Genomic DNA, 56,993 nt, shown 5'->3' with positions numbered 1-56,993 from the left:
CGGGGGCTCCCCTGCTGTCGACGGCAGGTACCGCTGGTCATGACCGGCCGGTCATGGGGTGGGCGGGCGACTGATCAGTAGACGCTCACGCGGTACGCGTTCAGCGCCTCGACCACCGGCTGGAAGAAGGTCGTACCGCCGGAGCTGCAGTTGCCGCTGCCGCCGGAGGTGAGCCCGAGCGCGGTGGTACCGGAGTACAGCGGGCCGCCGCTGTCGCCGGGCTCGGCGCAGACGGTGGTCTGGATCATGCCGTAGACGACGTCGCCGCCGCCGTAGTTCACGGTGGCGTTCAGCGCGGTGACCCGGCCGCTGTGGGTGCCGGTGGTGCTGCCGCGCCGGGTCACCGTCTGACCGACGGTCGGGTTGGCGGCGCGGGTGATGTCCTGGCTGCCGACGGTGCCGGAGGGCGTGACCGAGCCGCTGTAGCGAACCAGCCCGTAGTCGTTGGTCGGGAAGCTGGAGCCGGCGGTCGGGCCGATGACCGTGGTCCGTCCGGAGTTGGCATACCAGGTGCTCGCGCCGTCGGTGCAGTGCCCGGCGGTCACGAAGTAGTTGGCCCCGCTGCTGTTGCGGACGTTGAAGCCGAGCGAGCAGCGGCCGGTGCCCGAGTAGATGGCGTCACCGCCGGAGATCAGCTTGGTGAACGTGCCGGGGGTGCGCTTGATCTCGATGGCACCGGCGTTGTCACCGGCGGCCTTCTTGATCCGGGCTATCTCCGCCCGGGAGACGGTGCTGTCAGCGGTGACGACAAGGGTGTTCGTCTCCTTGTCGACATACCAGGCGGTCCCGGCCACGTCGGCGTCGAGCACCGCTTCACCGGCGACCTTGGCCTCCGCGGCGGTGTAGGTGCGGGCCGAGCTGTCCGAGGCGCTGGCGGCGGCCGGGACGGCGACCGCGGCGGTGGCCACGATCACCGAGGTGGCGGCGATCAGCTTGGCGCGTCCGGCGACGCCCGCGCGGGGGGTGGTGCGCTTGATCCTCAACTCTTCCTCCGAAGGAATCGGGGGTCCGCCGTGGGTGGGGAGCGGGCCCGTGAGGCGCAGTCGGGCACACGGCGGACTCCGCTTCTGCCGTGTTCCTGACAAGCGCTGCGGGAAGTATTCGCGCAGCGGTCCGACCAACGCAAGACCGCGAAACGGACATGGCTCACCGCACAGCGGCATGGCCCCGGCGGCTCGTCGGCCGCCGGGGCTGCGCGCACCCCTGCTTCCCCTCGGGTCGTCCGGTCCGACGGATCAGCCGCCCGTCAGGTTCCGCTCGCCCGCGGGGACGTCGAAGGGCAGGGTGTTGCCGGGCGGCGGGAACGGGCAGATGAAGTGGTCGGCGAAGGCGCACGGCGGCAGCAGCGCGCGGTTGAAGTCCAGGGTGAGTGCCCCGTCCGGCCCGGGCACCCCCGGCCGCAGGAAGCGGAACCGGTAGCTGCTCCCGCCGCTGGTGCCGTCGGCGAGGACGATCCACAGCGCGCCGTCGTCCTCGGCCACCGCGGCGAGCCGGTGCTCGGCGCCGCCGACCGTGAAGACGACCTCGCCCGCCAGGTGGAGGCCGCGCCGCCGCCCGTCGGCGTTCGCCACCCGGACCGCCCGGCTGTCCGGGTACGGCCGGTACACCGCGGGCACCGCCCACCGCGCGTCGTACCCGAAGGCGTCGATGCCGCGGAACGCGTGCCGGGCCGGCGCGTCGGGGTCGAAGACGCGCACCGCCCACCGGCCCTCCCGGCGCAGCACCACCAGCCGCCGCGCACCGCTGGTCACCCGGGCGGATTCCGGCCCGGCGTCGGTGCCCAGCCGCGCCGTCCCGTCGAGCGGCCGCCCGTCCACGCGCAGCCCGTCGGCCGCCGCGGCGCTCAGCACCAACTCCTCGCCGTCCACCGCCCACCGGCCGGGCACCCCGGGCAGTTCGCCGCCGGGCGCGGCGTCGTCCAGCCAGTGGGTACCGGTGAGCGCGAGCGGCCCGCCGGGAGCGGAGACCGCCTCCTCCCGGGCCCGGCGCCAGGACCGCCACTGGCGTCGCGCGTCGTCGTCCGTCCGGTCCGCGGATGTCGGGGTGCCCATGCCCGCACCCTGCCACATCCCGCCCGGACCCGACGGCGCTGCTCCGCGCCGGAAGTCCGGCCGCCGGCCGGTACCCGGCGCGAGGCATCCCCCGCACACATGCGCCAACGGTTCGGCGCGCACGCCTTCCTCGGGCCGGACCGAGTACGTCGGATAATCCCGGGCAGGGTCTCTCCATCACCCGTATGCCGCCGACGTCACCCGTCCGGCTCGGTGGAGTCCGCCCGTCGCCCCGTCAGTCCCGTTGTGCAGGAGGAACTCTGATCAGCAGACAATCGTTCTGCACCAGTACCGTTACGAAACCCCTGTGCGGCGGCTAACCACTTGGCGCATCATCCACATCATGGAGGACCATGGAGGGGCGGACAGTACAGACCGTTGGTGAGAGGAGGCGTCCATGGGATCGGTGCGCAAGGCGAGTGCTTGGCTTGGCCTCGTCGACGACAGCGATGACGAGCGCTACTACGACGACGACTACGCCGAGGGGCCCGAGCCCAGCGACGCCTGGGTGACCGACCCCCGGGTCCGGGTCACCGACCGGACCGCGCAGGACCAGGGCACCCGCATCGCGACGGTGACCCCGGACGGCTTCCGGGACGCCCGCACCATCGGGGAGCTGTTCCGGGACGGCGTCCCGGTGATCGTGAACCTCACGGCCATGGAGCCCACGGACGCCAAGCGGGTGGTGGACTTCGCCGCGGGGCTCACCTTCGGCCTCCGCGGCTCCATCGAGCGGGTGGCCACCCGGGTCTTCCTGCTCACCCCCGCGGACTACCGGATCGTGAGCGGTGAGAGCGGCCGCGGCACCGGCGGGTTCTTCAACCAGAGCTGAGGGCCGTGCCGCCCCGGGCCGGGCCGGCACGGCCCCGTCCGGCGGCCGGTACGCCCCCGCGGGGCCGGCGGAACACCGGGCCCGGAGGGCGTCCGGCTCCCCCGAGCCTCCCCCGCCGGGGCCCCGCGCCGCGGCTGAGCCGGCGCCCGCGCCGGCAGCGCTCAGCGGAACGCGTCGAGGCCGGTGAGGGCCTTGCCCAGCACCAGTTGGTGCATCTCGACGGTGCCCTCGTAGGTGAGCACCGACTCCAGGTTGGTCGCGTGCCGCATCACCGGGTACTCCAGCGAGATCCCGTTGGCGCCCAGGATCGTACGGGCGGTGCGGCAGATCTCGATCGCCTCCCGGACGTTGTTGAGCTTGCCGAAGCTGACCTGCTCGGGGCGGAGCCGCCCGGCGTCCATCCGCCGCCCGAGGTGGTGGGCGAGCAGCACCCCCTTGTGGAGTTCCACCGCCATGTCGGCGAGCTTGGCCTGGGTGAGCTGGAAGCCGCCGATCGGCCTGCCGAACTGCTCCCGGGTCCGGGAGTACTCCAGGGCGCTGTCGAAGCTGGCCCGCGCCGCGCCCATGGCACCCCAGACGATTCCGTAGCGGGCGTGGCCGAGACAGTTGAGCGGACCGCGCAGCCCGGTCACCCCGGGCAGCACCGCGTCGGCCGGCAACCGCACGTCGTCCAGCACCAGCTCGCTGGTGACCGAGGCCCGCAGCGACCACTTGTGGGTGATCTCGGGGGCGGAGAACCCGGGTGCGTCGGTGGGAACGGCGAAGCCCCGGATGCCCTCGTCGGTGCGGGCCCACACCACCGCGACCCCGGCCACCGAGCCGTTGGTGATCCACATCTTGCGGCCGTTGAGCACCCAGTCCGAGCCGTCCCGCTTGGCGTAGGTGCGCATGCCGGCCGGGTCGGAGCCGTGGTCCGGCTCGGTCAGGCCGAAGCAGCCGATGATCTCGCCCGCCGCCATGCCCGGCAGCCAGCGCTCCTTGAGCTCCTCGGAGCCGAAGCGGTGGATGGCGTACATCGCCAGGGACCCCTGTACCGAGACCAGGGACCGGATGCCCGAGTCGGCGGCTTCCAGCTCCAGGCAGGCCAGGCCGTACTGCACCGCGCTGGCGCCCGCGCAGCCGTACCCCTGGAGCGTCATGCCGAGGGCGCCGATCGAACCGAGTTCGCGGGCGAGCTCCCGGATCCCGGGCAGTTCGCCCCGCTCGTACCAGTCGGCGATGTGCGGCAGCACCCGGTCGGCGGCCCACTGCCGGACGGTGTCCCGGACCGCGAGCTCCTCGGGATCCAGCAGGTCGTCGATGCCCAGCGGGTCGGTCGGGTCGAACGGCGGCAAGCTACTCGCGGACATGGGTGCGCCTCCGGCTGGGGATCTTCACGGCTCCCGCCGACGCTACGGCCGGGTAAGCCCCCGCGTCCAGACCCGCCCGGTCCGCCGGCCGTCCGGCGCCGTCCCGGCCGCGCGGGAACCGGCCGCGGGCCGGCCGGCCCGGCGGCCCGGAGGCCCGGTGGGCGGGGTCAGCGGGGGCGCTCCGCGCTGGCCCCGGCGCGCTCCCGGGCGGGTTCCCGCCCGTCGTCCCGCCCGTTGCCGTCCCCGCCGTCGTCCCGCCCGGGGGGAGTCCGCTCCGGGGCGCCGGCGGCGTCCCCGGTGGCCGCCGGGGTCTCGCCGTGCGCCGGGTCCGTGCCGTCCGGCACGGACCCGCACTCCATCGCGCGCGGCAGCCGCAGCGCGGCCAGCGCGCCGATCACCAGCAGCGCGGCGCTGACCGCCATGGTGACGTGCAGACCGTGGACGAAGGACTCGCGGGCGGCGGCGCGCAACGCGCCGCCGACCTGGCCGCCGAGCCGGTCCGCCACGTCGTACGCCTCGCCGATCGACTCCCGGGCGGTGGTGAGGTCGTGGCCCGGGACGCCCGGCACCGAGGGCACCCCGGGCGCGTACGCGGCGTTCATCACACTGCCCAGGAGGGCGATGCCCGCACCCGCGCCGAGCTGGTACGAGGTCTCGCCGATGGCCGCGGCACCGCCCGCGGACTCGGGGGGCGCCTCGCTGAGCATGGACTCGTAGCTGCCGAAGAGGGTCATCTGCAGGCCGAAGCCGAGGACGACGAACCCGCCGAGGAGCAGCAGCGGCCGGTCGGACTGTCCCATGAAGGTGAGCGAGGCCACGGCCAGCGCGGTGAGCAGGAATCCGGTGGCGACCATGGTGCGCGGTCCCAGCCGGTGGAGCATGCGCGACCCGACGATGCCCGCCGCCATGGCGGCGCAGGTGAGCGGCAGCAGCCGCAGGCCGGTCTCCAGCGGGGTCAGGCCCAGGACCAGCTGGAGGTACTGGGCGGCGACCAGTTCCAGGCCGACCAGCGCCAGCAGCGCCAGCACGATGCAGCCGACGGATATCCCGAAGGCGGGGCGGGTGAAGAGCGTGAGGTCCACCAGGGGGTGGGTGCGGCGCCGCTGCCTCCGGACGAAGGCGGCGAGCAGGGTGGCCCCCAGGGCCATCGGGCCGAGAGTGGCCGGTTCCAGCAGGGCCTCGCCGCTGCCCAGCCGCTTGACGCCCAGCACCAGCGAGGCCAGACCGACCGCGGCCATCACGGCGCCGAGGACGTCCCAGGGGCCGTTCCGGTCCCCGGCCGACTCCGGCAGCAGCCAGCGTCCCACCGGCAGCGCGACGACCATCAGCGGGATGTTGATCAGGAAGACCGAGCCCCACCAGAAGTGCTCCAGCAGGAAGCCGCCGAGCAGCGGACCGCCGGCCGCGCCTATACCGGCGACGGCGCTCCAGATGCCGATGGCCAGGGCGCGTTCCCGCCGGTCGGGGAAAACCTGTCGCAGGATCGACAGCGTGGCTGGCATGATCATGGCGCCACCGACGCCGAGCAGTGCCCTGGCCACGATGAGGATCTGCGGCGAGCCCGCGAAGGCCGCGAGTGCCGAGGCGGCGCCGAACAGCGCGTAGCCGAAGAGCAGGATGCGGCGGCGCCCCACCCGGTCGCCCAGGGTGCCGAAGAGGATCAGCAGCGAGGCACAGACCAGCGGATAGGCGTCGACGATCCACAGCAGCTCGATGGCGCCGGGCCGCAGGTCCTCGCTGACGGCGGGGACCGCGACATGCAGCACCGTGCCGTCGACGGCGACGAGCAGCAGGCTGACGCAGAGCACGACGAGCACGAACCAGCGGTTGGCGTTGCCACTCGCGTCCGTACCGCGCCGTTGCCGGGGAACGCCCGCCGTCCGCCGATTGCCGGCCGTGGTCGTCCCGGACATGTACGCACCTCCCTGTCTTGCGCTCGCGACCGAGACCGGGCGAGGCGGGGAACACGGACGACGTGGTCCCGGCGGCCCGGTGGCATAGGCGAGTGAGACGTCAGAGTACGCGAGTCCACGTGTGCGCCGTATGCCCCAGGTCATCTTGAGACCCACCTCGCAGCGCGGCGGCGGGCGCCGCCACCGCCGCCGACCCCCGTCGCCGGCCCTCGCCACCGCCTCCCACGGGCCCCGCTCCCCCGCCCCGGCGGGCCGCTCCCTCCCGGGCGGCCGTCGCCCACCGGCGGGCCGGCGGGGAGTCGCGATGCCCGATAATCAAGATCATGACCGATCTGGCTCCGCCCCCCGCCATCACACGGAGCCCCGGCGACGGCGCGGTGCGGACCGCCCTGCGCCGGGCCGCGCCGGCACTGCTGGTGTATGCGGGGACGCGACTGCTCGGCCTGGTGGTTCTGGGGATCTGGGCCGCGGTCGCGGACCGCGACGCCCATCAGCTGCTCGCCCGGCGCTGGGACTCCCTGTGGTACTCCCGGATCGCGGAAGGCGGCTACGGCCACTCGGTGCCGATGCCGGACGGCTCGGTCCACTCCGACCTGGCGTTCTTCCCGATGCTGCCCTGGCTGGAGCGGCTGGGCGCGGCCGTGTCCCCGCTGTCCGCGGCGGACACCGGCCTGCTGGTGAGCGCGGTCGCCTCGGTCTTCGCCGCGTGGGCGCTGTTCGCGGTCGGGGAGCGGGTCGCCGGCAGCCGCGCCGGTGTGATGCTCGTCGCGCTGTGGGCGGCGCTGCCGGTCGGCGTCGTCCAGTCGATGGCCTACTCGGAGTCGCTGTTCACCGCGCTGGCGGCGTGGGGGGTGTACGCGCTGCTCGCCCGCCGCTGGGTGGCCGCCGGCGTCCTGGCGGCGCTGGCCGGGCTGACCCGTCCGGTGGGCGCCGCGGTGGTGGCGGCGGTGTGGATCACGGCGGCGGCCGAGCTGTGGCGGGACGCCGGCCGGCGCCGGGCCTGGCGGCGGGAGTGGCCGCTGCTGGCCGGGGTGGCGCTGGCCCCGCTGGGCTGGGTCGGCTACTTCGTCTGGGTCGGGGTGCGGACCGGCAGCGTCACCGGATATCTCGATGTGCAGGCCGGCTGGGGGAACGGTTTCGACGGCGGTCTCGCGTTCGCCGGGTTCATCCTGGAGCGGCTCTTCTCCCCGGGCTTCCTCGCCGGGGCCGCGCTGCTGATCGGGGTGGGGCTGCTGCTGTGGCTCTTCGCGCTCGGGGTGCGGAGCCGCCTTCCGCTGCCGCTGCTGGTCTACGCCGGGGTGGTGCTGACCCTGGCACTCGCGGCGAAGGGGTACTTCGGCTCGAAACCGCGCCTGCTGATACCCGCCTTCCCCCTGCTGCTGCCGCCGGCGGCGGCCCTGGGCCGGTGGCGCCCGGCACGGGCGTGGCCGGTGGTGGCCGTGGTGGCGGTGGGTTCCGCGGTCTACGGGGCCTTCTGGCTGCACGGCTCGGGTCCCCCGTGAGGCCGGTGCGGGCACGAGGTCCGGCGCCGGGAACCGGCCCGAGCGGCAGGCGACACCCAGGGAAACTCCATGGAACGTGAAGGCCAATCAGCGATAAACCTTCTGACGCGAAAAGCATAAAAGGTGGCGCGGGACTCACCCGGATGGCCCTCTCCGGGAATCCCTTAACGTTTTCCTTATTTCGCGGAATCAACTGTTCCAAAGTCTCGAACGAGACACACTCCACATCACATCGTCATCACAAACCGACCTGATCGACAGAAGCGACCTGTGACGCAATGTAACGTCGATTGAGTGCGTACCGATGACAAGCTCCCTCGACCGGAGGGACGCCCCGCCGATCTCGCGTCGCCGCGGATGACCCGGGTCCGCCGCTGGCTGCTCGGGTCGACTCTCGCGGTCTACGCGGCGACCGTGATCGGCGTGCTCACCACCTCGTGGCTGGTGAAGCTCGACTGGCAGGTCATGCTCTTCCGCCCGTACAAGCAGTGGCCGGAGTTCCACACCTTCCTGGACTACTTCGTGGTCCTGGGCCAGCGCGGTCCCACGGCGGTGGCCGTCGCCGCCTGGCTGGGCTGGTGCTCCTGGCGCCGGCACACCCTCCGGCCGCTGCTGGTACTGGGCACCTCGCTGCTGCTGCTGAACATCACCGTCGGCGCCGCGAAGCTCGGCATGGGGCGGCTCGGGCCGCACTACGCGACCACCGTCGGCTCGAACGAGATGTGGGCCGACGGCGATATATTTCCTTCGGGTCACACCGCGAACGCCGTGGTCACCTGGGGTGTCCTCGCCTATCTGGCGACCACCCCGCAGGCCCGCCGGGTGGCTTCGGTCATCGCGGCGATCTTCGCCCTGGGCGTGGGGATGACCACCGTCTACCTCGGCACGCACTGGGTCAGCGACGTACTGCTGGGCTGGGCGGCCGGGCTGCTGGTGCTGCTCGCGCTGCCCTGGCTGGAGCCGGCGATGGCCTGGGCCGAGCGCCCGCTGCTGGCCGTGTGGCGCCGGCTGCGCGGTGCCGCCCCACCGGCTCCGGTACCCGCCGTGCCGGCCCCGGTACCCGCCGCGAAGCAGCTGCCCGTCCCCGCGCTGAGCACCCCGCGGCCCGCGCACGACGAGGAGTTGCCGGCCCGGGAGACGGTGACGGTCGGCGGCCGGGCGGCCACCGCCCGCGCCACCGAGGGGCGGCCGCACCACGCCACCCGCCCGTACTCGGTCCGCTCCGAGCGCGTCCCGGTGACCCCGACCGGCAGCCGGCGGCCGCCGCACGCCGACCGCGCCCCGCGCGCCGCGGCCCCGGTGGGCCCCGGCCGCGCCGTGGGCGGCTGAGGCCGGGCGGGCCCGGTACGCACCCGCCCGGCCCGCGACCACGACGGCCCCGGGCCACCTCCTGCGGGAGGGGGCCCGGGGCCGCGGCGTGTCCGGACCGGGCGGTGCGGGCTCAGCCCTTCCAGGAGCGGCGTACCCGGCCGTCCTCGACCTCGAAGTTGAGCCGGCCGGCCAGGTACTCCATGGTGATGATCGCGCCCGGCGGCAGTTGCCGGACGGTGCTCCAGCCGCACGCCCGGGCCCGCTCCTCGGCGGTGCCGGCGTCCAGCCCGACATAGCCCTCGGGGGCGTCGTCGGGTTCCTGCGCGTGATTCGGTACGGGTGCCATGACAGCCACCGTAGGCGGCCGCGGAGGGCGGCGGAAGCCGGGCCGAAGCACGGCCCCATGCCTTCCACGTCCCCCACGGGTCACACTTCTGTCACAGAAAAGAGCGCCGGTTCACCCTTACCCGGGTCACTCGAACGTGCCCTTCCGAAGGCGCCGGGAAGTCCGGACTTCCGTTCTCCCCATAACTCTCACCGGACAATGAATTCCCCTTCCCGGCATGCGCCGCCGGGGCCCCGCGGGAAATTCCACCACTGCCCGGATATCGGTGCGCGGAGCACACGGAACGCACGCTTCCGACACATCTCGCCAACCGGCCCAGGGCCTGTTCCACAGGGCACTGCGCCACTCGGACCGTTGTTGGCGCGGAAGAGTGAGGCGACTTCGCACAAAGGGGATGCGACACGCATCATGGCCAAAGCTCGCAGCCCGCCAGCTGACGCCGAGGGAGCCACGATGGTCACGGACACCGCGCAGGCACCCCCCGGTCCGGCACGGCGCCCGGGGCGCGGCCGGGTGGTGGTGGACTGGCTGACGACCACCGACCACAAGAAGATCGGGCACCTCTACCTGATCACCGCGTTCGGCTTCTTCCTCGCGGGCGGCGTGCTGGCGCTGCTGATCCGCGCCGAGCTGGCCCGCCCGGGCATGCAGATCATCTCCGTCGAGCAGTTCGACCAGGCGTTCACCCTGCACGGCACGATCATGCTGCTGCTCTTCGCCACCCCGGCCTTCGCCGGCTTCGCCAACGAGATCATGCCGCTGCAGATCGGCGCCCCGGACGTCGCCTTCCCCCGGCTGAACATGCTGTCGTACTGGCTGTTCCTCCTCGGCGGACTGATGGTGGTGGGCAGCCTGCTGGTGCCCACCGGCGGCGCCGACTTCGGCTGGACCGCCTACGCCCCGCTGAACAGCGCGGTGCGGAGTCCCGGGGTCGGTGCCGACCTGTGGATCATGGGCCTGGCGCTGGCCGGCTTCGGCACCATCCTGGGCGCGGTGAACTTCCTGACCACCATCATCGGGATGCGCGCCCCGGGGATGACAATGTTCCGGATGCCGGTGTTCACCTGGAACGTCCTGTTCACCTCGATCCTGGTGCTGATGGCGTTCCCGGTGCTGGCCGCGGCGCTGCTCTGCCTGGAGGCGGACCGGCGGTTCGGGGCCCTGGTCTTCGAGCCCCAGTTCGGCGGCGCGCTGCTCTGGCAGCACCTGTTCTGGTTCTTCGGCCACCCCGAGGTGTACATCATCGCGCTGCCGTTCTTCGGCATCATCACCGAGATCATCCCGGTCTTCTCCCGCAAGCCGATCTTCGGCTACGCGATGCTGGTCGGCGCGACCATGGCCATCACCGGGCTGTCGGTGGTGGTCTGGGCCCACCACATGTTCGTGACCGGCGCGGTGCTGCTGCCCTTCTTCTCGCTGCTGTCGTTCCTCATCGCGGTGCCGACCGGCGTCAAGTTCTTCAACTGGATCGGCACGATGATCGGCGGCTCGCTCTCCTTCGAGACCCCGATGCTGTGGTCCACCGGCTTCCTGGTCAGCTTCCTGTTCGGCGGGCTCACCGGCGTCATCCTCGCCTCGCCGCCGCTGGACTTCCAGGTGACCGACAGCTACTTCGTGGTGGGCCACTTCCACTACGTGGTGTTCGGCACGGTGGTGTTCGCGATGTTCGCCGGCTTCTACTTCTGGTGGCCGAAGTTCACCGGGAAGCTCCTCGACGAGCGGCTGGGGAAGATCCACTTCTGGACCCTGTTCACCGGCTTCCACGGCACCTTCCTGGTGCAGCACTGGCTGGGTGTGTCGGGCATGCCGCGCCGCTACGCCGACTACCTGGCGGCCGACGGCTTCACCACGCTCAACACCGTCTCCTCCATCGGCTCGTTCCTGCTCGGGCTGTCCACCCTGCCGTTCCTGTACAACGTCTGGAAGACGGCGGTGTACGGGGTCCGGGTCGAGGCGGACGACCCCTGGGGCTTCGGCCGCTCGCTGGAGTGGGCGACCTCCTGCCCGCCGCCCCGGCACAACTTCCACACCCTGCCCAGGATCCGCAGCGAGTCGCCCGCCTTCGACCTGCACCACCCGGAGGTGGCGGCACGGGACCGGGAGGAACCGCAGCTCAGCCCGCAGGGCACGGTCAGCCCAGGGCCCGGTCCAGCCGGTCCCTGATCCGCCGCAGGTGCTCGGTCAGCTCGACGGGCTCGCGCACCTCGAAGTCGAAGCCCATCAGGACGATGTGCAGCACCATCACATCGAGGCGATGGGCACCGGTGTGCAGCAGGCAGTGGTGCTCGTCGACCGGCTCCAGCACCCCGGCGGAGGGCGAGATCCGTTCCCCCGCCACCTCGGCGGACACCTTCAGCAGCACGGTGGCCCGCTCGGCGTACGCCCCGGTGGACACCCCCCGGGAGACATAGCCGGCCAGATCCTCGGCGGGCGGCTCGCGCGGGGTGAACCGCGGCCCGTGCGGCGGCCTGGGGGTGATGCGGTCGGCCCGGAAGGTGCGCCAGTCCGCCCGGTCCACGTCCCAGGCGACCAGGTACCAGCGGCGCTGGGCGCAGACCAGCCGGTGCGGTTCGACGGTCCGCCGGGTGCTGTCCCCGGCGTGGTCGCGGTAGTCGAAGCGCAGCCGTTCGAAGTCCCGGCAGGCGTTCGCCAGTTCGGTGAGCACTTCGGGGTCGACGGCGGGACCGGTGCGGCCGAACATCGGGACGGTGAAGTCGGCCAGGGCGCCCACCCGTCGGCGCAACCGGTCCGGCAGCACCTGCTCCAGCTTGGCGAGCGCGCGTACCGAGGTCTCCTCGATCCCCTCGACGCCGCCGCCCGCGGACTGCCGCAGCCCGACCGCGACCGCGACCGCCTCGTCGTCGTCGAGCAGCAGCGGGGGCAGCCGGGCGCCCGCCCCCAGGCGGTAGCCGCCGGCCGTGCCGGGGGCCGAGTGCACCGGATAGCCCAGCTCGCGCAGCCGGTCGACGTCCCGGCGGACGGTGCGCGGGGTGACCCCGAGCCGGTCGGCGAGATCCGCTCCGGACCACTCGCGGTGGGCCTGGAGCAGTGAGAGCAGGCGGAGCAGACGGGCCGAGGTCTCCAACATGGTCCCCGAGTCTGCCAGTCGCGGCGGGCGGCGGATCCCCGGCCCCGCCGGCGGCACCGGACGGGGCGGCACGGCACCGGAGGGAGCAGACCTGGCCCCCCACCGGCCGGCACCGGGAGGTGTCACCCGGCGCCGGGAGGCGGCGCGGCAGCCGGGCCGGCCGCCCGCCGCATCCGGCCCGGAACGGTTTCAGCCGGCCGGCTGGACCCGCACCGACAGGTCGTTGTCGACCGTGTAGTACGGAGCGGTGTGCGCGGGACCGTGCCCGGCGGCCACCAGCCGCGCCGGGTAGGTGAAGACCGGCTTCCGGTCCGCGATGTCGTCCAGCAGCCGGGCCACCCGCGCCGGGTCGCCCGAGCGGGGCCGCAGCCACAGGTCCCAGACCTCCTCGCCGCCCTGCCACGTCCCCGCCAGCTCCTGGTGGTCCAGGGTGAACGTGAAGGCGGCGCCGTCGGCGGTGACCGGGGCGGAGACCACCGACGGGCGGCTGCGGCGCCGGGCCTCGGCCACCGCTCCGTCCAGCCACCCGGCCGGGTCCGCCACGCCGTGCAGCGCGCCGCGCACGGTGAGGGTCCCGTCCTCCGGCCGGAGGTCCCCGGCCTCGGCGTGCGGCGCCCGCACCCAGCTGCGCAGCGAGAGGTTGCCGTGCTTGGTGGGGTACGGGATGCGGACGGCCAGCGGGCCGCCGCCGGGGGCCGGCACCCGGTCGACCAGCGTGCGCAGGTCGTTGACGCCCGGCAGCAGCCGTTCGGGCCGGGCCGCGCCCGGGTCGGTGTCGTCGGCGGTGCCCACGTGCGCGTCCCAGCGCCCCTCGGGCAGTTCGGCGCCGATGGGCAGTTCGGCGCGGAGCCGCCCGTCGCCGGCCGGCCGCAGCGGCAGCCGCACCCCGCCGTCGGCGGGGTCGGCGCCGCGGCGCAGCAGTATCAGCTCGGCGCGGGCACCGGGCCGCGCGGGCTGCCAGCCGGAGACGTCGAAGACCAGCCCTCCGCTGGTGTCGGCCGTGCAGTCGGCGCGGGGCGGGACGGACACGGTGGCGGGCTCCTCGGATGCGGCGGTGGTGGGGGCGGGGGGCGTGGTGGCGGTCATGCGGCCCGGACCTTCCGCAGCGTGTTGCGCCCCAGGTCCTTGGTGGCGAAGGCGCCGCTGAGCAGGCTGCCCCGGGTCCGGTGCACCGCGCCGCGGAATCCGCTGCGCGCGGTGAGGTCGGCGAAGAGCGACTCGTAGCGGCCGGCGACGTTGGACGGGTCGAAGCGGGCGGAGCGCTCCAGCGCGTTCCGCCCCATCCGCCGCCGCAGTTCGTCGTCGTTGATGAGGTCCAGCAGGCCGTCGGCGATGGCCTTGACGTCCCCGGACTTCACCAGCCGGCCGTCGACCCCGTCGTCGATGATCTCCGCCGGGCCGTGCGGGCAGTCGGTCGCGACGACCGGCAGTCCGCAGCGCATGGCCTCGACGATGGTCATGCCGAAGGACTCCAGGCTGGAGGTGACGGCGGCGATGGAGCCCTTGGCCCACTCCGGGTCCAGCGGGTTGGCCGGGCCCATCAGGTAGACGTGGTTGTACAGGCCCAGCTTGTCGATCAGGGCGCGGAGCTTGGCGTGCTGCGCGCCGCCGCCGTAGATCCGCAGCCGCCAGTCGGGGCGCTCCGCGGTGACCTTCTGGAAGGCCCGTATCAGCAGGTCGTACCGCTTGACGGGGGCCAGCCGGCCGGCCGCGACGACCCATTTGGCGGTGGAGTCCGCCGGTGCCACGCCGGACTCCGGCACGCTGTTGGGCACCGCCTCGACCCGTACCCCGGGCAGCTTCATCTGCCGGCGGTAGGTCTCCGCGTCGGCCTCGGTGACGGTGGTGACCGCGTCCAGCCTGGGGTAGGCGGCGCGCAGCGAGCGCTTGAGCGCCTGGGAGTGGGTGCTCAGCGTGAGGTGTTCCTGGCCGACGCGGACCGGGCCCCGGCGCGCCTCCTTGGCGATGTGCACGTTGAGGCCGGGGCGGGTGCCGACGACCACGTCGGCGTCGAGCGTCCGCAGGTGCTCGCCGATCCGGCGGTCCGTCAGCACGCTGTACTGCTGGTAACGGCCCTCGGTGTCGGGGAAGACGCGGGCGGGCCGGGTGTAGTCGGGGTCGCCCCCCTCGTAGGTGGGGCTGTCCTTGCGGATGTCGACCAGGTGCCGCAGCGTCACCTTGGCGCCGGGGTCGAAGATCGGGCGGTCCCGGTGGCGGAAGACCGAGACGATCTCCACGTCGTGGTGTTCGGCCAGCGTGCGGGCGGTGTTGTACGTGGTGCGGATCGTCCCGCCGATCCCGTACGCGTTGTGAATAAGGAATGAGATGTGCATCCGTCCCCGTACCCCACTGGTTCCCACCGTTTCCCCGCGGACGACAGCCTCGTCCGCCTAGCACTGGGTTAGACCACCCACACCGCGGTGGGGTTGGGTCTCATCACACTCTTGTTCCACAACAGATGTCCAATCGGTAACCGGGAACGGGAACCTTTGTACGCCGGAGTTCATCAGTCCGCGCTACGGAGCTGACGGAGTGCCTGGCGGTCCCACCACCCCCCGCCTGCCCCGGCGCGGACTTCGTATGACGAACGCCCGGTCGCCGGGGCTTCGGCACCGGCGGCCGCGACCGCGCCGGGGACGGCGCCGCGGCGCGTGACCCGCACCGCGCATCCTCCGTTGAGCAGTGCACGCCGGGAACCCGCCCGGGCTGAAGCACAAGACCGAGGAGCCACCCGTGCCGCGCATGCTCGACGTCAGCGACGAGGTACGCGCCGAGATCGGCGACGAAGAAGCCAACCGGCTGCTCGCCGGGGACAACGCACCCGGGAGCTACGACTGCACCTCCTGCCGGACGCCCGGCGACGCCGAGCAGGAGCGGACCAGCACCGTGCTCTTCGTCGGCCAGGAGACCGCCGTGCTCGCCTTCGCGCACGCCAGCTGCGTGCCGTCGCAGGTCGTGCCGGTCTCCGAGGAGCAGTTGCAGGGCGCGGTGGCCTCCATCACCGGGGAGCAGCAGGCCGCCGGCGGCGAGCACCCGGACGACGGCGCCCAGGGCCGGCCCCGGCAGGCCGTGCTCAACGTCACCTGCGGGCTGATCCTGCTGGACGGCGAGCCGCGTCCGGCACTGGTCGTCGAACCGACCGCGCCGATCGCCCGGCCCGGCGGCACCGGCTCCACCGACGAGTTCCTGCAACTCCTCGCCGAGCAGGGGTTCCGTCCGGTGCTCGACCTCGACCAGTCCCCCGCACCGGTGCCCGGCTGGTCGGTGCTGATGGCCGCCGGGCAGCTGCACACCATCCTGATGCCCGCGGCCGGCGGCGGACAGGTGGCCTGGTGGCAGGCGCACCGGCCGATGCCGGTCACCGAGGGCTGGCGGGCGGCGGTCAACAAGTCGCCGTCGGTGCTGGTGTACGCCGCGCCGGTGGGATCCATCGGCAACCAGCCGCGCGAGGACCAGCTGCGCAACGCCCTGGAGCGGGCCGCCGCGCGGGGTGTGCTGGTCGCCGCCGTGATGCCGCTGTCGGGCACATGAGCGGCCGCGCCCCCCACCCGGCCGCGCCGGGCCCGGCCGGCTCCGGACCGGTGGCCCATTCGCCGCAACGCCCGCATCCCGCGGGCGATCCCGTCGTTGGCACCTACGTGCACGCATACGACCCAGCCTCCCGCTCGCCGTACCCGAACGTGATCCCCGGGATGCGCCCCTCCCAGGACCCCGCCCCTGAGTACCCGCGGCGCTCGGCCACGCCGATCTACGACGCCCTGTACGCCGAGTACCGCAGGCTGTTCCGGGCCCTGCCCGGTGACCGCACCGGTGACGAGGACCTGGGCTTCGTCGGGTTCGCGGCCCTCGGGCAGGGCGGTCGGCAGCAGCCGCCGAACTGGCAGCGGCAGACGCCCGGGGACGGCCGGCCGGCCGCGGACCGGCCGGCCGAGCGGCCGTACCGCGGCGGGTTCCAGCCCGCGCTGCCCCCCGCTCCCCGGGACGGCCGGGCCAGCGGGTACTGACCCAGGGCGCCGGGCCCGGCGGAGGCACCGAGCCGCCCGGTGGGCACCGCACCCGCGGGCGGACCGCCCGCGCGCCGAACGGCCCGGGGCCGACCGCTCATCCGGTCGGCCCCGGGCCGTTGCGCGTCGCTCGCCCGGTGGTGGCCGGGCGGTCCGCTACTTCTTCCGGCCGCGCTTCTCCCGGACCCGGACCGAGATGTGGATCGGCGTGCCCTCGAACCCGAACTCCTCGCGCAGCCGCCGCTCGACGAAGCGCCGGTAGCCGGCCTCCAGGAAGCCGGAGGCGAAGAGGACGAAGCGCGGCGGCTTGGTGCCGGCCTGCGTGCCGAAGAGGATGCGGGGCTGCTTGCCGCCCCGGATCGGGTGCGGGTGGGAGGCGACGATCTCGCCGAGGAACGCGTTGAGCCGCCCGGTGGGCACCCGGGTCTCCCAGCCCGCCAGCGCCGTCTCGATGGCCGGGACGAGCTTCTCCATGTGCCGCCCGGTCTGGGCCGAGACGTTGACCCGCGGGGCCCAGGAGACCTGGCCCATCTCGGTCTCGATCTCGCGCTCCAGGTAGTACCGGCGCTCCTCGTCCAGGGTGTCCCACTTGTTGTAGGCGATGACCATGGCCCGCCCGGCCTCGACGGCCATGGTGACGATGCGCTGGTCCTGCACGCTGATCGACTCGCTGGTGTCGATCAGCACGACCGCCACCTCGGCCTTCTCCACGGCGGCCGCGGTGCGCAGCGAGGCGTAGTAGTCGGCGCCCTCCTGGAGGTGCACCCGGCGCCGGATGCCCGCGGTGTCCACGAACTTCCAGGTCTTGCCGCCGAGCTCGATCAGCTCGTCGACCGGGTCCCGGGTGGTGCCGGCCAGCTCGTTGACGACCACCCGCTCCTCGCCCGCGACCTTGTTGAGCAGGGACGACTTGCCGACGTTGGGCCGGCCGATGAGCGCGATCCGGCGCGGCCCGCCGACCCCCTGGCCGAAGGTCTGCGCGGGGGCGGTGGGCAGCGCCTCCAGGACGGCGTCCAGCATGTCGCCGGTGCCCCGGCCGTGCAGCGCGGAGACCGGGTAGGGCTCGCCGAGGCCGAGTGACCACAGCATGGCCGCGTCCGCCTCGGAGCTGGGGCCGTCCACCTTGTTGGCGCACAGCACGACCGGCTTGCCGGCCCGGCGCAGCAGCTTGACCACGGCCTCGTCGGTGTCGGTGGCGCCGACCGTGGCGTCCACCACGAAGACGACCGCGTCGGCCGCCTCGATCGCGAACTCGGCCTGGGCGGCGACCGACGCGTCGATGCCGAGGACGTCCTGCTCCCAGCCGCCGGTGTCGACCACCTTGAAGCGGCGGCCGGCCCACTCGGCCTCGTAGGTGACCCGGTCGCGGGTGACACCCGGGCGGTCCTCGACGACCGCCTCGCGGCGGCCGAGGACGCGGTTCACCAGTGTCGACTTGCCGACGTTGGGGCGGCCGACGACGGCGAGGACCGGCAGCGGGCCGTGCCCGGCCTCCTCCAGTGCGCCCTCGACCTCCTCGGCGTCGAAGCCCTCCTGCGCGGCGAGCTCCATGAACTCCGCGTACTCGGCGTCGCCAAGCTCACCGTGCTCGTCGCCGGTGTGGATCTGGTCGTTCATGAAGCCTGTTCCTCGTCGTCCATCCGTGGCGGTCCCGAACGGACCACCAGGTCAAGTCTGTCTTAGCCCCCGGTCGAGCGCCTGGCGTTTTCCAGGTGGGCGCTCAGCCGCTTCTGGATCACCGAGGTCGCCTCGTCCAGGGCCGACCGGGTGCGCCTGCCGGTCCCGTCCCCCGCCTCGAACGGGTCACCGAAGACCACGTCGATGCGGCTGCGCAGCCGGGGCAGCGCCGGTATCAGGCGGCCCCGGGTGTCCGCCCCGGAGCTGCCGAGCACCGCCACCGGCACGATCGGCGCGCCGGACCGCAGCGCGAAGTACGCCAGCCCGGCGCGGAGCGAGGCGAAGTCGCCCTCGCCGCGGGTGCCCTCCGGGAAGATGCCCAGCACCCCGCCGTCCCGCAGCACGCCCAGCGCGTTGCCGACGGCGGTCCGGTCGGCACCGCTCCGGTCCACCTTCAGCTGCCCGATCCCGCGCAGGAAGGGGTCGAGCGGGCCGACGAACGCCTCTTTCTTGATCAGGAAGTGCACCGGGCGCGGCGCGGTGCCCATCAGCATCGGGCCGTCGATGTTGTGGGAGTGGTTCACCGCGAGGATGACCGGCCCGGCGGCGGGCACCCGCCAGGCGCCCAGCACCCGCGGCTTCCACAGCGTGTACATGAGGCCGATGCCCAGCCGGCGGCCGGCCGCGGCGCCGGCCGCGGACGGCGATCCGGGTTCGCTCACCTGGCCTGCTGCTTCTCTTCGACGAGCGTGACCACGCACTCGATGACCTGCTCCAGGGTGAGGTCGGTGGTGTCCACCTCGACCGCGTCGTCGGCCTTCGCCAGCGGCGAGGTCTTCCGGCCGGAGTCGGCGGCGTCCCGCTTGGCCAGGGCGGCCTGGGTGGCGGCCAGGTCGGAGGCGTCCTTGCCGCCGAGCTCCCCGTTGCGCCGGGCCGCCCGGGCCTCCGCCGAGGCGGTGAGGAAGATCTTGAGGTCGGCGTCCGGCAGGACGGTGGTACCGATGTCCCGGCCCTCGACGACGATGCCCCGCTCGGCGGCGGCGGCGATGGAGCGCTGCAGCTCGGTGATGAGGGCGCGGACCTCCGGCACGGCGCTGACCGCGCTGACCCGGGAGGTGACGTCCTGGGTGCGGATCGGCCCGGCCACGTCGACGCCGTCGACGGTGATCGTGGGGCCGGCCGGGTCGGTGCCGGAGACGATCACCGGCTTGACGGCGGCGTCCGCGACGGCGGTGGCGTCGGTCACGTCGATGCCGTTGTCCAGCATCCACCAGGTGATCGCCCGGTACTGGGCGCCGGTGTCCAGGTAACCGAAGCCCAGCTTGGCGGCGACGGCCTTGGACGTGCTGGACTTGCCCGTGCCTGCGGGGCCGTCGATCGCGACAATCACTGCTGCCGGGGCGGTCCGGGCGGCGGTTTCCACGGTGACAGACACCTTCCTCGTGCACGTGCGGGGTGAGCGGGCTGCTTGGAGCGCCTCGGACAAGGTTACTGGGTCGCGGGGGCGCCTCGAACAGCCCGCCGCGGGCGGCGGCGCGGGCGGCGCTCCGGACGCCGCGGCGGCCGGCTACCGGCGGATGGACCAGCCCCGCTCCCGCAGCGCCGTGGTCAGCCCCTCGGCGGCCTGCGGCTCCACCATGAGCTGGATCAGGCCGGCCTGCTGGCCGGTGGCGTGCTCGATCCGCACGTCCTCGATGTTGACCCCGGCCCGGCCCGCGTCGGCGAAGATCCGGGCGAGCTCGCCGGGCTGGTCACCGATGTGCACGGCGACCACCTCGTAGGCGGCGGGGGCCGCGCCGTGCTTGCCCGGGACCCGTTCCCGGCCGGCGTTCCCGCGCCGCAGCACGTCCTCGATCCCGGCCGCCCCGCCGCCGCGCTCGTCCGCCTCGGCGGACTCCAGGGCGCGCAGCGCGCGCACCGTCTCCGCCAGGTCGCCGGCGAGGGCCGCGAGGACGTCGGCGACCGGGCCGGGGTTGGCGGACAGGATGTCGATCCACATGGCCGGGTCGGAGGCGGCGATCCGGGTCACGTCGCGGATGCCCTGGCCGCACAGGCGGACCGCGGTCTCGTCGGCGTCCCGCAGCCGGGCGGCGACCATGCTGGACACCAGTTGCGGGGTGTGCGAGACCAGGGCCACCGCGCGGTCGTGCGCGTCGGCGTCCATGACCACGGGGACCGCGCGGCACAGCGCGACCAGTTCCAGGGCGAGGTTGAGCACCTCGGTGTCGGTGCCGCCGTCCGGCCCGGAGGTCGGCGTGAGCACCCAGGGCCGCCCCTCGAACAGGTCCGCGCTCGCGGCGAGCGGACCGGAGCGCTCCCGGCCCGCCATCGGGTGCGTGCCGAGGTAGCGGGTCAGGTCGCAGCCGAGCGCCGCCAGTTCCCGGCGCGGGCCGCCCTTGACGCTGGCCACGTCCAGGTAGCCGCGCGCCACGTCGCGGCGCATCGCCTCGGCCAGGGTGGCGGCCACGTAGGCGGGCGGCACCGCGACGATCACCAGGTCGACGGGGCCGGCCGGTTCGGCGTCGGTGCCCGCGCCGAGGGCCGCGGCGGTGCGAGCCTGGGCCGGGTCGTGGTCGGCGAGGTGGACCTGGACGCCGCGGCCGGCCAGGGCGAGCGCGGCCGAGGTGCCGATCAGTCCGGTGCCGATGACGAGGGCGGTTCTCACTGGGTGACGTCCTTGCGGAGGGCTGCCGCGGCGCCGGGGCGGACGGGCGCGACGCCGGACTCCCGGACCGCTCGCACCACCGTCTCCTCACTCCCCCGCACGCTTCGCGCGCTGTGCCGGGTGCACTGCCTGATCAGCCTAACGAGCCGACCGGGCACCCGCTGCCGCGACCGCCCAGCGAGACGTGCGGCCTCCCGGTCCGGTACAACCATGTGCATGATCTTCCATCTGGTGCGCCTCGACGACTGGCTGGTCGCCCCCGACCGTCCGTACGCCCCGCAGACGCTGGCGGAGGACGGATTCGTGCACTGTTCGCCCGACGAGGGCACCACCCTGGCCGTCGCGAACGCCTTCCTCCGGGACACCCCCGGCCCCCTGATGGCCCTGATGATCGACGAGCACAAGCTGGACGTCATGGTGCGCTGGGAGGCCGCCGATCCGGCCCCGCCGCCGGGTGTCCCGGCGACCACCCTCTTCCCGCACGTCTACGGGCACATCGTGCGCAGCGCGGTGGTGGGGATGCTGGAGGTCGAGCGGGACGCGGAGCGGCGGGCCACCGGGTTCGCGGTCTGGTCCTGACCCCGGCCGCCGCACGCCGCGGGAGGCGGCGCCGGGCGGCGGGACACCGGCCGCGCGCCGGGGCCGGGCGCGGCCCGGCCCCGGCGGGCGGGTGCTACAGGTCCACCTCGCGCATCAGCATGCCGACCTCGGTGTTGGTCAGCCGCCGGAGCCAGCCGGACTTCTGGTCGCCCAGCGCGATCGGGCCGAAGCCGGTGCGCACCAGCCGGTCGACCGGGAAGCCGGCCTCGGCCAGCATGCGCCGCACGATGTGCTTGCGGCCCTCGTGCAGGGTCACCTCGACCAGGTAGTTCTTGCCGGTGTTCTGCACCACCCGGAAGTGGTCGGCACGGGCGTACCCGTCCTCCAGCTCGATGCCGTTCTTCAGCTGCTTGCCCAGCTCGCGCGGGAGCGGGCCCTGGATGGCGGCGAGGTAGGTCTTCTGCACGCCGTACCGGGGGTGGGTGAGGCGGTGGGCCAGCTCACCGTGGTTGGTGAGCAGGATGATGCCCTCGGTCTCGGTGTCCAGGCGCCCCACGTGGAAGAGCCGGGTCTCGCGGTTGGTGACGTAGTCGCCGAGGCACTGGCGGCCGTCCGGGTCCTCCATGGTGGAGACCACGCCCGCGGGCTTGTTGAGGGCGAAGAAGAGGTAGGACTGGGTGACCACGGTCAGACCGTCGACCTTGATCTCGTCCTTCTCCGGGTCGACCCGGAGCCCCTGCTCGGTGACGATCTTGCCGTTGACCTCGACCCGGCGCTGTTCGATCAGCTCCTCGCAGGCCCGACGGGACCCCATGCCCGCGCGCGCCAGCACCTTCTGCAGGCGCTCGCCCTCCTGCTCGGCCCCGGGGAAGGTCTTGGGGGTCTTGATCTGCGGCTTGCTGTGCCGCTCCCGGTTCCGCTCCTCGATCTTGGCGTCGAGTTCGCGGGGGCGTGCGGGACCACCGCGCGCGCCGCGGCCGCCGCCCGCGCCCTGCGGAGCCTTGGGGCCGCCCTTGGCGCCGCCGCGGGCGGCCGCCCCCCGGGCCCCGGCAGGCTTGCGGCCGCCGCCCTCGGAGGAACCGCCCACGTCGTAGCGGCGCTCCTCGGGGCGCGGACGGCCGGTACGCCCCTGCCGGTCGTCGCGTCCTCCGCCGGACTGGCGGGCACGTCCGCCGCCGCCCCGCTGGTCCCGGTTGCCGCTTCCGCTGTTCCTGCCGCTGCTTCGCATCAAAGTTCCGTCTTGTCGTCTGCGTCGGTGTCCGGTGCGTCCGGATCGAACGACGGCACACCCTCTTGCGTCTCGGCCTCGATCGCGTCCGCCTCGGGAAGGAAGGGCGCGAGCTCCGGGAGCTCGTCCAGGCCGCGCAGGCCCATCCGCTCCAGAAAGTAATTCGTCGTCCTGTACAGGATCGCACTTGTTTCGGGTTCCGTGCCCGCCTCCTCCACCAGACCGCGCTGCAGGAGGGTCCGCATCACGCCGTCGCAGTTCACGCCGCGGACGGCCGAGACGCGGGAGCGGCTCACCGGTTGACGGTACGCGACCACGGCGAGGGTCTCCAGGGCGGCCTGGGTGAGCCGGGCCTGCTGCCCGTCCAGGACGAACCCCTCCACGGCCGGGGCGTACTCGGGCCGGGTGTAGAAGCGCCAGCCGCCCGCGACGAGCCGCAGGTCGAAACCGCGGCCCTGGACGGCGTACTCGTCGGAGAGGCCGCGCAGCGCGTCCGCGACCTCGCGCCGGGGCCGCTGGAGGATCCTGGCGAGGTGTTCCTCGGTGGCGGGCTCGTCGACCACCATGAGGACCGCCTCCAGGGCGGGCTTGAGGTCGAGGTCGGCGACCGTCCGCAGGCCCGCGGGGATCTCCTCGCTCATCTCTCCTCCTCCCCGGGGTCCGTTTCCGGTTCCCGGTCGAATTCGTCGGTCACCCGGGGCCGGGCGTCCGCGTCCCCGGTCCAGCGCACCAGGAGCGGGCCCAGCGCCTCCGGCTGGTCGAGGAGCACCGCCTTCTCCCGGTACAGCTCCAGCAGGGCGAGGAAGCGGGCCACCACGGTGAGGGTGTCCGGCGCGTCCTCGACGAGGGTGTGGAAGCCCGCCTCGCCCATCTCCCGCAGTCGCGCGACCACCACCTCGGCCTGTTCCCGGACGCTCACCAGCGGGGCGTGGATGTGGTCGACGTACACCTGCGGCTTCGCCCTGGGCTGCATGGCCTTCACCGCGAGCCTGGCGAAGCCCTCGGCGCCGATGCTGATGACCACCTCGGGGAGGAGTTCGGCGTGGTGCGGTTCGAGTCCCACGGTCCGCGGGTAGGACCGGGCCTCGGCGTCCAGCCGCCCCTGGAAGACGTCCGCCACCTGCTTGTACGCACGGTACTGGAGCAGCCGGGCGAAGAGCAGGTCGCGGGCCTCCAGCAGCGCCAGGTCGGCCTCGTCCTCCACCTCCGCGGCGGGCAGCAGCCGGGCGGCCTTGAGGTCGAGCAGGGTCGCGGCGACCACCAGGAACTCGGTGGTCTGGTCGAGGTCCCAGTCCGGTCCCATGGCCCGGATGTGCGCCATGAACTCGTCGGTGACCTTGGAGAGCGCCACCTCGGTGACGTCGAGCCGGTGCCGGGAGATCAGCTGGAGAAGCAGGTCGAAGGGGCCCTCGAAGTTGGCAAGCCGCACGGTGAACCGGCCCGTCCCCGGTTCCGCGGCGGGCCCCTCGCCCTCCGCCGGCCCGGTGCCGGACGCCGGCCCGTCCGGTCCGGCCGTCCCGTCCGCGCTCTCCGCTCCGTCCGCTCCCGGTGCCTCGTCCGGCGCGTCCGGCGCGTCCGTCCCGGTGGCCCGGGGCCGGGCCGCGGTGGCCGTCGCCCGGTCCGGTACGGGGGCCGGAAGCGGCACCGGGTACGGCGGCACCGGACCCGGTACGGGCTCGTCGGGCTCCTCCGGCGCTGCCGCGGGCCGGGTCGGCGCGGGGCCCGCGGTCCCGCCCGCCGGGCCGCCCGGGCCCGCGCCCGGGCCGCGTCCCAGGGCACGGCGCGGGGTGCGGCCGGGCGCGCCGGCGGCGGCCTCGTCGTCGTGTGTCGGCATCGCGGGTCCAAGGAGCGGGTGGGGGGTGCCTCCCATGCCCGGGGCCATGGGGGAGGGCGGTGCGGCCCGTACGACCGGGCAGGCTACCGCCCGTCCGGTCAGCGTCCCCGCAGGCGGCGTACGAGGATGCTCGCGTCGCCGCGTGACTCCAGGTCGGCGAGGACGACCGCGACCGCCTCCCGGACGATCCGGCCGCGGTCCACCGCGAGGCCGTGCTCGCCGCGCAGCACCAGCCGCGCGTGCTCCAGGTCCATCAGCTCCTCGGCGGAGACGTAGACCGTGATCTTCTCGTCGTGGCGCTCGCGTCCGCTGGGGCGGCGGCCCGCCGGCCGGCCGCGGCGGCGGGCCTGCTGCCCGGGCTGGCCGTGCGCGGCCGTGCCGTCCTGCGGCTGGCGGCCCTTGGACCGCTCCGGGGCGGCCGCCGGCCGCCGGTCGCCGAGTGCGTCCTGCGCTCCGGTCTCCCGGCCGCCGTGCTCGGTGCTGTCCTGCGCGGCCCGCCCCGGACCGGCGGCGTCGGCCTCGGGAGCCTCCGCGCCGGCGGCGTCGCGCTCGCCGGCCGGGGAGGGCACCCGGGGCGCCGCCTCACCGCTGGTCTGGCGCCGGGCGGGCGCCGGGGAGGAGGACTGCAGGCCCATCCCCCCGGTGGTACGGAACAGCTCGTCGGCGCCGGGCAGACTCACTCGGCGTGACACCGGGCGAGCACCTCCCTGGCGAGCTGGCGGTAGGCGGCGGCACCGACGGAGTTGGACGCGTAGGTGGTGATCGGCTCACCCGCGACGGTGGTCTCGGGGAAGCGGACGGTACGGCCGATCACCGTGTGGTAGACGTGGTCGTCGAACGCCTCGACCACCCGGGCCAGCACCTCGCGGCTGTGCACCGTGCGCGAGTCGTACATGGTCGCCAGGATGCCGTCCAGCTCCAGGTCGGGGTTGAGCCGCTCCTGGACCTTCTCGATGGTCTCGGTGAGCAACGCCACACCGCGCAGCGCGAAGAACTCGCACTCCAGCGGCACGATCACCTTGTGCGCGGCGGTGAGCGCGTTGACGGTCAGCAGGCCGAGCGAGGGCTGACAGTCGATCACGATGTAGTCGTAGTCCGGCAGCAGCGGCTTCAGGGCGCGCTGCAGGGTGGACTCCCGGGCCACCTCGCTCACCAACTGCACCTCGGCGGCGGACAGGTCGATGTTGCTGGGGAGCAGGTCCATGTTGGGCACCGCGGTCTTCAGCAGCACCTCGTCCGCCGACATGCCCCGCTCCATGAGCAGGTTGTAGACCGTCAGGTCCAGTTCCATGGGGTTGACGCCGAGGCCGACCGAGAGGGCGCCCTGCGGGTCGAAGTCCACCAGCAGCACGCGGCGGCCGTACTCGGCGAGCGCCGCGCCCAGGTTGATGGTCGAGGTGGTCTTGCCCACCCCGCCCTTCTGGTTGCACATCGCGATGATCTTCGCGGGCCCGTGGTCGGTGAGCGGGCCCGGGATCGGGAAGTAGGGCAGCGGCCGGCCGGTGGGGCCGACGCGCTCCCGGCGCTGACGCGCCGCGTCCGGGGCGAGGGTGGCCGCGTACTCGGGGTCGGGCTCGTACTCCGCGTCGGGGTCGTAGAAGTGACCGTCGGGCAGGTCGTAGTCGGCGGGGGCGGGGTCCGTGCCGCGCTGATCCCCGGCCATGGCGTTCACGTTGTGGCCGTCCATGCTCTGGTGGGCTGTCGTCATGCTCTGGTGGGTTGCGAAGGTCTGGACAGCGACGGAGCCGACAGCCGTGAGCCCCGAAGGAGCCTGGCCCCGCCCAGCCGATCCTGGTTGACCACCCCCGGGAGAAAATGTCGACTCATTCACAAGTCGTCCTACCTCCTTGGTGACCAGGAAACTTCTCGATAGGTCAGCGTGACACCATGCCGACGGTTGGCGACTCTATGGCGTGTCGGCGGTTCACAGCAACACAATCCGCCGGAGACGGCGCGATGTGTCGGCAACCGAACACCCGGATGTCAAGGGCGTAACCCTCTTTCCGTGGATGACTGATCGGGTGCGCGAATCGACTGAACAGTTACATTCACGGGCACTTGACCGGGTCGAACAGGGACCGGCAGGGATCGGGTTCCGGGCACGACCGTGGCCGGGCCCTGCCTTGCGGCAAGACCCGGCCTGGTACGCCGTGTTGACGGTCCGCGTTGACGGACCGGATGTCCACCCGGTACGGCGGGCGGGGTGCCCGGCGCGGCCGGGGCGTTCGCCGCCGCCGGCCGGGCGGCGGGCGATCAGCCGAGCAGGGTGCTCAGTTCGACGCTGGGCAGCTCGTGCGCCTCGGCCACCGGACCGTAAACGACCTGGCCCTCATGGGTGTTGAGACCCTTGGCCAGCGCGGCGTCACGACGCAGCGCCTCGCGCCAGCCGCGGTTGGCGAGCTCCACGATGTACGGGAGCGTGGCGTTGGTCAGCGCGTGGGTCGAGGTGTTGGGCACCGCACCCGGCATGTTGGCGACGCAGTAGAAGATCGAGTTGTGGATCTTGAAGGTCGGCTCGGCGTGCGTGGTGGGACGGGAGTCCTCGAAGCAGCCGCCCTGGTCGATCGCGATGTCGACAAGGACACTTCCCGGCTTCATCCGGGACACCAGCTCGTTGGTGACCAGCTTCGGGGCCTTGGCACCCGGGATGAGCACCGCGCCGATGACCAGGTCGGCCTCGACGACCGCCTTCTCCAGCTCGTAGGCGTTGGACACGATCGTCTGCACCTTGGTGCCGAAGACCTTGTCCGCCTCACGCAGCTTGTTGATGTCCTTGTCGAGCAGGGTCACGTGGAAGCCCATGCCGATGGCGATCTGCGCGGCGTTCCAGCCGGAGACCCCGCCACCGATCACCACGGCCTTGCCCGCGGCCACGCCCGGGACGCCGCCCGGCAGCACGCCGCGGCCGCCGGCCGCGCGCATCAGGTGGTAGGCGCCGACCTGGGGGGCCAGCCGGCCCGCGACCTCGGACATCGGGGCGAGCAGCGGCAGCGCGCGGTTCGCGGTCTCGACCGTCTCGTAGGCGATGGCGGTGGTACCCGACTCCAGCAGCGCGTCGGTGCACTCGCGGGAGGCGGCCAGGTGCAGGTAGGTGAAGAGGGTCTGGCCCTTGCGGAGGCGGTGGTACTCCTCCGCGATCGGCTCCTTGACCTTCAGCAGCAGGTCCGCGGTAGCCCAGACCTCGTCGGCGGTGCCGAGGATGGTGGCCCCGGCGCCGACGTACTCGGCGTCCGGGATGGAGGAGCCCAGGCCGGCGCCCTGCTCCACGAAGACCTGGTGGCCGTTGCGGACGAGTTCGAGCACACCGGCGGGCGTGATGGCCACGCGGAACTCGTTGTTCTTGACCTCGCGGGGGATGCCGACCTTCACGTGGATCACGGTCCTTGAATCTGAGGTATTCCTGGCAATACCGACATGTACCAACATGACGGAAGAGATAGCGGCGAGCGCTATGTGAACCAGTCTAATGAAGGATGTCTCGCTGTCTAGCCTTGCTTTGCATCAATCTTTCTGGAGACTGCTACTGATTTCGTAGGCTGGATCTTGCTTACCCTCCGGTTCCCCAGTCCTGGTGCGGGCCAGCAGCCGTTCCGCGGCATTCCGGTGCAGCTCCGCCGCCGACACCTGGCCCAGCCGCTCCAGGGTGTCCGCCGCCCGCATCCGCACCGCCGCCTGCAACCGGGGGTCGCCGGCCCGCCGCGCGTACTCGACCGCCTCCAGGCAGGTGCGCAGCGCCTCCCGGGGCCGCCCGGCGTACTCCTGCACCCGCGCCGTCTCGCCCAGCGCCCGGGCGTGCCCGGCCAGGTCGCCCGCCCGACGGCTGGCGGCCGCGGCGGCCCGCCAGGCCCGCAGCGCCTCGCCCCACTGCCCGGCATAGGTGTGCACCGCGCCGATCCGCCCGTACAGCCGCGCCTCGGCGGCGCGTTCGCGGTGGGTCAGGTGCTGGGCCAGGGCCCGGCCGTACCAGTCCGCGGCCCGCTGCCAGTCCCCCTCCTCCTGGTAGGTGCTGCCGATGGACTCCAGTGCCCGGCCGGTCGCGTACGGATCGCCCGCCGCCCGCGCCGCCTCCAGCGCGCCCTTGTAGCGGGCCATCGCCTCCCCGGTCCGCCCGGCCCGCGCGTCCAGGTCGCCCAGGTTCAGCAGCGCGGCGGCCTCCTCCAGCGGCAGGTCCCGGCGCTGGGCCACGTCCAGCACCAGCTGGTGCAGCTCGTACAGCTCCGGGGCGGCGGCGCCGAACCCGCGGTGGGCGGCCAGCGCGTGGGTGAGCGCGGCCACCAGGCGGCGCGCCAGGGTGTCGAGCCGGCCGTCCTCCACCGCCAGCCGGGCGGCCTCGCGCAGCTCCCGCAGCCGCCCGTCCAGCCATTCCGCCGCCGCGGCCGGGGAGCGGAACCGCAGCGCCGCGGGCAGTTCCTCCAGCTTCCTGCGGGCCGCCGGATCGTCGGTCGCGGCCGCCAGCCTGCAGGCGGTCAGCTGCCGGACGGTGCGCTCCAGCAGCCGGGCCCGGGCCAGGGCCACCTCGGCCGGGCGCTCGTCCGCCCGGAGCGCGGCGTGCAGCAGCGGTTCCAGACAGCCGGGCACCTGGTAGCGCGGAGGGTCGGCCGGGGCGGCGGGTGCCGCCGCCGGCCGCCGTTCCGGGGGCGGCAGCCGCCGCAGCAGCCCGTGGCTCGCGAAGTCCTCCAGCATGCCCTGGGCGGTGGGCACCGGGCACCCGGCCAGCGCCGAGGCGCCGACCGCGTCCACCGACGCGTCCGGGGCGAGGGCCAGCAGCCGCAGTATCCGGGCGGCGGGCGCGGGCAGCGAGCCGTAGACGAGCCGGAAGGCGCGGCCGACCGGTCGCGCGGCCCGGTCGGCCGCGTCGTCCGCGGAGGGCACCGCGCGCAGCTGCTTGCCGGCGTCGGAGACCGACGCCTTGGGCCGGGCCGCCAGCCAGCCGCCGACCAGCGCCAGGGCGGCCGGCTGCCCGCCGCACTCGGTGGCCACCGCCTCCGCGGCCACCGGGTCGCAGGTGATCCGGGTGGATCCGGCGTACCCGACGAGCATCGCCACCGCCGAGGCGGTGTCCAGCGCGCCCAGGGTGCACGGCCGGACGTCGGGAATGCCGGTCAGCGGCCCCTGGGCGACGGCGACGACCAGGCAGCCGGGCGCGTGCGGCAGCAGCGGGTCGACCTGCTCCGCGCTGTCCACGTCGTCGAACAGCAGGATCGCCCGCTTGTCCGCGCAGGCGTCCCGGAGCAGCTCGGAGAGCTCCTCCTCGTCGGCGCCGGCCGGGGCGGCGGCGCCGAGGGCGGACAGCAGGTCCCGGGCCGCCGTGGCCGGCAGCAGCGGCTCGCCCGAGGAGGTGGTCAGCCGGACCCGCAGCAGTCCGTCGGGGTAGTCGGCGCGCAGCCCGCGGACGAGTTCCTCGGCGAGCGCGGAGCGCCCCGAGCCGGGCCGCCCGGCGATCAGCAGGACCCGGCCGCGCGGCAGGTCGCGCCCGGCCAGGGTGTCCAGTCCGGCCCGTCCGATGTCGGCCCGCAGCGCCTCCAGCTCCCGCACCCGCCCCACGAAGGCGTCGGCGGCGGGGTCCGGGTCGAGGTCGGCGCGGCGCGGCGCGCGCGGGCCGGTGCCGTCCGCCCGCCCGGTGCCGCCGGCCGGTCCACCGTGCCCGGGCTCCCCGCGGTCCGGCTGCGCGGCGGGCGGCCGCCGGTTCCCGGGCGTACCCGACGTCCCCTCCGTGCCGACTGCCTGCTCCGCCACGGGCCCCACTCCCGTCCACCTGCGTGTGCGAGCCCGGTCGCGGCCGCGATCAGGGTCGGGACGAGCGTAGTTCACACCGGGTCATGCGTTCGGCACTCCCTGCCGGGACAGCCCCGCAAAGATCACCTGATCGGATTCACCGATGGTCGGACCGGCCGGATTCGGGGGTGCGGCGGGGCGGCGGGGAGGCGGGGACGGCGGGCTACGCCTGGAACGGGCGGGCCGGCCAGGGCGCGCCGGCCGGGCGCAGACCGTCCAGGCCGCCCGGTGAGGTCAGCGCCGCGTGCAGCGACAGCGCCCCGACCACCAGGCAGGTGTTGTGCAGCTCCCCGGCGAGGGCGCCGTGCACCAACTCCGCCAGCGGCACCCGGGCCAGCTCCATGTCGGCCTCCTCCTCGAAGACCTCGAAGCGCTCGCCCTCGGCCTCGGAGATCTGCCGGGCGAGGAAGATCCGCACCGCCTCGTCGCAGCCGCCGGGGGTGGTGAAGACATCGGTGAGCACCCGCCAGTCCTCGGCCTTGACGTGCGCCTCCTCGTACAGCTCGCGCTGGGCCGCGTGCAGCGGGTTCTCCCCGGGGACGTCGAGCAGGCCGGCCGGGATCTCCCACAGCTTGTGCCGCACCGGGTGGCGGTACTGGCGCAGCACCAGGACGCGGTCGGCGTCGTCGAGGGCGAGGACGGCCACCGAACCCGGGTGGACCTGGTAGTCGCGGGTGACGGTGGAGCCGTCGGGCATGACCACCCGGTCCGTGCGCACGCTGGTCTTGTTGCCGGTGAAGGGGGTGGCGGTCTCGGTGACCTGCCACTCCTCGGGGGTGTCCTGGATGGCCATCGGTGTCCTTCGGTCCTGTCACGCTGTCATGAACACGAACGCCGGGGTACCGGGCCGACCGGCCCGGTACCCCGGCATCCCACCGTACCGTCGCCCGTGGATCAGCCCCGGGCGGCCTGGCGGCGCTCCACGGCCGCCTTCACCAGCCCCGCGAAGAGCGGGTGCGGGCGGGTCGGGCGGGAGCGCAGCTCGGGGTGCGCCTGGGTGCCCACCAGGTAGGGGTGGACCTCGCGCGGGTACTCGACGTACTCGACGAGCTTGTTGTCCGGGGAGGTGCCGGAGAACACGATCCCCGCCTTCTTCTCCAGCTCACCGCGGTAGGCGTTGTTGACCTCGTAGCGGTGGCGGTGGCGCTCCTCGACGTACGGCTCGTTGGCGTAGACCTCGCGCACGATGGAGCCCTCGGCCAGCTTGGCCGGGTACATGCCCAGCCGCATGGTGCCGCCCATGTCGCCCTCGCCCGCGACGATGTCCAGCTGCTCGGCCATGGTGGAGATCACCGGGTCGGCGGCGCCCGCCTCGAACTCGGTGGAGTTGGCGCCCTCGATGCCGGCCAGGTTCCGGGCCGCCTCGATGACGATGCACTGGAGCCCCAGGCAGAGGCCCAGCAGCGGGATCTTGTTCTCCCGGGCGTAGGTGATCGCGCCGACCTTGCCGTTGACGCCGCGCTCGCCGAAGCCGCCGGGGACGCAGATCGCGTCCACGTCGCCGAGCTGCTTGGCCGCCCCGGCCGGGGTCTTGCAGTCGTCGGAGGTGACCCACTTGATCTTGACGCGGGCCTTGTTGGCGAAGCCGCCGGCCCGGATCGCCTCGGTCACCGACAGATAGGCGTCGGGCAGGTCGATGTACTTGCCGACGAGCGCGACGGTGACCTCGTGGTCGGGGTTGTGGACCCGGTCCAGCAGGTCGTCCCAGGTGGTCCAGTCCACGTCCCGGAAGGGCAGGTCCAGCTTGCGCACCACATAGGCGTCCAGGCCCTCGGTGTGCAGCACCTTCGGGATGTCGTAGATCGACTTGGCGTCGATCGCGGCCACCACCGCGGCCTCGTCGACGTCGCACATCAGCGAGATCTTGCGCTTGATGGAGGTGGGCACGTCCCGGTCGGCGCGGAGCACGATGGCGTCGGGCTGGATGCCGATGTTGCGCAGGGCGGCGACCGAGTGCTGGGTCGGCTTGGTCTTCAGCTCGCCGGAGGGGCCGATGTAGGGCAGCAGCGAGATGTGCACCACGAAGACGTTGTCGCGGCCCACCTCGTGCCGGACCTGGCGGACGGTCTCCAGGAACGGCAGCGACTCGATGTCGCCGACGGTGCCGCCGACCTCGGTGATCACCACGTCGACGTCGTCGGTGGCCATGCGCCGGATGCGGTGCTTGATCTCGTTGGTGATGTGCGGGATGACCTGCACCGTGTCGCCGAGGTACTCGCCGCGCCGCTCCTTGGCGATGACCTGCGAGTACACCTGGCCGGTGGTGACGTTGGCGGACCCGTCCAGGTCGACGTCGAGGAAGCGCTCGTAGTGGCCGATGTCCAGGTCGGTCTCGGCTCCGTCGTTGGTGACGAAGACCTCACCGTGCTGGAACGGGTTCATGGTGCCCGGGTCCACGTTCAGGTACGGGTCCAGCTTCTGCATGGTCACGCGCAGACCGCGCGCCTTGAGCAGCGCACCCAGGCTGGAGGCGGTGAGCCCCTTGCCGAGTGAGGAAGCGACACCCCCGGTGACGAAGATGTGCTTGGTCGTCATGGGCTTAGCGGCAATTGCCAAGAGGGGGCTCCCGTGGTCGCGAGGTGAGGTGCGGACGGCGTGCGCCCCGAGCGTCTTCCGGCTCCAGGGTGACCGTCGCTGCGGTTCGGGGGTTGTGCGCCCACCGGTCCACGGGCTACCAGGGTATCAGCGCCCCGGGGGGAGCGCTTCCGGTGACGCATTCCGAACCGTGTGCGACCCTGGTGACCAGCGGCTCCGTTCGGGCACACGATCGGCCCGCCACGATGTGGGACGACTCCAGCGGACGCGGGTCGTCCGTCGTATCCTGCTCGGACACACGCTGCGAGCTGCGGCCGGCAAGGCATCTACAAGGCATCTACCTGTACGCCCCGGAGAACGAGCTCGTCGGGAAATTCCGAGACCGCAAAACGCGCCCCGCGGGGCGAGGCCGTTCGAATGGGGATGCAGGTGGCCGGGCGCATCGAGGATTACGCACTCATCGGCGATATGCAGACCGCCGCACTGGTCTGCAGGGACGGCACGGTCGACTGGCTCTGTCTGCCCCGCTTCGACTCGCCGGCCGTCTTCGCCGGGCTGCTGGGCACCGAGGAGCACGGGTTCTGGCGGCTGGGGCCCGCCCATCCCGGTGGCTCCACCCCGCCGCCGGCCGACCGCCGCCGCTACCGGGGCGACTCGCTGGTGCTGGAGTCGGAGTGGGACACCCCGCGCGGCACCGTCCGGGTGATCGACTTCATGCCGCCGCGGGACGGTGCCCCGCAGCTGACCCGCATCGTGGAGGGCGTCAGCGGCCGGGTGCAGATGCGCTCCGCGCTGCGGATGCGCTTCTCCTACGGCTGGGTGGTGCCCTGGGTGCACAAGGTCGACCACCGGACGGTGGCCGTCGCCGGGCCCGACTCGGTGTGGCTGGACACCGAGGCCGACACCTACGGCAAGGACCTCACCACCTACTCCGACTTCACCGTCGGCCCCGGCGACCGGATCGCCTTCACGCTCAGCTGGCAGCCCTCGCACAAGGAGCCGCCCGGCACGCCGGACCCGGAGGGCGCCCTGGTGGCGACCGAGGAGTTCTGGCGGGAGTGGGTGGAGCACTGCACCTACCACGGCCCGTACCGGGACGCGGTGGTCCGCTCGCTGATCACGCTCAAGGCGCTGACCTACGCCCCCACCGGCGGCATCGTGGCCGCGCCCACCACCTCGCTGCCCGAGGACATCGGCGGCTCCCGGAACTGGGACTACCGCTTCACCTGGCTGCGGGACGCGGCGATCACCCTCTCCTCGCTGCTGCGCACCGGCTACCGCGAAGAGGCCCGGGCGTGGCGCGAGTGGCTGCTGCGCGCGGTCGCCGGCGACCCGGAGAACCTGCAGATCATGTACGGCATCGCCGGCGAGCGGGAGTTGTCCGAGGCCGAGCTGCCGTGGCTGCCCGGCTACGAGGGCTCCCAGCCGGTGCGGATCGGCAACGGCGCCGCCGGCCAGCTCCAGCTGGACGTCTACGGCGAGGTCACCGAGGCCCTGCACCTGGCCCATATGACCGGCCTGGCCCGCAACGACTACGCCCAGCTCCTCCAGCTCAAGCTCATCGCCTACCTGGAGGACCACTGGGACGAGCCCGACGAGGGCATCTGGGAGGTGCGCGGCCCGCGCCGCCACTTCGTCCACTCCAAGGTGATGGCCTGGGTGGCGGTGGACCGCACCATCAAGCTCATCGAGTCCGGCGAGGTGGACGGGCCGCTGGAGCGCTGGCGCGGGCTGCGCGACCGGATCCACCGGGACGTGTGCGAGAAGGGGTACGACCCGCAGCGGAATACCTTCACCCAGTCCTACGGCTCCAAGGAGCTGGACGCCTCGCTGCTGCTGATCCCGCAGATGGGCTTCCTGCCGCCGGACGACAAGCGGGTCATCGGCACCATCGAGGCCATCCAGCGGGAGCTGTCCACCCCGGACGGCTTCGTGCTGCGCTACCCGACGGCCGGCGACCACGCGGGGGTGGACGGGCTGGAGGGCGACGAAGGTGCCTTCCTGGCCTGCTCGTTCTGGCTCGCCGACGACCTGGCGATGATCGGCCGGGTGGACGAGGCCCGGCAGCTGTTCGAGAAGCTGCTGTCGCTCCGCAACGACCTCGGGCTGCTCGCCGAGGAGTGGGACCCCCGGCTCCAGCGCCAGGTGGGCAACTTCCCGCAGGCGTTCAGCCATGTGCCGCTGATCGACACCGCGCTGCGGCTGACCGCGTCCGGCGCCTACGGGGGCTGAACCCGACCGGCCCGGTGCCCGGCACCGGGCCGCCCGCCGTGCGGTCGTCGCGGCGGTACGGGTACAACACCGCCGCGGGGCTCCCGGCGCCCTCGCCGCCCGCACGCCTGGCTCGTCCTCCTCGTCGGCATCGACGAGGAGGACGAGCCGGCGGCGCTCGGGCCGCCGGCTCGGAACCCGGTCACCGGGGCGGTTCCGGCCGGAGTGGTCCCGACAGGGGGGTTTCCTCCCGGGGCGGTCCCGACAGGGGGCCCGACCGGGGGCCCGACCGGGGGGGTTCCGACCTGTGCGGTCCCGGCCGGGCCGGCGACGCCCGCCGAGCGGCGGTCGTCCGGGGGTGGAGCCTTCGGACGACCGGCTGATCACGGTGTGGGCGTCACCCCACCGGCGGCCGGCGCACCGGGCGGAGCGGTGAGATCCGCGAGATCGCGGACATAGGACAGACCGGGGCGGCCCGCGAGCCGCCGCTCGCCGGTGACGGTGAACCCCGAGCGGGCCAGCACCGCCCGGGACGCCGCGTTGTCGAGGGTGGTCGCCGCGCGCAGGACGGTCAGCCCGTAGCTGCCGGCGGCCCGGGCGCACAGCTCCCGCACGGCCCGGGTGGCCAGCCCCCGGCCCGCGGCGCGCTCGGCGATCCGGTACCCGAGCTCCGCGGCGCCGTCCGCCACGTCCACGAGATTGACCCGCCCCAGCACCTCGCCCGCGGCACCGACCAGCACATGGAAGAGACAGACCCCGGCCTCCTGCTCGGCCAGCAGGTCGCGGTGCCGCTCGTCGAACCGCGCGAAGTAGTCATCGCCCCGGTCGGGGACGGACAGGGCGAAATAGGCCCGGTTCTCCCGCTCGAAGGCGAGGAGCGCCGGGGCGTGGTCCGGGCGGAGCAGCTGTATCTCGGGCATGGGCCAATAGTGGCGGACCCGGCCACCGCCCGGCCCGCCGCCAGCCCACGGCCGGCAGGGCCGGGGGAACCGCGGGCCGGTCCGGGCCGGGACCGACCGGCCCGGACCGCCGCGCCGCCGACCCGGCCGCTACCGCAGCTTCCCGACGACCTCCCGGGCGGCGCGTTCGCCCTCGGTGGCGCCGCCTTCCATGAAGCCCTGGAAGTCGTAGCTGGTGTGCTCGCCCGCGAGGTGGATGTTGCCCTGCACGGTGCCCTCGTACCCGGCGTAGCGGTGCAGATAGCCGACCGGCCAGTACGAGTAGGCGCCCAGCGCGTACGGGCTGAGGTGCCAGGCGGACAGCTCGGCGCGGCCGGTCCACGCCGCCCGGGTCCCGGGGAAGACCGTGTCGATCCCGGCCAGCCGCCGGGCGGCGAGGGCGGCGACGTACGGATCCGTCTCGGTGGCGAACGGTGCGCCCGGGGTGAGGGCGCGGGCCGGGCCGCCGCCCGCGTACTGGATGAGGATGCCGCCGGTACCGGGCTGGATCCTGGTGGTGTCCCAGGTCTGCTGGACCTCGGTGTCGGTGAAGGAGTCGCCCGCGGACACCCCGGGCCAGGGCCCGGTACCGCGCCACGGACGGTGCGTGAACTGCATGTTGAGCTTGGTGCAGTGGCCCATCCGCGCGTCCCGCAGCAGGTTCCGCATCCGTGGGTCGAACCCGGCGCGGGACAGGTCGAGCCGCTGCAGCACGGGCAGCGGGACGCACAGCACGGTGTGGTCGGCGGTGACGGTGCGCACCGCGCCGGAGTCGTCGAAGGTCAGCGTCTGGCTGCCGTCGGGGTTCGCGCGTACCGCCCGCAGCGCCCAGCCGGGCCGGATCGTGCCGTCCGGGAGCGCCCCGGCGATGGCGTGCGGCAGCCGGTCGTTGCCGCCGACGATGTGGTACCGCTCGTCGGACAGGCCCCAGACGTTGAAGTGGCCGGGGTTGGGCTGGTAGCCCATGAGCAGTACCAGGGCGAGGGCGGACTGGTCGACGGTGTCGGCGCCGTACTCGACGGTGTAGGCGACGTCGATGAAGCGACCGAGCCGCGAGGTGTGGCCGCCGGGCACCCGGCTGTCGATCCATTCATGTATCGACATGGTGTCCAGCGCGACCCCGGCCGGGGTGGACCGGTCCCAGCTGACCTCCCCCGCCTCCTGAAGATCGCGGCGGAGCGCCTGGTAGACGTCCTTGAAGTCCTCGTCGGCCCGCTCACGGGGGTAGTAGCCGCCGTCGAACCAGAGGATCTCCTCGGCTCCGGCCGGGCCCCCGCCGGCGAAGTCCTCGGTCGGCAGGGAGAACCGGCGGCACAGGGCGCGGATCTTCTTGTGTTCGGTGTCGATCAGCTCGCCACCGATCTCGGAGGTCTGGCCGTACGCCCAGTGGTCGCGCCGGGAGTACATCCGGCCGCCGACCCGGGAGGGGTCCGCTTCGTAGAGGGTGCAGGCCAGGCCCGCGTCATGGAGGGTGAGGGCGGCGGTGAGGCCGGCGATGCCCGCGCCCACGACGGCGATCCGGGGCGCGTCGGCGCGGACCGGCCGGGGCGGCGCCGCGTGGGCCTCGGCGGTGGGCAGGGCGGCGATGGCCGGGATGGCTGCTCCGGCGGCCGCGGCCCGCCGGAGCAGCTCGCGGCGGCTGGCGCCGGGGTCCGCGGCGGTCCCGGCGGACCGGCCGCGCCACTCGGCGACGGGCAGCCGCAGCCGCCGGGCGGCGGCGTGTTCGGCGGCCAGGCGGCGCAGGGCGTGCATGGCGTGGGTACGGGCCATGGGGAACTCCTCAGACGGTGTCGGTCGGGGACGGTTCCGGTTCGCGTTCGGCCGCGTCCTCCAGGACGATGCGGCCGATGACCTCGTAGCGTCCGGGCCGTCTGGCCCGGAGGAAGAGCGCGAGGCCGAGGCCGCCGCAGAAGACGGCGCCGACGATCCAGGGGATGAGCCGGAACAGCAGCGAGCCCGAGGCGCTGCCCGCGGCGGTGTCCATGTTGAGGACGAGCAGGACGACCACGGCGGCCATCCCGGCGCCGCCCAGCAGCGGGGCGGTGAAGGTGCGGAACCAGTGCCGGTCCTCGGGGTGGTTGCGGCGGAAGTAGCCGATCACGGCGAAGGAGCACAGCGTCTGGACGATGAGGATGGCCATCGTGCCGAGGATGGCGAGCAGCGTGTACAGGTGGATGTAGGGGTCCTTGCCGGCCAGCCCGAAGGCGGCCACCAGGGCGACGGCTGTGCCGGTCTGGGCGAGGGACGCGAGGTACGGCGAGCCGTGCCGCGGGTGGGTGCGGCCGAGCGCCGGGTGCAGGAAGCCTTCGCGGCCGATCGCGTAGAGGTAGCGGGCGGCGCACTGGTGGAAGGCCATGCCGCAGGCGAACGAGCCGGTCAGCAGCAGCCACTGGAAGGCGTCCACCGCCCAGCCGCCGATGAACTCCCGGGTGGGGTGGAAGAACAGGTCGAGCGGGGTGGCGGAGGTGGAGGCCCGCACCGCGCCCGCGCCGCCGTTGCCCGCGATGGTCATCCAGGAGACGTAGATGTAGAAGAGGCCGACACCGGTGACGGAGAGGAGGGTGGCGCGCGGGATGACGCGCTTGGGGTCGCGGGACTCCTCGCCGTACATCGCGGTGGACTCGAAGCCGACCCAGGACCAGAAGGCGAAGAACAGGCCGAGGCCGGCCGAGGTGCCGGTGAACGCGTTGGCGGGGTTGACCGGCGCGGTCGGGATGCCGTCGGGGCCGCCGCCGGACACGGCCACGGCCGTGGCCACGGCGAAGAGCACCGCGATCTCGGCGACCAGCATGACGCCCAGCGCCCTGGCGGTGAGGTGGATGTCGAAGTGCGACAGCACGGCGGTTATCAGGAGCATGACAGCCGCGTAGACGGGCCAGGGCAGTTCCACCCCGAGCTGGTCCTCGACCGTGGTCTCCGCGAAGAAGGCGAACACCCCGACGATCGACGCCTCGAAGACCACGTAGGCGAGCACCGCCAGCAGACCGGACGCCATCCCGGCGACCCGGCCCAGCCCGTGCGAGATGAAACCGTAGAAGGCGCCCGCGGTGGTGATCCGCCTGGCCATCGCCACGTAGCCGACCGAGAACACGGTCAGGACGACGGTCGCGAAGAGATAGCCGGCCGGCGCGCCGGTGCCGTTGCCGAAGCCGACCGCGATCGGCAGGTTGCCGGTCATGGCGGTGATCGGCGCGGCGGTCGCCACCGCCATGAAGACCACGCCGGTCAGCCCGACGGAGTTCGCCTTGAGCCGGTGCACCTCGCGCGGGCCCCCGGTGCCCTGCCCCGCGGTGCCGGTGGATGCTGTCGTCATACCGCCTCTTTCGCGTGCGAGCCGCTGGAAGGCCGTCAGCTTCCCGATGAAGTGACCTGTGCCACAACCGACAGGCGGTCCGCCAATCGCTCCCCGGAGGCGACAGGTTGTCAGGAGCCGCCGCGGTGGCACGCCGGTCCGCCGGGCGCCCTCCGGCCCGCCGGGCGGGGTAGCGTTCGCCACCATGGAGCCGCAAGGAAGACCGGAGCCGTCTCCGGATCCCGGTCCGCAGGGACCGCCGCGAGAACCCGCCGGTGCCCTCGCGCCGGGACCGGCCCGGGGAACCGAACGGGACGCGCCCGGGGCCACGTCCCGGGGGCCCGGCCCGCAGGGCACCACCATCACCGTGGCGCGGGTGCTGGAACTCCCGGCGCTCCGCCGCGGCCTGCCCGAAGTGGTCGCCGCCGAGGACCGGTTGCAGCGGCCGGTGCGCTGGGTGCACGCCGGCGAGGTGCCGAACATCGCCTCCCTCCTCAAAGGCGGCGAACTGCTGCTGACGACCGGTCTGGGGCTGGGCCCCAGACCGGCCGAGCAGCGCTCCTTCGTCCGTACCCTGGCCGAGCGGGAGATCGCCGCCCTGGTGGTGGAGCTGGGGTCGCGGTTCACCGCGCTGCCCGCCGCGGTGGTGGACACGGCTCGCTCGGTCGGGCTGCCGCTGGTCCAGCTGCGCCGCGAGGTGCCGTTCGTGACGGTCACCGAGGAGATCCACACCGAGATCGTCAACGAGCACTACGCCCTGCTGCGCCGCGCCGAGGAGGTGCACCGGCGCTGCACGCGGGCGCTGCTGGGCGGCGGCGGGGTCCCGGAGATCCTGCGGCTGTTCGCGGCCTTCGCCGGCAATCCGGTGTTCCTGGAGACACCCGACGGGCAGCTGCTGTACGCGGCCGGGCCGGGCCCGGCCGCCCAGCCCGGCACCGCGGACCCACTGCAGGTGTGGGACGGGCTGATGGCCCAGCGGGCGGAACCACCGGCCGGCAGCGTGGTCATGGACATCCCGGGCGGCGGGCGGGGGCCGGGCGGGGTCCGCGCCCGGCTGACGGTGCTTCCGGTGGCGGGCGCGCTGGCGCCGGTGCACCGGATCGCGGCCGAACGCACCGCCGACCTGCTGGCGGTGGTCCTGCTCCAGGCCCGCCAGGAGGAGGAGCTGGCCGCCCGGGGCCGGGGGGACTTCCTCACCGATCTCGCCGAGGAGCGGATCGAGGCGGCGGACGCCCCCGCGCAGGCCCGGGTGCTGGGCTTCCGGCCGCCGCCCGGCGGGTCGCTGCTGCCGGTGGTCATGCGGGTGGCGGTGCGGATGGCGCCGGGCTCGGCGGCCGGCCCGCAGGAGAGCTGGGCGGCGCTGGCGCACGCGGTGCAGGAGGAGCTGGCCGCCGCCGGGGTCCCGGTACTCCTCGGAGTACGGCTGCCGGAGGGCCGGGTGCCCCTGCTGGTGGGGCTGCGCGACCCGGCGGAGCGGACCGCCGTCGCCGACCGGGTGGCGGCCGCGCTGCGGGCCGGGGTGGAGCGGGCCTGGCCGGAGCGGGCGGGCTCGCGGCCGCCGACGGTGGTGGTGGGGGTCGCGGGCGGCTGGGAGACGGTCGGCGGGGAGCTGCGCCACGCCGCCGAAGCGGCGAGCGCGGCCCCGGGGCCCGCCGACCGGGCCTGGCACGACGTCCGCCGCACCGAGGTCGACGTGCTGCTGTGGCGACTGCGGGAGCACGGAGACCTGGCGGCCTTCGTCGACCGGGTGATCGGCCCGCTGATCGCCCACGACCGCACCGCCCGGCCGCCGCTGATCCCCACCCTGGAGGCGTACCTGGCGCATGCCGGCCGCAAGGCGGAGACCGCCCGCGAACTGCACCTCAACCGGCAGACGCTGTACGACCGGCTGGCCCGGATCGGACGCCTGCTCGGCAGCGACCTGGACGACCCGCAGACGGTGCTCGCCCTGGGCCTGGCCCTCCAGGCCCGCCGCCACGCGCAGTGAACCGCCCCGCCGGCGGGGCGGCCCGTGCTTCCAGGGGACGGTACCCGGCCCCGAAGCGGTCCCCTAGCCCCGGGGCACAGTGGTGGGACTCCGCAGGCGTCACCGGAACTCCCCGAACCGGAACCCGGACTTCGGGGCACGGCTCCAAGGCCCGGAAGCGGCACCCGAGCCCCGGGGCATCCGCCCCGTGTGAACTCCCCGGACCGGCACCCGGACTTCGGAGCTGCGGCTCCGGTGCTCCGGGCGCCGGCACCGCGCCCCCGGGCGCGCACGCCCGGTCCGCCCACGGTGCCCCGGTACACCCGTCCGTCACCCGCCGCCGTCCGCCCTCCGCCCGCTCCGCGGTCTCAGCAGACGGTCAGCTCGTCGTAGACCCGCAGCACATGGGAGACGGTGTCGTCCTCGTCCGGCCACCCCGCCGCCTGGACACGCCCCGCCTCGGCCAGGTCCGCCCGGCGTACCGGGTCGGCCAGCAGCCGGGCCACCGCGGTGGCGAGCGCCCACGGGTCGCCGTAGGGGACCAGCTCGGCGGCCTCGCCGACCAGCTCCGGCACCCCGCCGACCGCGGTGGCCACCAGCGGCACCCCGGCGTACAACGCTTCCTGGGCCAGCGGCGGGCGGGCCTCCCAGGGGCTGGAGAGCACCGCCACATCGGCGACCGCGAGCAGGTCGGGCAGGTCCTCACGGCGGCCCAGCAGCCGCACCGGCAGCCCCTCGGCGTCGATCCGGCGCCGCAACGCGGCCCGGGCCGGCCCCTCCCCCGCGATCGCCAGCAGCGGCGGCGGGTCCAAGCGGAGCCAGGCACTCGCCGCGTCCAGCAGCGGCCCGTACCCGCGGTTCTCCTCCAGCCGGCCCGCGGTCAGCAGCAAGGGCCGCTCCACGACCCCGAGTTCGGCGCGTACCTTGTGCCGCCACCCGTCGCCCCGGGCGGGCGGCGGGCCCGGCGCGGGCAGCGCCGTGGGGGCGAGCCGGGCGTCCCGGGCCCCGCGCGCCCGCGCCCGGTCCACCAGGTCGGACGACACCCCGAGCACCACCGCGGCGGCCCGCACCACCGCGCGCTCCATCAGTCGGACCGTACGGCCGCCGGCGCCCTCGGCCCGCGGCCGGGTGTGCCAGGTGACGACCAGCGGAGTGCGGCGGCCCCGCAGCGCCAGCGCGGCCAGCATCCCGGACCGCAGCCCGTGCGCGTGCACCACCGAGGCGCTGGCGCAGGCGGCCCGTACCGCCGCCACCCGCCCGGCCGCGGTACGCGCGTCAACCGGGCGGAATCGGGCGCCGGCCGAGGCGAACCCGTACACCGGCTCGGCCTCGCCGGGGGCGCACACGGTCACCCGCAGCCCGCGGGCCACCAGCCCGGCGGCGAGCGACCGGACATGGACCCCGCTGCCCACGCTGCCGCCGCTTCCGCTGCCCAGCACCTGGACGGCGTGCGGCGGCGACTGCCCGTGCGGTGACGGGACCGGTGTGCTGCTCACGCGGGCATGGCTCCTGGACGATGTCGGAGAGGGACGTGAAAGTGACGCGGTGCGCTGTGCCCAGGATGCCAGTCCGCGCGCCCCTTCCCACACCACGGCCACCGGCGCTCGTGGCGCGCGGTCCGCTCCCAAGCCCCCGTCACCACCCGCACGGGCGAGCCTCGGACGGCCCGCTACCGACTGGTGCGGGTGGGTCGGTCCGCAGGTCGGGGCGGGTTTCCCGGCCCCGCGCGGGCCGGTGCCGGGACCGCCCCGGCGTCCCCCCGGGGACGAGGGCGGGGCGCTGCGGCCTTCCGGGGGAGACGGCTGCGTCCGGGGGCCGCCGGGCGTCCCCGCCGGGGCCCGGCGGACCACGCCCGCACCACCCGTCCCGGCGTCGGACCGGGGCGGCGCCGGACCGGACCAGTCTCCGAGCCGGATCGGTCTCCGGATCGGTCTCCGGATCGGTCTCCGAACCGGGTCGGGCTCCGGCCGGGTGGCGGGCCGGAGCCCGGGCGGGACCGGGGCCGGGGCGCGGCTCAGCGGCCCGCGCGGGCGGCCTCCAGCAGTTCTTCGGCGTGCGCCCGGGCCAGCTGCGAGTCCTCCTGGCCGGCGAGCATCCGGGACAGTTCGCGCACCCGGTCCTCACCTTCCATCGCCTGCACCCCGCTGCGCGTCACGGAGCCGTCGTTGGTCTTCTCCACCACCAGGTGCCGGTCGGCGAACGCGGCGACCTGCGGCAGATGGGTGACCACCACGACCTGCGCGGTCCTGGCCAGCCGCGCCAGCCGCCGGCCGACCTCGACCGCCGCCTTGCCGCCGATGCCCGCGTCCACCTCGTCGAAGAGGTAGGTGGGCACCGGGTCGGAACCGGCGAAGACCACCTCGACCGCGAGCATCACCCGCGACAGCTCGCCACCCGAGGCGCCCTTGGCGATCGGCCGCGGCGGGGCACCGGGGTGCGGGGCGAGTAGCAGCTCGACCTCGTCGGCGCCGTGCGGGCCGTAGCCGACCGCCCGGCCGCCGACCTCGATGCCCGCGGCCTCCTCGGACACCTCGGTCTGGCGGATGGCGAAGGACACCCGCGCGTGCGGCATCGCCAGTTGGCCGAGTTCGTCGGTGACCGCGTCGGCGAACCGCCGGGCCGCCTCGGTACGGGCGTCGGTGAGGGCCTGTGCCAGCTCGCCGAGTTCGGCGCGCAGCGCGTCCCGTTCGGCCGTCAGCTCGCCGATCCGGTCGTCGTCGCCGTCCAGCTCGGTCAGCCGCGCGGCGCCCTCCTCCGCCCAGGCCAGAACGTCCGCGATGGTCTCGCCGTACTTGCGCGTCAGCTGGTTGAGCGCGGCGCGGCGCTCCTCCACCGCGGCCAGCCGGCGCGGGTCGGCGTCCAGGTCGTCGGCGTAGCCGGCCAGTTCACCGGCCGCGTCGGAGAGCAGGATGCCGATCTCGGCGACCCGGTCGGCGAGGCCGGCCAACGCCGGGTCGTGCGACCGGACGGCCTCCAGTGCCCGGTGCGCCCCGGCCACCAGGGTGGCGGCGTCGATCCCTTCCGGGTCCTCCGGGTCGCCCGCCAGCGCGGCGTGGCCGGCGGTGGCCGCGGAGGCGAGCGCTTCGGCGTGGCCGAGCCGCTCGGCCTCCGCGGCCAGCTCGGCGTCCTCGCCCGGCCGCGGCTCGACGGCGGCGATCTCCTCCAGCCCGAACCGCAGCAGGTCGGCCTCCTGGGCCCGCTCACGGGCGCGGGTGGTCAGCTCCGCCAGCTCGGCGGCGACGGCGCGCAGCCGGCGGTAGGCGGCGCCGTACTTCTCCAGCGGCCCGGTGACGGCGTCCCCCGCGTACCGGTCCAGGGCCTGCCGCTGCCGGGCGGGGCGCAGCAGGCCCTGCTGGTCGGTCTGCCCGTGTACGGCGACCAGGTCGTCGGCGAGCTCGGCGAGGAGCCCGACCGGGGCGGACCGGCCGCCGACGTGGGCCCGGGAGCGCCCCTCGGCGGAGACGGTCCGGCTGACCAGCAGGGCCCCGTCGTCCAGCTCGGCACCGGCCTCCTCGGCCCGGACCGCGGCGGGTGACCGCTCGTCGATCCTGATCCGGCCCTCGACGACCGCCGCCTTGGCTCCGATCCGCACCAGGGCGGGGTCGGCGCGTCCGCCCAGCAGCAGGCCGAGGCTGGTGACGACCATGGTCTTGCCCGCGCCGGTCTCGCCGGTCACCGCGGTGAATCCCGGGGACAGCTCGACCACGGCGTCCTCGATGACGCCCAGCGCACGTATCCGCATCTCCTCCAGCACGCCCATGACCTTACGAGGTTTGGGGGCGGGGATGCGACGGGCCCGGGCTCCGGACGCCCGCGCGGCCGTCCGGGCGCCCACCCGGACGGGTTACCCGGCGGGTCCGCGCGCCCGGCCGATGGACCGGTCCGGCCGGCCACACGGGGCGGCCGGACCGCCGCCGGGCCGGGCTCCGGAGGCCCTGCCGACCCGCCGCCGGGGCCAGGTGAGTCTGCCGGACCGCCGCCCGGGGTCAGGCGCCGCCGCTCGGGGTCGAGCGAGACCGCCAGGCCGCCACCCGGGCACAGTGAACCTGGCGCGCCGCCGGGCGCCGCCCGGGGCCGGGCGAACCTGCCGGGTCCCCGCCCAGGTCAGGCGAGCCTGCCGAACCGCCGCCAGGGTCGGGAGAACCTGCCGCACCAGCGCTCGGGGTCCAGGCGCCGCCGCTCGGGGTCAGGCCCGCCTGCCGCACCGTCCCCAGGGTCAGGTGAGTCTGCCGGGCCGCCACCCGGGGTCGGGAGGGCCCGCCGGGCCGCCACCCAGGGACGGGCGAGGTTGCCACACCGCCCCCGGGGCCGGACGAGCTTGCCACGCCCAGAGCCGGGCGAACTCGCCGGGCCGGGCGACGCGGCTCCGGACACCGCCGTGCGGTCCGCGATCCGCGGTCCGTGTCCACGCCCAGGGGGCGGCGTTCCGCGCCCCGCCGGTGCCTCCGGCCCGCCGCGCCGCCTCGGTGGGCCCCGGAGCGCCCGGGGACGGTCTCCACGGACCGGTGGGCCGCAGCGCGGCGTCCGCCGCCAGGGCCCGCGGGGAGACGGCGGGCCCCGGTCGGGGCCGCCGGCACGGTCGCCGCCGGGCCCCGCCCGGCACGGGCCGTGCCACGTACCGCGGGCCGCGCCCACCGCGGCACGTGTCACGGCGGCCGCGCACCGCCCGGCGGCCCCAAGGGTGAGGGGGGCCGCCCCCGGCACCGGCCGCCCGCTCCGGTGCCGTCGCCGGGGGCGCCCCGTGCGGGTTACTGCGGGGCGCCGCGCCAGCCCGCGACCGGCAGGGCGAACTTGGCCACCAGCCGGTCGGTGAAGGAGGCGTGGTGCAGCCGGGCCAGGCGCACCGGCACCGCGCCGCGCCGCACCTCCACCCGGGCGCCGGCGGGCAGCTCGACGGTGCGCCGGCCGTCGCACCAGAGCACCCCGTGCGGGGTCTGCGGCTGGACCTCCACCGCGAGTACCGAGTCGGGAGCGGTGACCAGGGGCTTGGCGAACAGCGCGTGGGCGCTGATGGGCACCATCAGCAGCGCCTCGACCTCGGGCCACACCACCGGGCCGCCCGCCGAGAAGGCGTACGCGGTGGAGCCGGTCGGGGTGGCGCAGACGACGCCGTCGCCGCCGAACCGGGAGACGGGCCGGCCGTCCACCTCGGTGACGACCTCCAGCAGCCGCTCGCGGGCCGCCTTCTCCACGGACGCCTCGTTCAGCGCCCAGTCGGTGTGCACGATCTGCCCGTCGTTGCGGACCAGCACATCGAGGGTCATCCGTTCCTCGACCTCGTAGGAGCGGGTGACGACCCGGTCCACCACCTTGTCCAGGTCGTCCCGCTCTGCCTCGGCGAGGAACCCGACCCGGCCGAGGTTGACGCCGAGCATCGGCACCCCGGAGGAGCGGGCGAACTCGGCGCCGCGCAGCAGGGTTCCGTCGCCGCCGAGGACGACGAGCAGTTCGCAGCTCTCCAGGACCCCCGCGGCGTCGGCGTCGACCAGTTCGACGGCGGGCGGCAGCGGCAGGTCGGCGGCCTCCTCGGCGAGTACCCGCACTCCGATGCCGCTGCGCAGCAGGCCCTGCACGACCAGCTCGGCGCTGCGGACGGCCGCCGGACGGCCGGTGTGGGCGAGCAGGAAAACGGTGCGTTCGGCTGTTGTCGGTGCTGCTGAAGCTGCTTGAGTAGTGGTCAACGAGGCCCCTCCGCCACTGCACGGTCGACATCGGCCGGGTCAAGTGCCGGCGCCCCGGCGCGCATCCACAGAAAGTACTCGACGTTACCGGAGGGCCCGGGCAGGGGGCTGGCGGTGACACCGAGCACGCCGAGGCCCAGTCCGGCGGCCTGTTCCGCGACGGTGACCACGGCCTCGGCGCGCAGGGCGCTGCTGCGGACCACACCGCCGCTGCCGAGCCGCTCCTTGCCCACCTCGAACTGCGGTTTGACCATCAGGACCAGGTCGGCGCCGGGTGCCGCGCAGCGGACCAGCGCGGGGAGCACCAGGCCAAGAGGGATGAAGGACAGGTCGCCGACGATCAGGTCCACGGGAGCGCCGTCGAGGTGCTCCAGGGTCAGTTCCCGGACGTTGGTGCGGTCCTTGACGGTGACCCGCTCGTCGCTCTGCAGCGACCAGGCGAGCTGTCCGTAGCCGACGTCGACGGCGACCACCCCGGCGGCCCCGGCGCGCAGCAGCACATCGGTGAAACCGCCGGTGGAGGCGCCCGCGTCGAGGGCGCGGCGGCCGGCCACGACCAGGCCCCGGGGGGTGAAGGCGGCCAGCGCCCCGGCGAGCTTGTGGCCGCCGCGGGAGACGTAGTCCGGGTCGTCGTCGTCCTGGGCGACCACGAGGGCGGCGCTCGTCTCGACCTGCGTGGCGGCCTTGGTGGCGACGGTCCCGGCGACCGTCACCCGGCCCGCGGCGATCAGCTGGCCGGCGTGCTCGCGGGAGCGGGCCAGCTTGCGGCGCACCAGCTCCGCGTCGAGTCGTCGGCGTTGGCTGCGGTTGGCTGCCACGTGTGGTTCAGCTCCTGGTGTCGTGCGGGGTGGCGGGGGCCGGAGGGCCGGGGCGCCGGTCGAGTGCGGTGAGCAGGTCGCGCAGGCCCCGGTGCACATCCTCGTACACCTCCAGGTGACCGCCGGCGGCGAGGTGATCGGCGTCGCCGAGCCGGTCGAGTTCCGCGTCGACCCGCGGATGGCCGGTGGGGGTGCGGGCCACTCCCAGCGGGGCCGGGGCGGCGGGGGCACCGGACGCCCCGGGGAGGTCCGGTGCCTCGCCCGCCGCCACCGCGGTCCGCTCCGCCGCGGGGGCGGCTGCCGGGGCGGGCTCCTCCCCGCCTGGGCCGGCCGGCGGGGCCGGGAGCGGGCGGGCGGGCACGCCGGGCGCCGGGGCGGCGTGGGGCGCGCCGGGCGCCGGGGCGGCGTGGGGCGCGCCGGGCGCCGGGGCGGCGGAGGCGCCGGGCCGGGGGGCGGAGCCGGGTGCGGGGCGGGGCGCCGGCCCTGGCCGGACCTGCGGCGGTGTCTCCGGCATCGGCTCGTTCATGGCTCCGACGCTACCGCGAAACGGGGGCCGTCCGGGCCGCGCGGCCCTGCGGTACGGTCGGTGACCATGGCGACCATCGAGGAGTGCCGGGACGCGCTGGACCGGTTGGCGGAGAACCTCGCGAACGCGAACGGCGACCTGCGCAGCGCCGCCTCGGTCGACCGTTCGGTCAGCTGCCGCATCACCGACCTGGACACCACGTTCACCGGGCGTCTGGCGGACGGCCGGCTGGTCGAGGTGGTCCCGGTGCCCGGGCCGCCGCCCGGGCGGGCCCACATCCGGCTGGCGATGACCGGCGACGACCTGGTGGCGCTGGTCGCCGGGGAGCTGAACTTCGCCCGGGCCTGGGCGGGCGGCCGGGTCAGGCTGGAAGCGGGCTTCCGGGACCTGCTGCGGCTGCGGAAGCTGCTGTAGTCCGGCGGAGCGGCTTGCGGGCCGCGGGCACCACCAGCGGGGTCCCGGCCTCCGGGTCCTCGATGACCTGGCAGCGCAGCCCGAAGACGCGTTCCACCAGCTCGGCGGTGACCACGGTGTGCGGAGCGCCCTCGGCGATCACCTCGCCGCCCCGCATCGCGATCAGGTGGGTGGCGTAGCGGGCGGCGTGGTTGAGGTCGTGCAGGACCGCGACCAGGGTGCGGCCCTGCTCCTCGTGCAGCTGCGCGCACAGGTCCAGCACGTCTATCTGGTGCTGGATGTCCAGGTAGGTGGTGGGCTCGTCGAGCAGCAGCAGCGGGGTCTGCTGGGCGATGGCCATGGCGATCCACACCCGCTGGCGCTGTCCGCCGGAGAGTTCGTCCACGTACCGGTCGGCGAGTTCCGCCACCCCGGTGGCGGCCATCGACTCGGCGACGATCCGCTCGTCGGTCTCCGACCACTGCCGCAGCAGCCCCTGGTGCGGGTAGCGGCCGCGGGCCACCAGGTCGGCGACGGTGATGCCGTCCGGCGCGGTGGAGGACTGCGGGAGCAGCCCCAGGGTGCGGGCGACCTTCTTGGCCGGCAGCGAGCCGATGACCTGGCCGTCCAGGAGCACCGAGCCGGCGGCGGGCTTGAGCATCCGCGACAGCGCCCGCAGCAGCGTGGACTTGCCGCAGGCGTTGGGTCCGACGATCACCGTGAAGGAGTTGTCGGGGATGGTCACGGTCAGGTCCCGGGCGACCGTCCGGCCGTCGTAGGCGAGGGTGAGCCCCTGCGCGGTGAGGCGCTGGGCGGTGGTGTCGGGCATGGCGGTCGGGGCTTCCTTGTCGTCGGGCACGGGTCGCGGCTGGTGCCGGGCCGGGCGGTCGGGGCGTCCGCGGCTCACATCCGCCCCGCCCGGCGCTCGGTGGCCAGCAGCCACAGCAGGTAGACCCCGCCGAGCACCCCGGTGAGCACCCCGACCGGCAGCTGGTCGGCGCCGAACGCCCGCTGCGCGGTCCAGTCCGCGATGATCAGCAGCACCGCGCCGGTCAGGGCCGCGGGCAGCAGGTTGGGGCCGGGGGCGCGGGTGAGCCGGCGGGCGATCTGCGGCGCGACCAGGGCGACGAAGGCCAGCGGCCCGGCCGCCGCGGCGGCGGACGCGGTGAGCAGGACCGACGTGAGCATCAGCACGAAGCGGGTGCGTTCGACCGGCACCCCCAGGGCGTACGCGCTGTCGTCGCCCATCTCCAGCATGCGCAGCGCCCGGGCGTTGCCGAAGATCACCGGGAGCAGCACGGCGCAGGCGAGGAGCAGCGGCCACACCTGGGCCCAGTCGCGTCCGTCGAGCGAGCCGGTCACCCAGACCAGGGCGCGCGCCGCGTCCAGCAGGTCCGCCTTGGTGAGCAGGTAGCCGTTGACGGCGCTGAGCATCGCGGACGCGCCGATGCCGACGAGCACCAGCCGGTAGCCGTGGATGCCCCGGCGCCAGGCCAGGAGGTAGACGGCCAGGCCGGTGAGCAGGCCGCCGGCGACCGCCCCGCAGGCGACCGCGACCGTGCCGCCCTGGAAGAGCACGATGACGGTGAGCGCGCCGGCCGCCGACCCCTGCCCGAAGCCGATCACGTCCGGGCTGCCGAGCGGGTTGCGGGTGAGGCTCTGGAAGATGGCTCCGGCCAGGCCGAGCGCGGCGCCGACGAGGAGCCCGACCAGGACGCGGGGCAGCCGCAGGTCGTTGACGATGAAGTCCTGGGCCGCGGTGCCGCCGCCGAACAGGGTGCGCACCACGTCGGCCGGCGGGATCGCGAAGTCGCCGGTGCCGATCAGCACCACGCTCATGGCGAGCGCGACGGCGGTGAGCAGCAGCCCCACCAGCAGGCTCCGCGGGTCGAGGCGGACCGACAGGCCGCGGGTGCGCAGGGTCCGGCCGCGGACGCCGGCCCCGGTGGTGGTGCCGGTGCCGGCCTTGGTGCTCGCGTTCACAGCTGGGCCATCCTTCGGCGGCGTACGAGGTAGATGAAGACCGGTCCGCCGACGAGCGTGGTGACGACGCCGACCTGCAGCTCGGACGGCCGGACCACGACCCGGCCGATGATGTCGGAGCCGAGCAGCAGCACCGGTGACAAGGTGGCCGCGTACGGCATGATCCAGCGCATGTCCGGGCCGGTAAGCGCGCGCACCATGTGCGGGACCATCAGCCCGACGAAGGCGATCGGTCCGCACGCGGCGGTCGCGGCGCCGCACAGCAGCGTGGTCGCGACCATGGCGAGCACCCGGGTGACGGCGGGCCGGGCACCGAGGGCGCGGGCGGTGTCCTCGCCCAGCGCGATGGCGTTCAGCGGCCGGCCCAGGGCCAGTGCGAGGACCACTCCGACCAGGAGGAACGGCGTGACCTGCTCGACCACCGTCATGTTGGCCGAGGCGAGCGAACCGACCGTCCAGAAACGCATCTTGTCCAGCGCGGCGGTGTCCAGCATCTGCACGGCGTAGACGTAGCCGAAGAGGGCCGAGTAGGTCGCGGTGCCGGCGAGGGCCAGCCGCACCGGTGTCGCGCCGCGGCTGCCGCCGAGGGCGTACACGAGCACGGCGGCGGTCGCCGCGCCCAGCAGCGCGAACCACACGTAGCCGGTCAGCGAGGTGACGCCGAGGAAGCTGATGGCCGAGACGACGGCGGCGGACGCGCCCGCGTTCACCCCGAGCAGGCCCGGGTCGGCGAGCGGGTTGCGGGTGAGTGCCTGCATCACCGCGCCGGCGAGGCCCAGTCCGATGCCGACGAGCAGGCCGAGCACGGTCCGGGGCACCCGGAGGTCCCGGACCACCACGTCGGACTCCTCCCCGGAGTAGTGGAACAGCCCGTGCCAGACCTGGTCCAGGGGGATCGGTTTGGAGCCGATCGCGATGCTGGCCGCGGCCACCACCGCCAGCAGGACGACCGAGGCGAGCAGCCCGGCCGCACGGTGTACGACGGGGGCGGAGGCGGACGGTGGCACGGGCGCCGCCTCCGCCCCGGTGCGTACGGGACTGGCCAGGGACACGCGGAACTCCACCTCGCAGCGGCACGGGACGGGCAGTCGGCCGGGACGGCGGAACCGCACCCGGCACAAGATTAGGTTAGGTTACCTAACTGCCCATCGTTCCTGTTGGAAGGCGGTGCCACCGCCGCGAGCCCCGCGCCGGGCCCGGGCCGCCCGCCCTCCGGCGCACCGCCCGCGGACGCCGCCGGCGGGCCGGACCCCGCCGCGGACGTGGCGACCGCCGCACCGGCCCCGCGCCCGGGGCCGGTCCGCCCCGGCGCGGTTCCGCACCGCCGCGGCCGGGAGCCGGGCACGTGAGGGGCCCGGTTCCCGGGCAGACCCCCGCCGGCGGTCTTCCGCCGGCGGGCGTCACCGGCCGCGGGTGCCGCGCACCGCCCAGGCCGCGGCCCGCGGTGCGCCCGACCGCCGCCGGGTCACCACCCGAGCCGCGCCAGCGCCTTCCCCGCGTCCCCCTCGTACGCCCCGTCACCCGCCGCCGTCCAGGCCGCCGCGCACAGCGCCCGCAGCCCGTCCAGCGGGTCCTCGCCCTCCCCCGCCAGCCGAAGCCCGCCGGGTTCCGCGAAGGCCGTCCAGCCCCCGCAGCCGAAGCCGCCGCCGTGCCCGCCCCCGCCGGCGCCGCCCACCGGGGCCACCTCCGGCTGCCCGGCGAGGAGGCCGCGCAGATCGGCGTCCAGATACGTCGGCCGGTGCCGCGGCCCGGCGGCCAGCAGCTGGGCCGCCGTGGTCACCCCGGTCAGCACGAGCAGCGAGTCCACCCCGCCCGCCCAGGCTCCTTCGATGTCGGTGTCCAGCCGGTCGCCGACCACCAACGGCCGCCGGGCGCCGGTCCGCAGGATGGTCTCCCGGTGCATCGGCGGCAGCGGCTTGCCCGCGACCCGCGGCGTGCGGCCGGTCGCGATGCGCACCACCTCCACCGCCGCGCCGTTGCCCGGCGCGATGCCCCGCGCGCCGGGGATCGTCAGATCGGTGTTGGAGGCGAACCAGGGCACGCCCCGCGCCACGGCGTACGACGCCTCCGCCAGCCGGCCCCAGGTCAGCTCCGGGCCGCCGTACCCCTGCACCACCGCGGCCGGGTCGTCATCCACCGACTCCACCGGTTCCAGGCCGCGTTCGCGCAGCGCCACCCGCAGCCCCTCACCACCGATCACCAGGACCCGCGCACCGGCCGGGACCTGCTCGGCGATCAGCCGCGCGACCGCCTGCGCGGAAGTGATCACGTCGCCGGGCTCCGCCGGCACCCCGAGTTCGGTCAGGTGCGCGGCCACCGCCTCCGGGGTGCGCAGCGCGTTGTTGGTCACATAGGCCAGGTGCATGCCGCCGTCCCGGGCGGCGCCCAGCGACCCGACGGCGTGGCGGATCGCCTCGCCGCCCGCGTACACCACCCCGTCGAGGTCCAGCAGCGCGGTGTCGTACGCCTGGCTCAGCGGCCGGGTACTGCGGTCGGGCCTGGTCCGGGCCTGCTGCGTCATGAGGAGCCGCTCCTTAGCGGATTCGAGTGGGTTCGTCACCCCGATCATCGCTCATGCCCGTTCACCGCATAGCATGCCCCGATGAGCATTCCTGGGCCTGTCGGGCACGGCCTCCAGCTCGCCCCGTTCCGCGCGTTGCGATACGTCCCGGAGCGAGTCGGCAGCCTCGCCGCCGTCACCTCACCCCCCTACGACGTCGTGGTCCGGCCGGACGGACTCCGCGCCCTGGAGACCGCCGACCCGCACAACATCGTCCGGCTCATCCTCCCGCAGGCCGACACCCCGGCCGACCGGCACCGCCAGGCCGCGGACACCCTGCACCGCTGGCAGGCCGAGGGAGTTCTCGCCGCGGACCCCGAACCCGCCCTGTACGTCTACGAACAGCGCCGGGACGAGGTGCTGCAGCGCGGCGTCATCGGGGCCCTGCGGCTCAGCCCGAGCGACGAGGGCGTCGTACTGCCGCACGAGGAGGTCATGCCGCATGTCGTGGAGGACCGCGCGGCGTTGATGCGCGCCACCGGCGCCAACCTCGAACCGCTGCTCCTCGCCTACCGCGGCAACGGCCGCTCCACCACCCCGGCCGACGCCGCCGTCCCGACCGGCGCGGCCCCCGGCCGGGACTCCGGCACCGCCCGGGTCATCGAACGGGTCGTCACCCGCCCCCCGCTGCTGTCCACGACCACCGAGGACGGCTTCAACCACGTGCTGTGGCGGGTGTCCGACCCCGCCGAGGTGACCGAGATCAGCACCGACCTCTCGCACCACCAGGCGCTGATCGCCGACGGACACCACCGCTGGGCCACCTATCTGCGGCTGCGGTCCGAGCACCGCGATCCGGGGCCCTGGGACTTCGGCCTGGTACTCCTGGTGGACACGGCCCGCTACCCGCTCCGGGTACGGGCCATCCACCGGCTGCTCCACCAGCTGCCGCTGTCCACCGCCCTCGCCGCGCTGGGCGACGCCTTCCGGGTACGGACCGTGGACGGCCCGCTCCCCCGCGCCCTGGCCGCACTGGACGCGGCGGGCACCGGCGAACCCGCCGACGGCACCGGAGGGAACCCCGCCGCCAACGCCTTCCTGCTGGCCGGGGAGGGGCGCTTCCACCTGCTCGACCGGCCGGACCCCGCGCTGCTGGCCCGTACCGTTCCGGGCGGCCGGCCGGAAGCCTGGCGCCGGCTGGACGCCACGGTGCTCCACTCCCTGCTGCTGGACCACCTCTGGCAGGTGCCCGACTCCCCCGCCCACATCGGCTACATCCATGACGCCGAGGCGGCCGTGGAGCAGACGGAACGGCACGGCGGTACGGCCGTGCTGCTGCGGCCGGTCGGCGAACAGGTGGTGCACGACCTCGCCCGGCAGGGCGTGGCCATGCCGCACAAGTCGACCTCCTTCGGACCCAAGCCGGCCACCGGCCTGGTGCTGCGCACCCTCGACCTCGGCTGATCGCCGCCGGCCCGGCACCGGCGGACGCGTGAGGGCGGAACCCCGGTCCGGGGTTCCGCCCTCGTTCTGCTCTGCCTCGGCCGCTCAGCCGGCGGCCCGCGGCGCTCCGGCGTCAGTCCCGGTCGTCGTCGCGCGCCGGGGTCCCGGCGTCGCCGGTGCCGTCCTGTCCCTCGGCCGGCTCCCGGTCCACCAGGTCCGACCCGTCACCGGTCGGCTCGCCGGCCGTCTCCTCGGCCCGGTCGCCGGTCGCGTCAGCGGACACGTCACCGACAACGTCCGAGGCGTCGGCACCGGCCTCCTCGACAGCGTCCTCGGCACCGGCCTCGGCACCGATCTCAGCGGCGTCCTCGCCACCGGCCTCGGCGACGTCCTCGGCACCCGGCTCCAGGTCCTCGTCCGGAACCAGCGCGTCCACGAACTCCACCCCGTCCAGCTCCGCGAGCCGGTCCGAAGCATCCGTCGTGCCGCCCTGGTCGGCCTCCAGAGCCTTGGCGAACCACTCACGTGCCTCGTCCTCACGGCCGACCGCGAGCAGCGCGTCCGCGTAGGCGTACCGCAGCCGCGCGGTCCACGGCTGGATGGAGTGGGAGGCCAGTTCGGGGCTCTGCAGCGTCACGACCGCCGCATCGGCCTGGCCCATGTCGCGCCGGGCGCCGGCCGCGACGAGCCGCATCTCCACCTGCCCGGCCCGGTCCAGCTTCTGCACCTCCGGCTCACCGGCCATGGCCAGCGCACGCTCCGGACGGCCCATGCCGCGCTCGCAGTCGGCCATCACCGGCCACAGCTCCACCGAGCCGGTCATCCGCCGGGCGGCCCGGAACTCGGCCAGGGCCTCCGCGTACTTGCCGGTCGCGTACGAGGCGAAGCCCGCCGCCTCCCGAACCGCCGCCACGCGGGAGGCGAGCCGCAGCGCGACCCGCGAGTACCCGTACGCCTGCTCGGGGTCCTCGTCCAGCAGCTTGGCGACCATGACCAGGTTCCGCGCGACGTCCTCGGCGAGCGTCTTCGGCAGGCTCATCAGCTCCTGCCGCACGTCCTTGTCGATCTCCTGGCCGGTCACGTCCTCCGGGATCGGCAGCCGCTTCACCGGCTCCCGGTCGCTGCGCTCCCGCCCGAAGTCCCCACGGTCGTCCCGCCGGCCGAAGCCACCGGTACGGCCGTCCCGCCGTCCGTAGCCACCGCCCGAGCGCTCCCCGCGGTCGTCCCGCCCACGGCCCTGGCCGTACGAACGCGGCCCACGGTCACGGTCGTCCCGTCCCCGGAAGCCGCCGTCACGGTCGTCCCGGCGGGGGCCGCGCGGCCGGTCGTCCCGGCGGTCGTCACGCCGGTCGTCACGCCGGTCATCGCGGCGGAACGGTGCCCTGTCGTCACGGCGGTCATCGCGCCGGTCGTCACGACGGAACGCCGGACGGCCATCCCCACGCTCGTCACGGCGGTCATCACGACGGAACGCCGGACGGCCATCCCCACGCTCATCCCGCCGGTCGTCACGACGGAACGCCGGACGGCCATCCCCACGCTCGTCACGGCGGTCATCACGACGGAACGCCGGGCGACCGTCCCCACGCTCATCCCGCCGCTCGTCACGACGGAACGGCTGGTCGCGCCGGTCCTCACGGCGGAACGCGGGCCGGTCCCCACGGTCGTCACGCCGGAAACCGGGGCGGCCGTCGCCCCGCTCGTCGCGGCGGTCGTCGCGCCGGAACGCCGGACGGTCACGGTCCCGGTCGTCGCGCCGGAAGGAGCCACGGTCGTCACGGCGGTCATCGCGTCGGTCGTCACGGCGGTCGTCACTCCGGTCGTCACGCCGGAAGGACGGACGGTCGTCACGGCGCTCGAAGCCGCGGCCGCCCCGGTCCCGGTCATCGCGTCGGCCGAAGCCGCCCGGACGTCCGCCCCGGTCGTCCTCACGGCGGGGGCCACGGGGCCGCTCGTCCCGACGGTCATCACGCCGGTCGTCACGGCGGTCGTCACGGCGGAACGCCGGACGCTCGTCACGGCGCTCGTCGCGACGGAAGCCGCCGGTCCGGTCGTCACGGCGGGGTCCACGCCCACGCTCGTCACGCCGGTCGTCCTGGCGTTCGTCACGACGGAACGGCGGACGCTCGTCGCGGCGGAACCCAGGACGGTCGTCGCGCCGGTCGTCACGGCGGAAGGCCGGGCGATCATCACGACGGTCATCGCGGCGGAAGGCCGGGCGATCATCACGACGGTCATCGCGGCGGAAGGCCGGGCGGTCATCGCGACCGTCGCGCCGGCCCTGGCCGCCGAACCGACCGCCCCGGTCGTCGTCACGACGGGGTCCACGCCCCCGGTCGTCACGCCGCGGCCCAGAGCTGCGGAAATCACGCCGGTCGCCGCCGTCGCGCCGTCGCGGCTCGCGCTCCGGCCTGTCGTCAGGGGAGTTGGTGGACATCGACGTGACTCCTGTCATGAGGTACCGCAGTCATTCTCGCGCACCTGACTTATCGGCGCGCTTCGGCAAACAAAAAAGGACCCTTGGTCCCAGCGTGAACGCTGGGACCAAGGGTCCTTGAAAAATTGTTCGGCGGCGTCCTACTCTCCCACAGGGTCCCCCCTGCAGTACCATCGGCGCTGAAAGGCTTAGCTTCCGGGTTCGGAATGTAACCG

General features: G+C 74.5%; 46 protein-coding genes and 1 rRNA gene. 11 read left to right on the top strand and 36 right to left on the bottom strand.

Annotated features, from left to right (window positions below; all coding sequences use genetic code 11):
• Positions 1–74: 74 nt before the first annotated feature.
• The gene (locus ACH4B3_RS14840) at positions 75–983 is read right to left on the bottom strand and encodes a S1 family peptidase (protein ID WP_398463221.1); all 909 of its coding nucleotides are present in this window, start codon (positions 981–983) and stop codon (positions 75–77) included.
• Positions 984–1,235: 252 nt separating this feature from the next.
• Positions 1,236–2,051 (bottom strand): DUF1684 domain-containing protein, encoded by an 816-nt coding sequence (locus ACH4B3_RS14835; RefSeq protein WP_398463220.1) that lies wholly within the window; start codon positions 2,049–2,051, stop codon positions 1,236–1,238.
• 397 nt (positions 2,052–2,448) lie between these two features.
• On the opposite strand from ACH4B3_RS14835, the gene ACH4B3_RS14830 reads away from it, so the two are divergent.
• On the top strand, positions 2,449–2,883 hold the full coding sequence (locus ACH4B3_RS14830; RefSeq protein ID WP_398463219.1) for a cell division protein SepF: 435 nt from the start codon (positions 2,449–2,451) through the stop codon (positions 2,881–2,883).
• Positions 2,884–3,044: 161 nt separating this feature from the next.
• Here ACH4B3_RS14830 and ACH4B3_RS14825 read toward each other — a convergent pair whose 3' ends face one another.
• Positions 3,045–4,232, bottom strand: coding sequence for an acyl-CoA dehydrogenase family protein (locus tag ACH4B3_RS14825; RefSeq protein ID WP_398463218.1), 1,188 nt, complete (start codon positions 4,230–4,232; stop codon positions 3,045–3,047).
• A 167-nt stretch (positions 4,233–4,399) separates the two neighbouring features.
• Positions 4,400–6,145 carry an MFS transporter gene (locus tag ACH4B3_RS14820; RefSeq protein WP_398463217.1) on the bottom strand — a complete coding sequence of 582 codons (1,746 nt, stop codon included), beginning with the start codon at positions 6,143–6,145 and terminating at the stop codon, positions 4,400–4,402.
• Between the two features lie 323 nt (positions 6,146–6,468).
• Here ACH4B3_RS14820 and ACH4B3_RS14815 point away from each other — a divergent pair, with 323 nt between their 5' ends.
• Positions 6,469–7,647, top strand: coding sequence for a glycosyltransferase family 39 protein (locus tag ACH4B3_RS14815; protein WP_398463216.1), 1,179 nt, complete (start codon positions 6,469–6,471; stop codon positions 7,645–7,647).
• 294 nt (positions 7,648–7,941) lie between these two features.
• Positions 7,942–8,976: a phosphatase PAP2 family protein gene (locus ACH4B3_RS14810; protein WP_398463215.1), complete on the top strand. Its 1,035-nt coding sequence runs from the start codon at positions 7,942–7,944 to the stop codon at positions 8,974–8,976.
• A gap of 112 nt (positions 8,977–9,088) precedes the next feature.
• On the opposite strand, the gene ACH4B3_RS14805 is transcribed toward ACH4B3_RS14810, so the two are convergent.
• Positions 9,089–9,304 (bottom strand): I78 family peptidase inhibitor, encoded by a 216-nt coding sequence (locus ACH4B3_RS14805; protein WP_398463214.1) that lies wholly within the window; start codon positions 9,302–9,304, stop codon positions 9,089–9,091.
• Positions 9,305–9,757: 453 nt separating this feature from the next.
• Between ACH4B3_RS14805 and ctaD the strand changes: the two genes are divergently transcribed.
• On the top strand, positions 9,758–11,467 hold the full coding sequence (gene ctaD, locus ACH4B3_RS14800) for a cytochrome c oxidase subunit I (RefSeq protein ID WP_398463213.1): 1,710 nt from the start codon (positions 9,758–9,760) through the stop codon (positions 11,465–11,467).
• Here ctaD and ACH4B3_RS14795 read toward each other — a convergent pair.
• The 3 genes from ACH4B3_RS14795 to ACH4B3_RS14785 all read right to left on the bottom strand — a co-directional run bounded on the left by ACH4B3_RS14795 (position 11,436) and on the right by ACH4B3_RS14785 (position 14,725).
• Complete coding sequence (locus tag ACH4B3_RS14795; protein ID WP_398463212.1) at positions 11,436–12,392, bottom strand: helix-turn-helix transcriptional regulator; 957 nt, start codon at positions 12,390–12,392, stop codon at positions 11,436–11,438. The two genes, ctaD and ACH4B3_RS14795, sit on opposite strands and share 32 nt — an antisense overlap.
• 189 nt (positions 12,393–12,581) lie before the next feature.
• Positions 12,582–13,478 carry a hypothetical protein gene (locus ACH4B3_RS14790; RefSeq protein ID WP_398463211.1) on the bottom strand — a complete coding sequence of 299 codons (897 nt, stop codon included), beginning with the start codon at positions 13,476–13,478 and terminating at the stop codon, positions 12,582–12,584.
• Positions 13,475–14,725, bottom strand: a complete 1,251-nt coding sequence (locus ACH4B3_RS14785) for a glycosyltransferase family 4 protein (RefSeq protein ID WP_398463210.1) — start codon at positions 14,723–14,725, stop codon at positions 13,475–13,477. Before ACH4B3_RS14785 ends, ACH4B3_RS14790 begins: the two co-directional genes overlap by 4 nt.
• Positions 14,726–15,125: 400 nt before the next feature.
• On the opposite strand from ACH4B3_RS14785, the gene ACH4B3_RS14780 reads away from it, so the two are divergent.
• Both ACH4B3_RS14780 and ACH4B3_RS14775 read left to right on the top strand, forming a co-directional pair.
• The gene (locus ACH4B3_RS14780) at positions 15,126–15,923 is read left to right on the top strand and encodes a hypothetical protein (RefSeq protein ID WP_398463209.1); all 798 of its coding nucleotides are present in this window, start codon (positions 15,126–15,128) and stop codon (positions 15,921–15,923) included.
• A gap of 161 nt (positions 15,924–16,084) precedes the next feature.
• Positions 16,085–16,396, top strand: a complete 312-nt coding sequence (locus ACH4B3_RS14775; protein ID WP_398463208.1) for a hypothetical protein — start codon at positions 16,085–16,087, stop codon at positions 16,394–16,396.
• Positions 16,397–16,552: 156 nt separating this feature from the next.
• On the opposite strand, the gene der is transcribed toward ACH4B3_RS14775, so the two are convergent.
• The 4 genes from der to ACH4B3_RS14755 all read right to left on the bottom strand — a co-directional run bounded on the left by der (position 16,553) and on the right by ACH4B3_RS14755 (position 20,678).
• Complete coding sequence (der, locus tag ACH4B3_RS14770) at positions 16,553–18,013, bottom strand: ribosome biogenesis GTPase Der (RefSeq protein WP_398463207.1); 1,461 nt, start codon at positions 18,011–18,013, stop codon at positions 16,553–16,555.
• A 62-nt stretch (positions 18,014–18,075) separates the two neighbouring features.
• The gene (locus tag ACH4B3_RS14765; protein ID WP_398463537.1) at positions 18,076–18,669 is read right to left on the bottom strand and encodes a lysophospholipid acyltransferase family protein; all 594 of its coding nucleotides are present in this window, start codon (positions 18,667–18,669) and stop codon (positions 18,076–18,078) included.
• Positions 18,670–18,731: 62 nt separating this feature from the next.
• On the bottom strand, positions 18,732–19,436 hold the full coding sequence (cmk, locus tag ACH4B3_RS14760; protein ID WP_398463206.1) for a (d)CMP kinase: 705 nt from the start codon (positions 19,434–19,436) through the stop codon (positions 18,732–18,734).
• 144 nt (positions 19,437–19,580) lie between these two features.
• Complete coding sequence (locus ACH4B3_RS14755) at positions 19,581–20,678, bottom strand: prephenate dehydrogenase (RefSeq protein ID WP_398463205.1); 1,098 nt, start codon at positions 20,676–20,678, stop codon at positions 19,581–19,583.
• Between the two features lie 216 nt (positions 20,679–20,894).
• Here ACH4B3_RS14755 and ACH4B3_RS14750 point away from each other — a divergent pair, with 216 nt between their 5' ends.
• Complete coding sequence (locus tag ACH4B3_RS14750; protein WP_398463204.1) at positions 20,895–21,257, top strand: DUF952 domain-containing protein; 363 nt, start codon at positions 20,895–20,897, stop codon at positions 21,255–21,257.
• 94 nt (positions 21,258–21,351) lie between these two features.
• On the opposite strand, the gene ACH4B3_RS14745 is transcribed toward ACH4B3_RS14750, so the two are convergent.
• The 9 genes from ACH4B3_RS14745 to ACH4B3_RS14705 form a co-directional block, all read right to left on the bottom strand.
• Entirely contained in the window at positions 21,352–22,446 is a 1,095-nt protein-coding gene (locus ACH4B3_RS14745; protein ID WP_398463203.1) for a pseudouridine synthase, read from the bottom strand.
• On the bottom strand, positions 22,446–23,087 hold the full coding sequence (scpB, locus tag ACH4B3_RS14740) for an SMC-Scp complex subunit ScpB (RefSeq protein WP_398463202.1): 642 nt from the start codon (positions 23,085–23,087) through the stop codon (positions 22,446–22,448). The genes ACH4B3_RS14745 and scpB overlap by 1 nt, the downstream gene beginning before the upstream one ends.
• On the bottom strand, positions 23,084–24,280 hold the full coding sequence (locus ACH4B3_RS14735) for a segregation/condensation protein A (protein ID WP_398463201.1): 1,197 nt from the start codon (positions 24,278–24,280) through the stop codon (positions 23,084–23,086). The genes scpB and ACH4B3_RS14735 overlap by 4 nt, the downstream gene beginning before the upstream one ends.
• Positions 24,281–24,378: 98 nt before the next feature.
• On the bottom strand, positions 24,379–24,972 hold the full coding sequence (locus ACH4B3_RS14730) for a hypothetical protein (protein ID WP_398463200.1): 594 nt from the start codon (positions 24,970–24,972) through the stop codon (positions 24,379–24,381).
• Entirely contained in the window at positions 24,957–25,988 is a 1,032-nt protein-coding gene (locus tag ACH4B3_RS14725) for a ParA family protein (protein WP_398463199.1), read from the bottom strand. The genes ACH4B3_RS14730 and ACH4B3_RS14725 overlap by 16 nt, the downstream gene beginning before the upstream one ends.
• 545 nt (positions 25,989–26,533) lie before the next feature.
• Entirely contained in the window at positions 26,534–27,649 is a 1,116-nt protein-coding gene (ald, locus tag ACH4B3_RS14720; protein ID WP_398463536.1) for an alanine dehydrogenase, read from the bottom strand.
• A gap of 132 nt (positions 27,650–27,781) precedes the next feature.
• Positions 27,782–30,016, bottom strand: coding sequence for a tetratricopeptide repeat protein (locus tag ACH4B3_RS14715; protein ID WP_398463198.1), 2,235 nt, complete (start codon positions 30,014–30,016; stop codon positions 27,782–27,784).
• A gap of 202 nt (positions 30,017–30,218) precedes the next feature.
• On the bottom strand, positions 30,219–30,848 hold the full coding sequence (locus ACH4B3_RS14710; RefSeq protein WP_398463197.1) for an NUDIX domain-containing protein: 630 nt from the start codon (positions 30,846–30,848) through the stop codon (positions 30,219–30,221).
• A 101-nt stretch (positions 30,849–30,949) separates the two neighbouring features.
• Positions 30,950–32,590: a CTP synthase gene (locus tag ACH4B3_RS14705; RefSeq protein WP_398463196.1), complete on the bottom strand. Its 1,641-nt coding sequence runs from the start codon at positions 32,588–32,590 to the stop codon at positions 30,950–30,952.
• Positions 32,591–33,013: 423 nt separating this feature from the next.
• On the opposite strand from ACH4B3_RS14705, the gene ACH4B3_RS14700 reads away from it, so the two are divergent.
• Positions 33,014–34,822: a glycoside hydrolase family 15 protein gene (locus tag ACH4B3_RS14700; protein WP_398463535.1), complete on the top strand. Its 1,809-nt coding sequence runs from the start codon at positions 33,014–33,016 to the stop codon at positions 34,820–34,822.
• A gap of 362 nt (positions 34,823–35,184) precedes the next feature.
• On the opposite strand, the gene ACH4B3_RS14695 is transcribed toward ACH4B3_RS14700, so the two are convergent.
• The 3 genes from ACH4B3_RS14695 to ACH4B3_RS14685 all read right to left on the bottom strand — a co-directional run bounded on the left by ACH4B3_RS14695 (position 35,185) and on the right by ACH4B3_RS14685 (position 39,052).
• Complete coding sequence (locus ACH4B3_RS14695) at positions 35,185–35,721, bottom strand: GNAT family N-acetyltransferase (protein ID WP_398463195.1); 537 nt, start codon at positions 35,719–35,721, stop codon at positions 35,185–35,187.
• 129 nt (positions 35,722–35,850) lie between these two features.
• Positions 35,851–37,509: a flavin monoamine oxidase family protein gene (locus tag ACH4B3_RS14690; protein ID WP_398463194.1), complete on the bottom strand. Its 1,659-nt coding sequence runs from the start codon at positions 37,507–37,509 to the stop codon at positions 35,851–35,853.
• Between the two features lie 10 nt (positions 37,510–37,519).
• Entirely contained in the window at positions 37,520–39,052 is a 1,533-nt protein-coding gene (locus ACH4B3_RS14685; RefSeq protein WP_398463193.1) for an APC family permease, read from the bottom strand.
• A 184-nt stretch (positions 39,053–39,236) separates the two neighbouring features.
• On the opposite strand from ACH4B3_RS14685, the gene ACH4B3_RS14680 reads away from it, so the two are divergent.
• Positions 39,237–41,018 carry a PucR family transcriptional regulator gene (locus tag ACH4B3_RS14680; RefSeq protein ID WP_398463192.1) on the top strand — a complete coding sequence of 594 codons (1,782 nt, stop codon included), beginning with the start codon at positions 39,237–39,239 and terminating at the stop codon, positions 41,016–41,018.
• A gap of 347 nt (positions 41,019–41,365) precedes the next feature.
• Here ACH4B3_RS14680 and ACH4B3_RS14675 read toward each other — a convergent pair whose 3' ends face one another.
• From ACH4B3_RS14675 to ACH4B3_RS14655, 5 genes are all read right to left on the bottom strand, one after another.
• The gene (locus ACH4B3_RS14675) at positions 41,366–42,493 is read right to left on the bottom strand and encodes a glycosyltransferase family 4 protein (protein WP_398463191.1); all 1,128 of its coding nucleotides are present in this window, start codon (positions 42,491–42,493) and stop codon (positions 41,366–41,368) included.
• A 518-nt stretch (positions 42,494–43,011) separates the two neighbouring features.
• Positions 43,012–44,757, bottom strand: coding sequence for a DNA repair protein RecN (recN, locus tag ACH4B3_RS14670; protein ID WP_398463190.1), 1,746 nt, complete (start codon positions 44,755–44,757; stop codon positions 43,012–43,014).
• A gap of 988 nt (positions 44,758–45,745) precedes the next feature.
• Positions 45,746–46,678, bottom strand: coding sequence for an NAD kinase (locus ACH4B3_RS14665; protein ID WP_398463189.1), 933 nt, complete (start codon positions 46,676–46,678; stop codon positions 45,746–45,748).
• Positions 46,675–47,496: a TlyA family RNA methyltransferase gene (locus ACH4B3_RS14660; protein ID WP_398463188.1), complete on the bottom strand. Its 822-nt coding sequence runs from the start codon at positions 47,494–47,496 to the stop codon at positions 46,675–46,677. The genes ACH4B3_RS14665 and ACH4B3_RS14660 overlap by 4 nt, the downstream gene beginning before the upstream one ends.
• 7 nt (positions 47,497–47,503) lie before the next feature.
• The gene (locus ACH4B3_RS14655; protein WP_398463187.1) at positions 47,504–48,022 is read right to left on the bottom strand and encodes a hypothetical protein; all 519 of its coding nucleotides are present in this window, start codon (positions 48,020–48,022) and stop codon (positions 47,504–47,506) included.
• 66 nt (positions 48,023–48,088) lie between these two features.
• Here ACH4B3_RS14655 and ACH4B3_RS14650 point away from each other — a divergent pair, with 66 nt between their 5' ends.
• The gene (locus ACH4B3_RS14650) at positions 48,089–48,436 is read left to right on the top strand and encodes a sterol-binding protein (RefSeq protein ID WP_398463186.1); all 348 of its coding nucleotides are present in this window, start codon (positions 48,089–48,091) and stop codon (positions 48,434–48,436) included.
• Here ACH4B3_RS14650 and ACH4B3_RS14645 read toward each other — a convergent pair.
• From ACH4B3_RS14645 to ACH4B3_RS14630, 4 genes are all read right to left on the bottom strand, one after another.
• Positions 48,384–49,244, bottom strand: a complete 861-nt coding sequence (locus tag ACH4B3_RS14645; protein WP_398463185.1) for an ABC transporter ATP-binding protein — start codon at positions 49,242–49,244, stop codon at positions 48,384–48,386. The two genes, ACH4B3_RS14650 and ACH4B3_RS14645, sit on opposite strands and share 53 nt — an antisense overlap.
• A 74-nt stretch (positions 49,245–49,318) precedes the next feature.
• Positions 49,319–50,398, bottom strand: coding sequence for a FecCD family ABC transporter permease (locus tag ACH4B3_RS14640; protein ID WP_398463184.1), 1,080 nt, complete (start codon positions 50,396–50,398; stop codon positions 49,319–49,321).
• Positions 50,395–51,450, bottom strand: coding sequence for a FecCD family ABC transporter permease (locus ACH4B3_RS14635; protein WP_398463183.1), 1,056 nt, complete (start codon positions 51,448–51,450; stop codon positions 50,395–50,397). The genes ACH4B3_RS14640 and ACH4B3_RS14635 overlap by 4 nt, the downstream gene beginning before the upstream one ends.
• 413 nt (positions 51,451–51,863) lie before the next feature.
• Positions 51,864–52,919 carry an HAD hydrolase-like protein gene (locus tag ACH4B3_RS14630; protein ID WP_398463182.1) on the bottom strand — a complete coding sequence of 352 codons (1,056 nt, stop codon included), beginning with the start codon at positions 52,917–52,919 and terminating at the stop codon, positions 51,864–51,866.
• Positions 52,920–53,000: 81 nt separating this feature from the next.
• On the opposite strand from ACH4B3_RS14630, the gene ACH4B3_RS14625 reads away from it, so the two are divergent.
• A complete protein-coding gene (locus ACH4B3_RS14625; protein WP_398463181.1) occupies positions 53,001–54,362 on the top strand; it encodes a DUF1015 family protein in 1,362 nt (453 codons plus the stop codon).
• Positions 54,363–54,474: 112 nt separating this feature from the next.
• Here the strand turns inward: ACH4B3_RS14625 and ACH4B3_RS14620 are convergent, their stop codons facing one another.
• The 3 genes from ACH4B3_RS14620 to rrf all read right to left on the bottom strand — a co-directional run.
• Positions 54,475–55,395 carry a tetratricopeptide repeat protein gene (locus ACH4B3_RS14620; RefSeq protein ID WP_398463534.1) on the bottom strand — a complete coding sequence of 307 codons (921 nt, stop codon included), beginning with the start codon at positions 55,393–55,395 and terminating at the stop codon, positions 54,475–54,477.
• Between the two features lie 50 nt (positions 55,396–55,445).
• Positions 55,446–56,579 carry a hypothetical protein gene (locus tag ACH4B3_RS14615; RefSeq protein ID WP_398463180.1) on the bottom strand — a complete coding sequence of 378 codons (1,134 nt, stop codon included), beginning with the start codon at positions 56,577–56,579 and terminating at the stop codon, positions 55,446–55,448.
• Between the two features lie 326 nt (positions 56,580–56,905).
• Positions 56,906–56,993, bottom strand: a 5S ribosomal RNA gene (gene rrf / locus ACH4B3_RS14610); the annotation flags it as partial.

The organism is Streptomyces sp. NPDC018031, from assembly GCF_044327625.1.
Taxonomy (GTDB): Bacteria; Actinomycetota; Actinomycetes; order Streptomycetales; family Streptomycetaceae; genus Streptomyces.
This window is presented reverse-complemented; position numbering and strand designations above follow the sequence as displayed.

Excerpts from the sequence above, each read along its gene's own strand:
- ACH4B3_RS14835 (WP_398463220.1), bottom strand. The coding sequence starts at position 2,051 with ATGGGCACCCCGACATCCGCGGACCGGACGGACGACGACGCGCGACGC.
- ACH4B3_RS14830 (WP_398463219.1), top strand. The coding sequence starts at position 2,449 with ATGGGATCGGTGCGCAAGGCGAGTGCTTGGCTTGGCCTCGTCGACGAC.
- ACH4B3_RS14825 (WP_398463218.1), bottom strand. The coding sequence starts at position 4,232 with ATGTCCGCGAGTAGCTTGCCGCCGTTCGACCCGACCGACCCGCTGGGC.
- ACH4B3_RS14820 (WP_398463217.1), bottom strand. The coding sequence starts at position 6,145 with ATGTCCGGGACGACCACGGCCGGCAATCGGCGGACGGCGGGCGTTCCC.
- ACH4B3_RS14815 (WP_398463216.1), top strand. The coding sequence starts at position 6,469 with ATGACCGATCTGGCTCCGCCCCCCGCCATCACACGGAGCCCCGGCGAC.
- ACH4B3_RS14805 (WP_398463214.1), bottom strand. The coding sequence starts at position 9,304 with ATGGCACCCGTACCGAATCACGCGCAGGAACCCGACGACGCCCCCGAG.
- ctaD (WP_398463213.1), top strand. The coding sequence starts at position 9,758 with ATGGTCACGGACACCGCGCAGGCACCCCCCGGTCCGGCACGGCGCCCG.
- ACH4B3_RS14795 (WP_398463212.1), bottom strand. The coding sequence starts at position 12,392 with ATGTTGGAGACCTCGGCCCGTCTGCTCCGCCTGCTCTCACTGCTCCAG.
- ACH4B3_RS14790 (WP_398463211.1), bottom strand. The coding sequence starts at position 13,478 with ATGACCGCCACCACGCCCCCCGCCCCCACCACCGCCGCATCCGAGGAG.
- ACH4B3_RS14785 (WP_398463210.1), bottom strand. The coding sequence starts at position 14,725 with ATGCACATCTCATTCCTTATTCACAACGCGTACGGGATCGGCGGGACG.
- ACH4B3_RS14775 (WP_398463208.1), top strand. The coding sequence starts at position 16,085 with ATGCGCCCCTCCCAGGACCCCGCCCCTGAGTACCCGCGGCGCTCGGCC.
- der (WP_398463207.1), bottom strand. The coding sequence starts at position 18,013 with ATGAACGACCAGATCCACACCGGCGACGAGCACGGTGAGCTTGGCGAC.
- ACH4B3_RS14765 (WP_398463537.1), bottom strand. The coding sequence starts at position 18,669 with ATGTACACGCTGTGGAAGCCGCGGGTGCTGGGCGCCTGGCGGGTGCCC.
- ACH4B3_RS14750 (WP_398463204.1), top strand. The coding sequence starts at position 20,895 with ATGATCTTCCATCTGGTGCGCCTCGACGACTGGCTGGTCGCCCCCGAC.
- ACH4B3_RS14745 (WP_398463203.1), bottom strand. The coding sequence starts at position 22,446 with ATGCGAAGCAGCGGCAGGAACAGCGGAAGCGGCAACCGGGACCAGCGG.
- scpB (WP_398463202.1), bottom strand. The coding sequence starts at position 23,087 with ATGAGCGAGGAGATCCCCGCGGGCCTGCGGACGGTCGCCGACCTCGAC.
- ACH4B3_RS14735 (WP_398463201.1), bottom strand. The coding sequence starts at position 24,280 with ATGCCGACACACGACGACGAGGCCGCCGCCGGCGCGCCCGGCCGCACC.
- ACH4B3_RS14725 (WP_398463199.1), bottom strand. The coding sequence starts at position 25,988 with ATGACGACAGCCCACCAGAGCATGGACGGCCACAACGTGAACGCCATG.
- ACH4B3_RS14710 (WP_398463197.1), bottom strand. The coding sequence starts at position 30,848 with ATGGCCATCCAGGACACCCCCGAGGAGTGGCAGGTCACCGAGACCGCC.
- ACH4B3_RS14705 (WP_398463196.1), bottom strand. The coding sequence starts at position 32,590 with ATGACGACCAAGCACATCTTCGTCACCGGGGGTGTCGCTTCCTCACTC.
- ACH4B3_RS14700 (WP_398463535.1), top strand. The coding sequence starts at position 33,014 with ATGCAGGTGGCCGGGCGCATCGAGGATTACGCACTCATCGGCGATATG.
- ACH4B3_RS14695 (WP_398463195.1), bottom strand. The coding sequence starts at position 35,721 with ATGCCCGAGATACAGCTGCTCCGCCCGGACCACGCCCCGGCGCTCCTC.
- ACH4B3_RS14690 (WP_398463194.1), bottom strand. The coding sequence starts at position 37,509 with ATGGCCCGTACCCACGCCATGCACGCCCTGCGCCGCCTGGCCGCCGAA.
- ACH4B3_RS14685 (WP_398463193.1), bottom strand. The coding sequence starts at position 39,052 with ATGACGACAGCATCCACCGGCACCGCGGGGCAGGGCACCGGGGGCCCG.
- ACH4B3_RS14680 (WP_398463192.1), top strand. The coding sequence starts at position 39,237 with ATGGAGCCGCAAGGAAGACCGGAGCCGTCTCCGGATCCCGGTCCGCAG.
- recN (WP_398463190.1), bottom strand. The coding sequence starts at position 44,757 with ATGGGCGTGCTGGAGGAGATGCGGATACGTGCGCTGGGCGTCATCGAG.
- ACH4B3_RS14655 (WP_398463187.1), bottom strand. The coding sequence starts at position 48,022 with ATGAACGAGCCGATGCCGGAGACACCGCCGCAGGTCCGGCCAGGGCCG.
- ACH4B3_RS14650 (WP_398463186.1), top strand. The coding sequence starts at position 48,089 with ATGGCGACCATCGAGGAGTGCCGGGACGCGCTGGACCGGTTGGCGGAG.
- ACH4B3_RS14645 (WP_398463185.1), bottom strand. The coding sequence starts at position 49,244 with ATGCCCGACACCACCGCCCAGCGCCTCACCGCGCAGGGGCTCACCCTC.
- ACH4B3_RS14630 (WP_398463182.1), bottom strand. The coding sequence starts at position 52,919 with ATGACGCAGCAGGCCCGGACCAGGCCCGACCGCAGTACCCGGCCGCTG.
- ACH4B3_RS14625 (WP_398463181.1), top strand. The coding sequence starts at position 53,001 with ATGAGCATTCCTGGGCCTGTCGGGCACGGCCTCCAGCTCGCCCCGTTC.
- ACH4B3_RS14615 (WP_398463180.1), bottom strand. The coding sequence starts at position 56,579 with ATGACCGTCGTGATGATCGCCCGGCCTTCCGCCGCGATGACCGTCGTG.